Origin of the sequence: Streptomyces fructofermentans (assembly GCF_014651055.1) — a bacterium.
In the GTDB taxonomy this organism is placed as follows: Bacteria; Actinomycetota; Actinomycetes; order Streptomycetales; family Streptomycetaceae; genus Streptomyces; species Streptomyces fructofermentans.
Genome location: NZ_BMWD01000025.1, coordinates 1 through 56,229 on the forward strand (window position 1 = coordinate 1; position 56,229 = coordinate 56,229).

Here is a 56,229-nt window from a genome sequence, read left to right on the forward strand (position 1 = left end):
ACGAACTGCACTGTCCATTGCCACCTCTGGGCTGAGGTGTTGCAACGACCGATAGAACCCAGAACGTGGCCCCCGAGAAGGGCAAGGTCGCCATGGTCGTACGGGCCGACAACGTCGCGTACGGCAAGAAGGCCTGCGCCTACCTCGGGGACGGGATCACCTCGGGCAAGGTCGTGCAGATCATGGGCGACCTCGCCTCGGTCAACGGCCGCGACCGCTCGGAGGCGTTCCGGGACTGCGTCAAGGAGAAGTACCCGAAGCTGAAGGTGCTGGAGATCCCAGCCAAGTGGGAGTCCGACACGGCGGCCTCCAAGCTCGACACGCTCCTCAACGCCCATCTCGACATCAAGGGCATCTACCTCCAGGCGGGCGGCGTCTACCTCGCGCCCACGCTCCAGACCCTCAAGTCCAAGGGGCTGCTGAAGAAGGCCGGCGAGAAGGGCCACATCACGATCGTCTCCAACGACGGCATCCCGCAGGAGTACGACGCCATCCGCAAGGGCCAGATCGACGCCACCGTCTCGCAACCCGCCGACCTGTACGCCAAGTACGGCATGTACTACATCAAGGCGGCCATGGCGGGGAAGACGTTCGAGCCGGGTCCCACCGACCACGGCTCCGAGATCGTCGAACTGCCCGGCGGCATCCTGGAGGACCAGCTCCCCGCCCCGCTGGTCACCACGGAGAACGTCGACGACCCCGAGCTGTGGGGCAACACGGTCGGATGAGCACTCCACTCGTTGAGGCGCGCGGGATAGTCAAGCAGTACGGTCCCACGGTCGCCCTCGCCGACGGACGGCTGACCGTGCACGCGGGCGAGTCCCACGCCCTCGTCGGCCGCAACGGCGCGGGCAAGTCCACCCTCGTCACGGTCCTCACCGGTCTCCAGGCCCCCGACGCCGGCACGGTCCGCTTCGACGGCGGACCCGCGCCGGCCCTCGCGGACCGGGACGGCTGGCGGCGCAAGGTGGCCTGCGTCTACCAGAGGCCCACCGTCGTCCCCGAACTGACCGTCGCCGAGAACCTGTTCATCAACCGCCAGCCCACCGGCCGCGGCGGCCTCATCAGCTGGCGCCGCCTGCGGACCGAGGCCGCGGAGGTCCTCGACACCTGGGGCGTCCGCGTCGACCCCGACGCACGGACCGCCGACCTCAAGGTCGAGGACCGCCAAATGGTCGAGATCGCGCGGGCGTTGAGCTTCGGAGCCCGGTTCATCGTGCTCGACGAGCCGACCGCGCAGCTCGACAAGCGGGAGATCGAACGGCTCTTCACCCGGATGAGGGCGCTCCAGGACTCCGGCGTCACCTTCCTGTTCATCTCCCACCACCTCCAGGAGGTGTACGAGGTCTGCCAGACCGTCACCGTGCTGCGCGACGCGCGCTGGATCACCACGGCGCCGGTCGCCGAACTCCCGCGCGCCGCCCTGGTGGAGGCCATGGCGGGAGAGGCCGCCGGTGCCCGCACGGCCGGCCGCGCGGCGGTCCGCGACACGGCCCCGGTCGTCCTGGAGGCCCGCGGACTCACCTCGGCCGCGTACCAGGGCGTCGACCTGACCGTGCGGAGCGGCGAGGCCGTCGGTCTCGCGGGGTCCAGCGGCAGCGGCAAGGTCGAACTGGCCGAGTCGTTCGCGGGACTCCACACGCCCACCGGCGGCAGCGCCCGGCTGGACGGCGAGCGGCTGCCGTACGGCGACGTCGCCGCCGCCCTGCGGGCCGGCGTCGGCTGCGTCCCGCGCGACCGCCACGAACAGGGCCTCGTCCCCGGCATGACCGTCGGCGACAACACGACCCTGAGCGTCCTCGACCGCCTCGGCCGGCACGGATTCGTCGCGACCGCCCGCAGACGCGGCGTGGCCCGCGAACTGATCCGGCGCCTCGGCATCCACACCGAGGGGCCCGACCAGCCCGTCTCCGACCTCTCGGGCGGCAACGCCCAGAAGGTCGTCATGGCCAGGGCACTCGCCTCCGACCCCCGGCTGCTCGTCCTGATCAACCCCACCGCGGGCGTCGACGTGAAGTCCAAGGAGTCCCTGCTCGCCCGGATGGACAGCGCTCGCGACGACGGCACCGCCGTCCTGGTGGTCTCCGACGAACTCGACGACCTGCGCCGCTGCGACCGCGTACTCGTCCTCTTCCACGGCCGTGTCGTGGCGGAGTACCCGTCCGGCTGGCGGGACCACGAACTCATCGCCGCCATCGAAGGAGTCGACCATGGCTGAGACGAAGACGCCCGCGATGGCGTCCGACGCACCCGCGCCACCGGCCGGGAGCGCCACCGACGCCAAGGCCGTCCTGCTGCGCCGAGCCCGCGAACTCGCTCTCGTCCCCGCGCTGTTGCTGCTGCTCGTCCTCGGGGCCTTCGTCAACGACGCGTTCCTCACGGAGCAGAACCTGATCTCCGTCCTGGGCGCCTCGGCGGCCCTCGCGATGGTGGTGCTGGCCGAGTCGCTCGTCCTCATCACGGGCAGGTTCGACCTCTCCCTGGAGTCCGTCGTCGGCATCGCCCCGGCCGTCGGCGCCCTGCTGCTCCTGCCCGCCGCCCAGTCAGGATGGGGCACCGAACTGCCCGCCGCCGTCGCCCTGCTCGTGGTCCTCCTGGTGGGAGCGCTCGTCGGCGGCCTCAACGGTGTCCTCGTCGTGAAGTTCAGGCTCAACGCGTTCATCGTGACGCTGGCCATGCTGATCGTCCTGCGCGGCCTGCTGGTCGGGGCGACCGAGGGCAAGACGCTGTTCGGCATGCCCGACGCGTTCTACGCCCTCGCCACGACCACCTTCCTCACGGTGCCCGTGTCGGTGTGGCTCGCCGCGGCGGCGTTCGGCGTCGCGGGCCTCGTCCTCAAGTACCACCGCTGGGGACGCGCCCTGTACGCCATCGGCGGGAGCCCCGACGCGGCACGCGCCGCCGGCATCCGCGTCGAGCGCGTGATGCTCGGCGTGTTCGTCGTCGCCGGAACGCTCGCGGCGGTGGGCGGCCTGATGCAGACCGGCTACGTCGGCGCGATCAACGCCAACCAGGGCCAGAACATGATCTTCACGGTGTTCGCCGCCGCGGTGATCGGCGGCATCGGCCTCGACGGCGGCAAGGGCACCATGTTCGGCGCCCTCACGGGCGTCCTGCTGCTCGGCGTCGTGCAGAACCTGCTCACCCTGGCCCAGGTCCCCTCGTTCTGGATCCAGGCCATATACGGAGGGATCATCCTGGTCGCCCTGATGATCGCCCGTGTGACGACCGGCCGCGCCCAGGACTGACAGCCCGGACCGCCCACGATCCCTGTCCCGGACCGAAAGGCCTTCTGTGTCCTCATCCTCCGGCCGCGTCATCGCCGTCGACACCCACGACATCCGCTTCCCGACCTCGCGGGAGCTCGACGGCTCCGACGCGATGAACCCGGACCCCGACTACTCGGCCGCCTACGTCGTGCTGCGCACCGACGCGGACGACGCTCTGGAGGGGCACGGCTTCACCTTCACCATCGGGCGGGGCAACGAGGTCCAGGTCGCCGCGATCGAGGCGCTGCGCCCGCACGTGCTGGGCCGGCCGGTCGACGAACTGTGCGCGGACCCGGGCTCGTTGGTCCGCGACCTCACGGGGGACAGCCAACTGCGCTGGCTGGGACCCGAGAAGGGGGTGATGCACATGGCGATCGGGGCCGTCGCCAACGCCGTCTGGGACCTCGCCGCCAAGCGCGCCCGCAAGCCGCTGTGGCAGCTCCTCGCCGACGCCACCCCCGAATGGCTGGTCGCCCAGGTCGACTTCCGCTACATCGCGGACGTCCTGACCCCCGAGGACGCGCTGCACCTGCTGCGCCGGGGCAGGGAGGGCTCGGCCGCCCGCACCGAGCTGCTCAGGGAGCGCGGCTTCCCCGGCTACACCACCTCGCCCGGCTGGCTCGGCTACTCGGACGAGAAGCTCACCCGGCTGGCCCGGCAGGCCGTCGCCGACGGCTTCACCCAGATCAAGCTGAAGGTCGGCGCGGACCTCGCCGACGACATGCGGCGCTGCCGGGCCGCCCGCGCCGCGGTCGGCCCGGGCATCCGGATCGCCATCGACGCCAACCAGCGCTGGAACGTGGGCGAGGCCATCGAGTGGACCAAGGCCCTCGCCGAGTTCGATCCCTACTGGATCGAGGAGCCCACCAGCCCCGACGACGTCCTCGGCCACGCGTCCGTCAGGGAGGCCGTCGCCCCCGTGAAGGTCGCCACCGGCGAGCACGTGCAGAACAGGATCATCTTCAAGCAACTGCTCCAGGCCGGAGCCGTGGACGTCCTGCAGATCGACGCGGCACGGGTCGGCGGGGTCAACGAGAACCTCGCGATCCTGCTCCTCGCCGCCAAGTTCGGCGTCCCCGTCTGCCCGCACGCGGGCGGCGTCGGCCTGTGCGAACTCGTCCAGCACCTGTCGATGTTCGACTACGTGGCGCTGGCCGGGACCGTCGAGGACCGTGTCATCGAGTACGTCGACCATCTGCACGACCACTTCCTCGACCCGGTGGTGATCGGGGAGGGTCACTACATGGCGCCCACCGCGCCGGGGTTCTCCGCCACCATGCGGCCGGAGTCCATCGCGGAGTTCACCTTCCCCGGCGGGGCGTTCTGGGCCGCCGACCTCGCCGAGCGGGCGCGCGGCGAACAGCGGACGGCCAAGGGCCGGAAAGGAGAGGCGGCATGACGAATCATCGGAGTCGCCCAGTGGTGCGGGACTTCGCGGGACTCAGGGCGCTGGTCACGGGCGGGGGCTCCGGCATCGGCCGGGCGACCGCCGAACTCCTCGCCGCCCGCGGCGCCCTGGTCGCCGTGCTCGACCTGGACCCGGCGGCGGTGGAGAAGCCCCTGCTGGGCTTCCGGGCCGACGTCACCGACGACACGTCCGTACGGGCCGCCGTCGCGGCGGCGGCCGCCGGGCTCGGGGGACTGGACGTCCTCGTCAACAACGCGGGCATCGGCGCCCGGGGGACGGTGGAGGACAACGACGACGGCGAGTGGCTGCGGGTCCTGGACGTCAACGTCCTCGGAATCGTCCGCACGACCCGGGCCGCCCTGCCCCATCTGCGCGAGTCCGCGTACGCGGCGATCGTGAATACGTGCTCCGTCGCGGCCACCGCCGGCCTGCCGCAGCGCGCGCTGTACTCCGCGTCCAAGGGCGCGGTCCTCTCGCTGACGCTCGCCATGGCCGCCGACCACGTCCGCGAGGGCGTGCGCATCAACTGCGTGAACCCGGGGACCGTCGACACCCCGTGGGTCGGCCGCCTGCTGGACGCCGCCCCCGACCCGGTCGCCGAACGGGCCGCTCTGGAGGCCCGCCAGCCCACCGGGCGGCTCGTCTCCGCCGCCGAGGTCGCGGGTGCCATCGCCCACCTCGCGAGCCCCCTCTCCGGCGCCACCACCGGGACGGCGCTCGCGGTGGACGGCGGAATGCAGGGACTGCGGCTGCGGCCGGTGGCACAGTGACCGGCATGCGCATCCGTACGCTCGGCCGCGGAGCCGTCGCAGTCACCGAACTGGGCTTCGGCGCGGCCGGCATCGCAGGGCTCTACACGCCGGTGTCCCCGGAGCAGGCCAGGGGCGCGCTGGACGCCGCCTGGGACGCCGGAGTCCGCTACTTCGACACCGCGCCGCACTACGGGCTCGGGCTGTCCGAACGGCGGCTGGGCGGAGCCCTGCGCGGACGGTCCGGGTACACCGTGTCCACCAAGGCCGGCCGGCTCCTCGACCCGTCGGGCGCCACGGACGGGGACGACCTCGCCAACGGCTTCGCCGTACCCGCGACCCACCGGCGCGTCTGGGACTTCAGCGCCGACGGGGTCCGCCGGTCCCTGGAGGAGAGCCTGGAGCGGCTGGGGCTCGACCGCGTCGACCTCGTCTACCTCCACGACCCCGACGACCACGCCGAACAGGCCTTCCGCGAGGCCTACCCCGCCCTGGAGCGGCTGCGCTCGGAGGGCGTCGTCGGCGCGATCGGCGCCGGAATGAACCAGGCCCCGATGCTGACCCGCTTCGTCCGCGACACGGACGTCGACGTGGTGCTGTGCGCGGGCCGCTACACCCTCCTCGACCAGCGCGCCCTGGCCGAACTGCTGCCGGCCGCACTGGAACGGGGCACGTCCGTGGTCGTCGGCGGGGCGTTCAACTCCGGCCTCCTCGCCGACCCGGTGCCCGGCGCGAGGTACGACTACGCCGCCGCGCCGCCAGCCCTGCTGGAGCGCGCCCTGCGCCTGCGGCGGATCGCGGAGCGCCACGGCACCACCCTGCGTGCCGCCGCCCTCGCCTTCCCGCTCGCCCACCCCGCCGTCGCCGGCGTGCTCGTCGGCGCCCGGTCTGCCGACGAAGTGCGCGACACCGTACGGCAGTTCGGGACGACCGTGCCCGAGGACCTGTGGCGGGAGCTGCGGTCGTCCGGGCTGCTCCCCGAGGAGGCCCCGGTGCCCGCCGCGCCTGCCCCCGGACCCGCACCCGGCGTCTGTGCCGCTCCCGCACCCGGCGCCGAGTCGGCCGCCGAATCCGCCGCCGGACCCGCCCCCGACGAGGAGCCCGCGTGAGGGTCGCCCTGCACACGAGGATCCGCGCCGACCGCGTGGAGGCGTACGAGGCCGCCCACCGGGAGGTCCCCGAGCGGCTCACGGAGGCGATCCGTGCCGCCGGTGCCACGTCCTGGACCATCTGGCGCAGCGGCACGGACCTCTTCCACCTCCTGGAGTGCGAGGACTACGCCCGGCTGCTCGCCGAACTGGGCAGGCTGCCGGTCAACATCGCCTGGCAGGCCCGGATGGCGGAGCTGCTGGACGTCGTCCACGACTACTCCGGGGCGGGCCCGGCGGCAGGTCTGCCGGTCGTCTGGGAGCTGCCGTGACCGTCGACGCGCACCACCACGTCTGGGACCTCTCCGTACGCGGCCAGGACTGGATCAAGGGTCCCGAACTCGCGCCCCTCGCACGCGACTTCGCCATCGAGGAGCTGGCCCCGCAGGCGCGCGCGGCCGGGGTCGGGCGGACCGTCCTCGTCCAGACCGTCACGGTGGCGGACGAGACCCCGGAGTTCCTCGCGCTCGCGCACGGGAGCGACCTGGTCGCCGCCGTCGTCGGCTGGACCGACCTCACCCGCCCCGACGTCGCCGACGAACTCGCGCGCCTGCGCGAGCTGCCGGGCGGCCATCTCCTGCGCGGCATCCGCCACCAGGTGCAGAGCGAGCCCGACCCCGAGTGGCTGCTGCGCGAGGACGTCGGCCGCGGCATGTCCGCCCTCGCCGCGGCGGGTCTCGTGCACGACCTGGTCGTCCTCCCGCACCAGCTCCCCGTCTGCGTACGGGCCGCCGAGCGGCACCCCGGACTGACCTTCGTACTGGACCACTTGGGCAAGCCTCCCGTCGCCTCGGCCGAGACCGAACCCTGGGCCACCGACCTCCGGGCGTTCGCGGCCCTCCCGAACACGGTCGCCAAGCTCTCGGGACTCGTGACCGAGGCGGCCCCGGGGGCCTGGACGACCGGGGACCTGGCCCCCTACGCGGCCACGGCGCTGGACGCCTTCGGCCCGCACCGCCTGATGTTCGGCTCCGACTGGCCGGTCTGCACCCTCGCCGCCACATACACCGAAGTGGCCCGAACGGCCCGCGAACTGACCTCCCACCTGCCCCCCGCCGACCGCAACGCCCTCTTCACCACCACGGCCACCCGCGTCTACGGGCTCTGAGGGAGTGCCGGTGCCTGGCCGGGACGGTCCACCGGGCACCGGCAGTTGCCGCTGGCTCATTCACGCTCTGTTCAGAGGTCGTCGCGCCACCTACGGTTCCGGGCCATGAGGGCGATTTGGGCATACTGGGGCTATCTGGCAGCTGCGGCTCTGATCGTGGCTTGGGGACGCGGAGCCGCAACCGGAGTCATCCTGGTTCTGTCGCTGGCGGTCTTCGCGTACGCGGCGTTCCAGACTCCCGTGTGGTGCGGAGCGGTGAACAGGGGAGGTGGCACATACTGCCGGCGCAACGCCTCGGGCATCCTGATGGGCTGCAGTCTGCGTCAACACCGTTGGCAGAAGATCAAGTTAATTGTTCTGCGCAGCAAGGCGGGTGATGTGTCGCGGGCGCTCTTTCCCACGGCCAAGGAGAAGTTCGGGGCCTTCATCGCCCTGGGAGGCCTCGCTTCCGCGGCTGCGGCGGCTGTCCTCCCTGTCTTCACGGGCTGAAGAGGTGGCCACGGGCCGAGGCGGTGGAGGCCGCGTGGGCTACGACCGCCGGTCCGGGGAGTCCAGGCGTGTCGGGGGCAGGAAGTCGCGGACGTATGTCCTGTCCCAGCACGCGCCCGTGGTGCGGAGTTCGTGCCAGGTCGTGTAGCGGTAGCGGAAGAGGCGGGCGCGGATGTAGCGGGGCGGGGCGTCCCGGGGGAAGGGGGAGCGGCGCAGCAGGCGCAGCGTGTCGCGGTCGTTCTCCAGGAGCCGTTCCACCAGGACGGTGAACCAGGTCCCGGCGTAGGCGGGGGAGAGCGCGGCGAACCACATCATCCAGTCGAGCCGCAGGTGGTACGGGGCGAACTGGCGTGGCCAGCGCCGCGGATCGCCGGGCTTGCCCCTGAACTCGTACGCGAGCCAGTCGGAGTCCTCGCGCGGGACGCCGTCGGACGTGCCCTCGACGACCACCTCGTACCGGACGCGGCTGATGCTTCCGAACGCCCCGTAGGTGTTGACCAGATGGAGGGGGTCGAAGGAGCGGTTCATCACCTGGCGCGAGGAGATCATGTTGCGGACGGGCCGCAGGCCGAGGGCCAGGAGCAGCGCGGCCACCGTGAGGACGAGTGCCTCGTACCAGATTGGGGCGGCGGGTGTGTCGGGAGCCGCGCCCGGCAGGCGCAGGGCCGAGAACGCCAGCACGATCGTGATCCAGTTCAGCCAGGAGAAGTTGCCGGAGACGATCAGCCACCCCTGGGTCAGGATCATGAGGGCCGCCGCAGCCGTCGCCACTGGCTGCGGGGTGAACAGCAGTACGGGGACGACGAGTTGGGTGAGATGGTTCGCGGCCACCTCGACGCGGTGGACCGGCTTCGGCAGACGGTGGAAGAACCAGCTCAGCGGCCCCGGCATCGGCTGCGTCTCGTAGTGGTGGTCCAGGCAGGTCAGCCGGCGCCAGCACTCGTCGCCCCGCATCTTGATCAGGCCCGCGCCGAATTCGACGCGGAACAGCACCCAGCGCAGCAGGAACAGTGTCACGACCGGCGGGGCGACCTCGTCGTTGCCCAGGAAGACGACGAGGAAGCCCGTCTCCAGAAGCAGTGACTCCCATCCGAACCCGTACCAGGTCTGGCCGACGTTCACGATCGACAGGTACATCACCCAGGGGACCAGCCAGAGCAGCATGGCGCCCCACAGGGGCAGCAGGCCGTCCAGGCCCGCCACCAGCGCCGCCGACACCGCGCAGCCCGTCCATGCCCAGCCCGCGAAGAAGCGGTCGGAGTAGTGGAGGTGGAACACGCCGGGCGCCCGCCGGAACGGCACCCGTTCCACGAACCGCGGCACCGGGAGCATGCCGCGCTCGCCGATGAGCGGCCGGAACTGGAGCGCGGCGCCGAGGAAGGCGACGACGTAGACCGCGGCCAGCGCCCGCTGGAGGACCAGGCGGCTCGTCCAGTACTCGGGGGCGGTGAACCACTCCACGTCCCGTGCTCCCTTCCCTCCCGTGGTGACCCTGTGTGATCCGGCTTGCGGCCGGAGGAGAACCGACGCAGACAATGGTGGACATATTGCCCGACTCGGAACAGGAGATGGTGGTGCACATACCCGCCGGAAGTCTCGTCACGGCCTGCACGCTCGGTGCCGCGCTCCTTCTCACGGGCTGCGGTGAGGGCGACGGGGAGCCCGCCGGCGCGTCCGGAGGCGACGCCCCGCTCCGGGCGGCAGCGGCCCCGGACCCGTTCACGGATTCCGCCGCCGCCCCGACCGGCTCCGCGCCGGCCGCCACCGGCGCCTCGGAGTCCGGTGACGTGGAGCTGGATGCCCTGGAGCCGGATGCCTCCGACCACCTGCCGGGTCCGGCCGAAGGCGACCCGCAGGAGCCGGGCCCGGACGAGTCGGCGTCACCGGTCGACGGGGTCCAGCCCCTGGAGTCGTTCGAGGCCGATCCGGCCCTGGGCGACGTGCTGCCGGACGCCTCGCCGGACGGGACGTACGACCTCTCGTCGGACCTGTCGCCGGACGCGACGCGCGACCCGCTGTCGGACCCGTCCGACCTGTCGGGAGGCTCGGACCTGTCGGCCCTGCCGGACCTGTCGGCCGACAGTCCCCCGGACTGCGCCACGCCGAGCGGGACCGCCGCCCCGGGCGCCGCGGACGCCCCCGGCGTCACTCCGACGGCCGAGTCCGCCGAGTCCGAGGCGTCCCGGGAGTTGGGAGAGTTCGAGGAGTTCGAGGAGGCGGCCGCGCCCGAACCCGGGGTCTGCTCCACGGGGAGCGCGACGACCGACGGGCTGTCCCCCGACGCGTACCCGTACCCCTCCGCCGACGGGACGGCCCCGGAAGCCGGGATCGACCCGGACGACGAGATCGGTCCCCTCACGGTCCCGGAGATCCCCGACATGATCGACGGCGGCGGGCTCGTCCCCGACTGAGATCCGCCCCGCGCGCCGGTGCGCGAGCCCGTCCGGTGGGGCCCGGTGGACCGCTCGGGTCCACCGGGCCCCACGAGTCGAAGAATCGGTCGAATCCTGACAAGGTGGGCCCATGGTTGATCGGGGAGCGAGCGCCCTGTCACTCCCGGAGGACTGGCCCGCCCACCCGGACCCGATCCTGGCGCTCAACCGCATGGGCAGCTTCGACTGGGACCTGGACGCCGGAACCATGCAGATGGACGTCCTGGCCCACGAGATCTTCGACGTGCGCCCGGACGAGTACACCGGCCGCCCCGAGTCCCTGTCCCCACGGGTGCCCCCGATGGAGGCCCGGCGCCTCGACGCCCACGTGTCCCAGGCCATCAAGGACGGCAGCGAGAACTACGGCGCGTACTTCCGCGTGCGCCGCCGTGACGGCTCCCTGCGCTGGACCCACACCCAGGGGCACATCCTGCGGGACCGCACGGGCCGGCCCCACCGCATCATCGGCATCGTCCGCGACGCCACCCGGGAGCTCTCCGAGGCCGAGGCCCGCCGCGAGCAGGCCGCCCAGGACGAGGCGCTGCGCCAACAGACGAACGTCGTCCAGATCACCACCGCGGCCCTCGCGCACGCCCACAGCGTCCAGGACGTCATCGACGTCCTGAAAGACACGCACGGCGTCGTCCACCTCGGGGCCAAGAGCGTCGTCATGGGCCTCCTGGAGGCGGGCCGCATCCGGCTGGTGGCCGAGGGACCCGAAGGCAGCTTCGTGCCCGGGACCCGCATCACCCGCGTCGACGAGCAGTACCCGATGAGCGAGGTCGTACGCACCCTCGCCCCGCGCTTCATCGAGTCGCCGGAGGAGTTCGCCGAGTCGTACCCGATGCTGTGGCCGCACATCACCGGGCTCGACATCACCTCGGCCGCCTATCTGCCGCTCATCGCGCAGGGCAGGCCGATCGGCGCCATGGGCCTGCTCTACAGCGACCGGCACGGCTTCTCCGCCGAGGACCGCAACGTCCTGGTCGCCCTCGGCAGCAGCATCGCGCAGAGCCTGCAGCGCGCGATGTTCTACGAGCAGGAGAAGGACCTCGCCCAGGGGCTCCAGCAGGCCATGCTGCCGCGTTCCATCCCCGGCGTCCCCGGTGCCGACATCGCCGTCCGCTACCGCTCGGGCTCCCTCGGGCGGGACATCGGCGGCGACTGGTACGACGTGATCCAGCTCCCCGGCGGCCGGGTGGGCGCCGTCATCGGCGACGTGCAGGGCCACGACACGCACGCGGCGGCCGTCATGGGCCAGCTGCGCATCGTCCTGCGGGCCTACGCGGCCGAGGGCCACACGCCCGCGACCGTCATGGCCCGCGCCTCCGTCTTCCTGCACGAACTCGACACCGACCGCTTCGCGACCTGCCTCTACGCGGAGGCGGACATGTCCACCGGAGTGATCCAGGTCGTCAGGGCCGGCCACATCGACCCGCTGATCCGCGACACCGACCGCGGCTGCCACCGGGTGCCCCTGGAGGGAGGGCTGCCGCTCGGCCTGTCCGCCGAGTTCGGCCGCCTCGAATACCCGGTGAACACGCTCGAACTCGACCCCGGGCAGACCCTGCTCCTGTGCACCGACGGCCTTGTCGAACAGCCCGGCGTCGACCTCGACGAAGGCATGCAGACCCTGCGGGCGCTGATCGCGACGGGGCCCGACGACGTGCGCGACCTCGCGGACCGGCTCATCGACGTGGCCGAGGAGCGCGGCGGCGAGGACGACGTGGCCCTGCTGCTGCTGCGCCGCCTCGGGCTCGACGCGCAGCGCTCCGGCGGTCGGCTCCAGCAGCACGTCGGCCCCGGCGACCCGGAGGCGCTCACCGAGTCGCGGCACATGATCCGGGCGGCCGTACGGGCCTGGGGTGCCCGGCAGCGCGCCGACGAGATCGAACTCGTCGCGGACGAACTGATCACCAACGCCCTGATGCACACCGAGGGCTCCGCGATCGTCACCCTCAGGGTCCTCACCGGGCCCGACCGCAGGCTGCGGGTCGAGGTGGAGGACGCCTCCAGCGCCCTCCCGCGCCGCCGCGAGGCGGGTGAGTCCGGGGTGTCGGGGCGGGGTCTGCTCCTGGTCGACCGGCTGGCCGACGTGTGGGGCGTGGAGGCGCGGGGCGGCGGCAAGTGCGTGTGGTGCGAGTTCCTGGTGCCGGACCGCGAATGACGCGCTGGCCACCCGCGCGGCGTCCCGTGAAAGGGCCTCCCGCGCGCCGGATGGCACCCTGGAGGCATGCCGGAACTTCCCGAGGTCGAAGCGCTGAAGGACTTCCTGGCCGACCATCTCGTCGGCCACGAGATCGTCCGGGTGCTGCCCGCCGCGATCAGCGTCCTGAAGACGTACGACCCGCCGCTCGCAGCTGTCGAGGGCCACGAGGTCACGGCCGTGCGCCGGCACGGCAAGTTCCTCGACCTGGAGACGGACGGCGGCCCGCACTTCGTGACGCACCTGGCCCGGGCGGGCTGGCTGCACTGGAAGGACCGGCTCCCCGACGGCGTCCCGCGCCCCGGCAAGGGGCCGCTCGCGATGCGCGTGGCCCTGGAGACCGGAGCGGGCTTCGACCTCACCGAGGCCGGCACCCAGAAGCGGCTGGCGGTGTACGTCGTACGGGATCCGGCGGAGGTCCCGGGCATCGCCCGCCTCGGCCCGGATCCGCTCGCCGACGACTTCGACGAGGAGCGGTTCGCGCGACTGCTGGCCGGTGAGAGGCGCCGTCTGAAGGGGGCGCTGCGCGACCAGGGCCTGATCGCCGGGGTGGGCAACGCCTACAGCGACGAGATCCTGCACGCCGCGCGGATGTCCCCGTACAAACTCGCGTCCTCCCTGACCCCGGAGGAGACCCGGCGGCTGTACGAGGCGCTGCGCGGCACCCTCGCCGAGGCCGTGGAGCGTTCCCACGGGCTCGCCGCCGGCCGGCTGAAGGCGGAGAAGAAGAGCGGTCTGCGTGTCCACGGCCGCACCGGACAACCCTGCCCGGTCTGCGGCGACACCATTCGCGAGGTCTCGTTCAGCGACTCGTCGCTCCAGTACTGCCCCACCTGCCAGACGGGCGGGAAGCCCCTCGCGGACCGCCGGACGTCCAAGTTCCTGAAGTAGGGCGGCGAGTTGGGCGACAAGCGGAGCGGCGGGGCGGGCGCCGTGCCGCCCGAGCGTCGTGACCGGTCGTGATCGACCGTCAGGAGGGCTGCTCTCAGGGCGCCTTGAGGGTCACGAGCCGCTTCCCTTCGGACGTCCGCACCTCGTAGCGGGCGATCTCGTTCGGGTGCAGTGCCGCGGCGCCCTGCATGGCGCCGCCCGGGGGCTTCTCGCCGCTCCTGGACCGCCCGGTCCAGCTCATCACGACCTGCTCCGAGCTGTCCCGGCCGACCGCGACGAGCACACAGCTGCGCGGGCCGTCGGCGTCCTTGATCTTGAGGCCCACCTCGCTGCCCCAGGCGCGGTTCAGAGTGGTGACCTCTGCCCACACCCCTGAACCCGGATCGGTCGCGGCCACCGTCGTGTCCTTCGCGCTCCCGCCGCCGGCGAGCACCGCCGCGGCGGGCGCGCCCACGGCGAGCGCCACCGAGGCGGCGACCGCGAACAGCCAGCGCCTGCGCCCGCTGCGGCGGGCGGCGGCCACGTCGTCGAGCAACCGGTCCAGCAGGGCCGGTCCGGCCAGCGTCATCGGGTTCACCGAGCCGGGCGTCGCGTCGGCGTAGGCCCGGAGTGAGCGGGTGGTGGCCCCGAATTCATGTATCTGGACCGCACACTGGGCACAATCCATGAGGTGGTCCTCGAAGCGGAAGGCATCCGCCTCGTCCAGCACGCCGAGCGCGTATGCGCCGACGTCGCGGTGGCGTTCCAGCGACCTCATAACAAATCCTCATGCCGGTGGGGTGTGTGCGGGGAGTAGCTGCTTGCCCACCGATACGCACGAGACCGCCGAATCACTCAAGTCCCGCGGGAAACCAACCGGGAGATTCGGAGCGGCCGGGCCCGCGGATTGGTCGAGGTTCGAAAAAAGTCCGGTCAGCGGCCCCGGCCGGCCCGTCCGGCCGGCCGGAACCGCTCGAAGTCCGCCTAGAAGAGATGGATGGCCAGATGTCCGAGCGGCAGTCCGAGCTGCCACGCGGGCGTCCAGACCTTCGGGCCGTCGTCCTCCCCGAGGACCGCTCCGCCGCCCGGCACGGCGTCCAGGTCGGGTGCGAGCAGCTCGGTCTCCTCCAGCCAGCGCCAGGCGGCCGTGGCCAGCTCCAGGTCCGGGGCGGGGCCGTCGGCCTCCAGGGCCTCGGCGGCGAGCCCCGTCATGCGGTCGCGCACCCAGTCCTGCCACGGCTGGTCGTAGGCCGTCAGCGACAGCCACGTCTCCAACTGCGAGACGACCCTGATCCCGGACAGTTCCCCGCTCGTGTCCGACAGGAAGATGGTGAGCGCGAGGGCGTCGCGCCCGGCGCGGAACTCGAAGGACGTGGACGGCATCAGGTCGCCGGTCCGCAGCAGTTCGTCGGCGATGTACTCGGCGTACAACCACGCCATGGGAACGGTGAGTTCACCGCCCCCGGTGCCGTCCGTGCTCTCTTGACCTCTGTGCAGCATCCTTTCCTGCCTTCCTCCGGTGCGTGCGCGTAGCCCGACCCCGGGCCCCAGTCCGGAACACGGATGAGGACAGCTGATTGCTCAACCATGGTCCACGGCAAGGCGCTTTACGGAGGCTTGACCCGGCCTACGGTTTCACCGCAGGTCGGCCGCGTATCCCGGAAGAACCCGGCGCAGGGCGCGCAGCGCGTAGTACGCGCGGGACTTCACGGTACCGGGAGGTATGCCGAGGGCTGCGGCGGCCTCCGCCACACTCGCCCCGCGGAAGTACACCTGCACCAGGACTTCCCGGTGCTCGGGAGTGAGTGTCTTCACAGCCTCCCGCACATCGAGCGTCGCCACTGAGCGTTCGGCGTGGTCGGCGGCGACCCGCGCGCTCTCCAGGATCGCGTCGCCGACCTCGGCGGGCCGCGCCTGCCGGGCCCGGCGCGCGTCGATGGCCAGCCGCCGTCCCACGGTCAGCAGCCAGGGCCGTACGGAGTCGAAGGCGTCGGCGCGCAGCGCCTCGGGATGCTGCCAGGCGCGGACGAACGTCTCCTGCACCAGGTCCTCGGCGCGCTGGCGGTCCCCGTCGGAGAGCCTCAGCATCAGGGCGAAGAGCGGTGCGCCGTGCTCCCGCTGCAATTCGGCCAGCTCGTGCTCGGCGGTCGTCCTGCTGGTCATGGTGGTGGCGGCCGTCATGGCCGTATGCCAGCGCAGCGCGGACCGGCGGGACAGGCCACGGACACGGCTCGTCGGCAGACGGTCGAACCCGTCGACGAACGGTACGACGAACGGTCAACCGGGACGGAAGCCTCCGCCTTTGCCCTCCGTCCCGCCCGTTCGGACCCGTCCTGATGCGCCGGTCGGGTGTAGCGCGGTGGCGCCTTCTTGACTCCCTTACGGACCCGTACATGGACTCATAGCTGTTCATATTCAGATATGACCATATGAAGAATGAAGGACGGGGAATGAGGCCGAGGATGCCGAGGGAGCCGAGGACGACTGGAACGACTGGAACGAGGGCGGAGCCGTACGCGCGGCGGGCGGCGCGCGACCGGCCGGCACCGCGGGCACCGGGCACGGCGCGGGCACGGCGGACCGCGGCGGCGCTCGCGGTCGTCGCCGCCGTGGCCGCCGCGGGCTGTCAGTCGGGGGAGGGCGGACGCGGCGCGGAGCGCCCCGAACGCCCGGCGGGCGGAGCCGAGGCGACCGGCTTCACGCTCGTCGCCTCCGGGGACGTCCTGCCGCACAGCTCGATCATCGACCGGGCCCGCGTGGACGCGGGCGGCGGCGGATACGACTTCCGTCCGATGCTGTCGGGGGTCAGGCCGGTCGTGGCAGCCGCCGACCTGGCGATCTGTCACATGGAGACGGTGTACGGCGCCGACGGCGACTACACCGGCTACCCCACCTTCAAGTCCCCGCCCGAGGTGGCGGCCGCGCTCGCCGCGACGGGATACGACGCCTGTTCGACGGCCTCCAACCATACCCTGGACGACGGCTCCGCGGGAGTGCACCGCACACTCGACGCCCTGGACCGGGCCGGAGTGCGCCACGCCGGGTCCGCCCGCAGCGCGGCCGAGGCGGACGCCCCCACGCTGCTGCGCGCGGGCACCGCGGACGTCGCGCACCTCGCCTACACGTACGGCACGAACGGGTTCCCGATGCCGTCCGGCGAACCGTGGGCCGTCAACCTCATCGACGCCGACCGGATCGTCGCGGACGCCCGCGCGGCGCGGAGCGCGGGCGCGGACGTCGTGGCCGTGTCCCTGCACTGGGGCACCGAGTGGCAGGACGAGCCCGACGAGCGGCAACGGGAACTCGCCGAGCGGCTGACCGCGTCCCGCACGGGGGAGCGCCCCGACATCGACCTGATCCTCGGCACGCACGCGCACGTCCCGCAGGCGTACGAGAAGGTCAACGGCACCTGGGTCATCTACGGGATGGGCGACCAGATCGCCGGCCTGATGACCAACTACGAAGGGGCGAAGGACCCGCGCGGCAACGAGAGCACGATCGGCCGCTTCGCCTTCGCCCCGCCCTCCCGGCCCGGCGGCCGGTGGGAGGTCGAGAAGGCCGAGTTCGTGCCGCAGTGGTTCGACCTCGACTCCGGCCGTGTCGTGCGCCTCTCCGACGCGGTCGACCGGGGCGCGGACGCGGCCGCCGTGCGCGAGCGGATCCGCGGCGTCGTGCTCAGCCGGGGCGCGGCCGAGGACGGGCTGACCATGGTCCGCTGACGCCCGCCGCCCGTGCGGACCGTCCGCCCGCACGGGCTCCGGTACGCGCCCCGCGGCGCCAGGCGGCTCCGTACGGGCCCACCGGGGGCGAGGTCGGACACGGGGGCGGTCACGGCCGGTGGCGGCGCTCCGGGCGTGAGGTCACGGCACGACGGTGACCGGCCAGCGTCCCGCCTTCACGAGGCGGACCGCCACCGAGCCCACGATCCGGTGCCCGGCCTGCTCGGACGCGCCCACCACGACGGCGTCCGCCGTGAGCTGGTCCGCGGCCGAGACCAGCCCGTTGTACGGGTCCCCGTGGAAGGTGTGGAACTCCCAGCGCACGTCGAATATGCCCTTGACCTGCGCGGTGGCCTGCCGGATCTCCCGGATCAGCTCCTCCGCGATCTGGTCGGTGGTCTCGGCGACCGGAGCCCCGAGCGCGGCGCCCGCCGCCATCACCGGCTGGATGTACACCAGGGCGAGCAGGGCCCCCTGCCGTCGCGCGAGCCCCGCGGCGTAGGCCGCGGCACGCAGCGAGGAGGCGGAGCCGTCCACGCCGACCACGATGACCTTGGGCCCGTCGGTGCCGCGTTCGAACTGGTGGGAGTGCTGTGGTGTCACGGCGCCGAGGCTATCGGAACCGCCTGGTCCCGCGGCCGGCCGGGCCCGGCCGGCTCCTGCCGGTACCGGACCTCGCCGGACCGGGGCCCCCGCCGGCCGGAGCTGGTCCCAACGGGTGCTTTCGTTCGCCCGCACCGGTGTCCGTGCGGTGCGGCGGGCCCCGGCCGGGCGACTCATAACTCATGAACAAGGATCAGTTCCTCTCGCGGCGAAAGGCGTTGCTCGCCGGCGCCGCCGTCCTGGGAGCGGCAGGAGCCGCCGGTGCGGCACAACTCCTCGCCGCAGACCCCGGATCCCCGGTCCGGTCCGCTGCCCCCGCCGCAGGTGCCCAGGCGAACCGGCTGGCCCGGAAGCCGTCCGCCTACCGCCTCCAGCCCATCGCCGGCTACGGCCCGGTCCGCCGCGGGCCCGCCCCCACCCTCGTACGCCACGAGCCGTTCCTGCGCGTGGCCGGCCGCGGCCGGACCATGGTGCTGACCTTCGACGACGGCCCCGACCCGCGCTACACCCCGGAGATCCTGCGCACCCTCGCCGCGCACGACGTGCACGCCATGTTCTTCGTCTGCGGCGAGATGGCCGCCGACAACAAGGACCTGGTGCGCAGGATGGCCGACGAGGGGCACGTCGTCGGCAACCACACCTGGTCGCATCCGCTGCTGACCCGGCTGAGCAGGTCCGCCGTCCACTCGGAGATGGAGCGCACCAGCGACGTCGTCGAGGACGCCTGCGGAGAGCGGCCCGTCTGGTTCCGGGCGCCCTACGGCGCCTGGAACCGGGCGGCCTTCCAGATCGGTGCCGACCTCGGCATGGAGCCCCTCGGCTGGACGGTCGACACCCTCGACTGGACGGCTCCCGGGGCCAGGACCATCGAGAGCCGGGTGATGGACGGCGCGGCCCCCGGTGTCGTCGTCCTGGGGCACGACGCGGGCGGCGACCGTTCGCAGAGCGTGCGGGCGCTGCGTGAGTACCTGCCGAGGCTGCTCGACTCCGACTACCGCATCACCGTGCCCCGGCGGCAGTACACGTAGCCGAGGCCCGGGGCCCGGGCCCGGGACCCGCGGCCCGGGCCCGGGCCCCGGGACCGGAGATGGCGAAGGCCCACGGAATTCGAATTCCGTGGGCCTTCCTCGTTGCCGCTCCCGCGTGGTGACCACCGCAATTCCGGGAGCCGGGAGATTCCCGGGGTGTCCCGCCCGGGAGAACACTCCGCGCACTTCGCTGGAAACGCTCAGCGCACCTCGGTCATCCGGGCGAACACGACGACGTTCCCGTCGTATCCGTTCTGCTTGGAGAATCCGCCTCCGCAGGTGATGACCCGCAGTTCGGGAGTCCCGTTGCTTCCGTAGACCCGGTCGCCCGGGAAGTTGTTCTTCTCGAACACCTCGATGCCGTAGATCTCGAACACGGCGGTCTTCCCGTCCTCGCGCTGGACCTCGACGCGATTCTCCTTCTTGAGGGCCCCGAGCCCGTAGAAGACGGCCGGACCCTGCTTGTTGTCCACGTGGCCGACCATGACGGCGGTGCCCTTCTCACCGGGGGAGACCGCGCCGGAGAACCAGCCCGCGAGGTTCGGGTCCTCCGGCGGCGGGGCGTCCACCCAGCCCGCCGTGTCGAGGCCCACCGGCGTCACGGGGGCGTCGACCTGGATGGCCGGAATCCGGATGCGGTCCACCGCGGAGAACGCCAGCGGGCCCGGCGCGCGCGGTGCGGTGCCGCCCGACGCGCGGCTCTCCGCGGCCGCCGCCGTCGCCGGCTGCGGGGGCCCCACGTCGAACTCGCCCGAACCGTTCCGAATGAGCGCGAGGCCGGTCAGCAGAACAAGCGCTATGACACCCCAAGGAGCACGCTTCCTGGGGCGCTCCTCCTCTTCGGCAAGCCCGGACACCGACATTCGCAAACCCCTCTCGACACGGCCGTCGCCGCGTCCGTCGCGCATACGAGAACGCTAAGCGCAGCGCGCGCATCGGGCGACGGGAGACGGGCGAACGGGTGTCGGGGCCACCTTCCGTGAGCCATCCGAGTTGCCGCCTCAAGGAATTTTCTGACGGTCTGTGACCTGCGGCAATATCCGATTGTGTTCCTTTCTGTCGGCGTGTCCGGTCACCAGGACGGACCATTCCCGAAATGCGGCCCTGTGCACGGCAACTGAGGGTCTGTCTGGGAGGCGTTTTCTCGCCGATCCACCCGGGGACGGCTCCCGGGGCGCCTTCCGCGGAGGATCACATGCGTACCACTCGTGCTCTGGCGGTCTCTGTTACGGCGGTCGCCGCCCTCGGACTCACCGCTCCCACGGCCACGGCCTGGGACACCTCCAGCAACATCGTCGCCATGCCCAGCGTCATCGCCCGGGGCGGGCAGCTGACGGTCACCGTCGACGGCTGCCCCACCGGCGGCCACATGACGTCCAACGCGTTCCCGCGGACGGAACTGTCCCCGATCCACAGCAGCAGCGAGACCTCGAAGGGGACCGCGACCGTCAACAGCACGGCCGCGCCCGGCGCGTACGACATCACCGTCCAGTGCCACGGCAAGCCCGCTCTCACCAAGACCGGCGCCTTCACCGTCATCGGCGGTGTCCGAGGCGGTCTCGGCGGCAGCAGCTCCACCGGAGCCACGCCGACCGACATCGCGATCGGCGGAGGCCTCGTCGGGCTCGCGCTCGTCGGTGGCGCGGTGTTCTGGATGCGCCGCCGCTCCGAGAGCAGGATCTGACCCTCCTGCCGGTCGGGGACCGGATCCTCCCCCGGAGAACCGGGTCCCCCGGAAGCACGCCCCCCGCCCCCGGAGGACCCGACCGCACGTGAACAGCCCTCCGCCCCGGACCTCGACGGGATCCGGGGCGGAGGGCTGTCCGGCGCGTCAGCCGCCGTGCTCGCCGCTACGCCTGCGCGTCCAGTAGTAGGCCGTGCCGACCGAGCCCGCGATGAGCGCGGCGCCGAGGCCGATCTCACCCAGGTCGAATCCGCCGAGGGTGCCGCCGACCCCGGCCTTCACACCGTGGTGGAGCGGGAGGGGAGTGGGGTTGCTCGGGTGGCCGTGGGCGATGGTCAGCTCCGTGTACCCGTCGTCCTTGCCGCACTGGAACGTCACCCTGTACGAGGCGCCCGGCCGCGCGTCCCAGTCGACCGGGACCACGGCCGAGGACTGGCCCTTCGGGATCGTCACCGCGTCGAAGACACCGGACGTCACCTTGGTGTCCGAACGGCAGCCGTCGACCGCCAGCGTCACCCGGCCGCCCGCGGCGATCGTCGAGGGCGACACATGGAAGCCGAACGGGGTGACGTCGTGGTGGTCCCTCTCGTCCCCGGCCGCTGCGACCGGCGCGGTGAGAGTGAGGGCGGTCAGGCCCAGCAGTACGGCCGAGGCGACGCGTATCGCGCGCATGGTGAATCCTCCGGTCCCGAGGCGCAGCCGCGGACCTTTTCCGCTGCGCCGTCATGCACCTCGATGATCAAAACGCTAGGAAGGTGCGGGCGCGGGCGCGATCGGTGTAGCGCGAATGGGGCAACCGTGTGGGCCGTTCCGGGGACACGGCGCGCGCGGACGGGGGACGCGACCGGCGTGTCGCGCGCGCCGGGCGGGCGATCGGAGCGCGGCTCCGTCATGAGCCGCCGGCGTCCGGGAAGAGCGCGAGGAACGGATCGGCCGAGGCCGCGATCCCCCGGCTGTAGGGCGCGTCGAAGTCCCAGATGAGGAACAGCAGGAACGCGATCAGCGCGGCGAAGAGCCCCGCGAGGACGACTTCGCGCAGGGTGCGCCGGATCTGCAGGGCGAAGATCAGCCCGACCGTGACCACGGCCCCCGTGATCAGGCCGAACCACACCACGCCCGGCATGGTCGGGGCGGTCGACTCGGAGCGTGCGGTACGGGCCGTGTCCGCCGCGGTGACCTGGTCGAGGAGCGGCTGGTAGGCCTGCGCCTCGAAGTCCGTGGCCGGTTCGTAGTCCGTGACGTCGTTGCGGACACGGGAGAGCAGCTCCGCCCCGCGTTCGGTGACCCGGCTCTCCTCCGCCATGGTCCTCCACTCCGTGGTGACGACGTGGCCGACGTAGGCGTTGACGTCGTCCCGGATGCGGTCGCGCACCTCGGGCGGGTAGACGCGGACGCGTTCGGTGATCTCGTGCAGCGCCTGCGCCTCCGCCTGGACGTGGTCCTGGGCGACGCTCCGGGCCTCCCACACACCGGCGATGGCCAGCCCCAGCACGATGGCGTACACCACGCCGATCATCATCGTCATGTACTCGATCACGTCCGGTGTCTCGGACGGGTCGTCGTCCTCGCGGGCCGTGTGGTGCCGCACGAGCGTGACGATGAGGACGACGACGCTGGCCGCCACCATCGCGAGGGCGAGAACAAGCCATTCCGACAAGGATTCCTCCAGGGGTCAGCGCGGGCGCAGCGCGGCGACGGCGAGCACCGCGGGCGCGGTGACGAGCAGGGTGAGCGAGACCAGCGACGGGCCGCTGCGGGGCGGTGCCTTGCGCGGCCGGATCCGGTACGGCGGATAACTCACCGGGGCGGGCGGCGGGCTGGGGCGCACGGTGGGGCGGGGCTTCGGGGCCGGTACCGGTTCCGGGGCGGGCGGCGGCGGTGGCGCCGGTGCCGCTCGGGGCGGGGCGGGAGCCGGTGGCGGGGCGGGAGCGGGGCGCGGCGGGGGAGCGGGCGCCGGTGGAGGTGCCGGAGTGGGGGTCGGCTTCGGCTTCGGGGTGGGAGCCGGTGGCGGCTCGGGCGGCGGCGGGGGCGGTGGAGGCGGCGGCTCCGGGGGTGGCGGCGGGGGAGGCGTGGGGCTCGGCGCGGGGGTGGGGGTCGGACAGGTCCCGGCGATGGAGACGGCCGTGGTGCCGCCGTACCCGGTGGTGGCGTACGCGCAGGCGTCGGCGGACGCGGGGACGGGCGCTCCGCCGGCGATCCAGGTCAGGGCCAGCAGCATCAGCAGCCGTATGACGAGGGGGAATCGGTTTTGCCGGGGAGTTCGTGGTGGAGTGGGCACGACGGAGATCATCGGTCCCCGCGCGCCCGCGCACGCGAGAGTGGCGCCATGGTTGCCCCGAACGAGGGACACGCCGTCATCACGCGGTTGCCGGACCTCCGGGCCCGGGGCCCTGCGCTTCCGAGGGCCCGTCCGCCGCCGCCCGTAGGGGACGGGCTCCACCGGTCCTGCGCCTCCCGTACGGGCGGGTTCCACCGGTCGTGCGGTCGTTGGGCCGGGACGGGTTCCACCGGTCCTGCGGGTCGTTCGGCCGGGTCCGGCGAGGGGTCCCCGGGGGCCCATCGGCCCCGGGGTGAACGGGCGTCACGCGTGTTACCTGAAAGAAATCTGCGTGCTCGTTGAACACTCACCGCACCCCGCCCCGTACCTAGGGCCATACGCGGTGCTGAGGAGCGCCGCCACATCTATTGCAGACAGCGGGAGTTACCAATGAAGACCTCCTGGCGGAGCGCCTCACTCGTAGCGTCAGCTGCGGCAGTGCTGGTGCTGACGACGGCGTGCGGTCAGGACAAGGCGAACGACGCGGCCGGCAGCCAGAACGTGGGTGCGGCGCCCGCGGCCAACGGTTACGGCACGGCGGGTACCGGCACAGGTGCCGATGCCAAGGAGGAGCAGGGCACCGCCGCTCAGGCGCAGAGCGCCGGGCAGCTCGCTGTCGCGGACACCGCCAAGCTCGGCGAAGTGGTCACGGACAGCGCGGGCATGACGCTCTACCGCTTCGACAAGGACTCGGCCGAGCCCCCGAAGTCGACCTGCGAGGGCGACTGCGCCACCGCCTGGCCGCCGGTCCCCGCCTCGGGCGCCACCGCCCCGGTGGGCATCGACAAGGCACTGCTGGGCGAGGTCACCCGCACGGACGGCACCAAGCAGCTGACGATCGACGGCTGGCCCCTGTACCGGTTCGCGAAGGACACCAAGGCCGGTGACACCAAGGGCCAGGGTGTCGGCGGCACCTGGTACGCGTCGGCGCCCACCGGCAAGAAGGCCGCCTCCGGCGGCGGTGGCGGCTCCGCAGCGGACCTGCCCGGCCTGTCGACCCGCAACGACCCCGAACTCGGTGAAGTCGTGGTCGACAAGAACGGTATGACGGTCTACCGCTTCGAGAAGGACACCCCGTGGCCGATGAAGTCGGCCTGTGTCGGAGCGTGCCTGGAGAAGTGGCCGGTCGTCGAGCCGGTCGCCGCCGCGAACACCAAGGGCATCGACAACAAGAACGACGGACGCCGCGGCTACGTCGTCCTCAACCGCCCCGACGGCCTCAAGCAGCAGAGCATCGACTGCTGGCCGCTCTACACCTTCGCGGGTGACAAGAAGCCGGGCGACACCAACGGCCAGGGTGTCGGCGGCACGTGGTACGCCATCTCGCCGGAGGGCAAGCCGCTCGGCAAGCCGAAGTAGTCGACCGCTTCCCCAGGGTTGGTCGCCGAACAGGCACCGGACGCGGCACGGCGCCGGGCACCGAGAGGCAACGGACACGCAGCGCGGAGGGGAGGCGGGGCACGGAGCGCGGACGGTTGTGGACCACAGAGAAGGAGAGCGCCGGAACATCGGACAAGTGCACACAACCGCCGTTTCACCCCCTTCGCGTCAGGCGAGGGGGGTGAAGCGTTTTTTCACATCCGGGCGGTTCTCGTCTTGACTCTTGGTGACCGTGCGGGGATTCCGCCGGTTCCTTTGGAACGCTTAGGTCCGATTTCGCCGGGCGGTCAATTCGGCGCGCCCGAAAGGGGGGTGACGTGTAACGGACGGTCAATTTCCGTTTCCACTCGCCCGGTTGGCGGGCGATCAGTAGCCTCTGGTCGAACACCGGATCGCCTACGCCTTGGAGAGATAGATGGAGCGTCCCGCCTGGGCCCCACGTGGCATCGACATCTCGGTGCCCAGCGTGAGCCGTATCTACGACTACTATCTGGGCGGATCGCACAACTTCGAGGTCGACCGGGAAGCCGCACGCAGGGCAATGGAGTTCATGCCGGGCCTTCCCAGGATCATGCAGGCGAACCGGGCGTTCATGCGCCGGGCGGTGCGTTTCGCCGCCGAGGAGGGCGTCACCCAGTTCCTGGACATCGGGTCGGGCATCCCCACCTTCGGCAGCGTCCACGAGGTGGCCCGCGCAGTCCGCCCCGAGGCACGTGTCGTGTACGTCGACCACGACCCGGTCGCCGTCGCCCACACCGAGGCCGTGCTCTCCGGCGAGGAGGGCGTCGACGTCGTCGCCGCCGACCTGCGCAAGCCCCGGGAGATCCTGGGCAGTTCCGTGGTCCGGGACCTGATGGACCTGAATCGGCCAGTCGCCCTGCTGCTCGTTGCCATACTTCACTTCGTGGAGGACGAGGACGATCCGTACGCGGCGGTGGCAGAGTTGAGGGACGCGCTCGCGCCCGGCAGTCTGCTCGTCGTCACGCACGCCTCGTACGAGGGAATCCCGCTCCCCCCGGAGCGGGCCGAGGGTGCCGTCGATGTCTACAAGGACATCCGCAACCCGCTGATCATGCGCTCGCGCGACGACATCGCGCGGTTCTTCGAGGGGTACGACATGGTGGAACCCGGACTGGTGCCGATGCCGAAGTGGCGGCCCGACTCGGCCGCCGAGGACGAGGATCCTTATTCCTACTCGGGTTTCGCGGGCGTGGGGCGCACGGCGTGACCGCGGAGCCGGACGGGCCGGAGGACAGACTGCGCAGGTTCGCGACGATCTGGAGCCGGGCGGTCTTCCCGGTCACCGCGACGTCACTGACCCGCCCGGAGTTCGAGCAGCGGCTGGTGCCGCTCGCCCGGCGGCTCAGCGAGGCGCTCCGGGCCAGGACGTTCGACTCCGCCGAGGGCCAGGCCGTCGGAGCCGCCCTCATCGACGCGCACTGCACCGAACCCGAGGCGCTCAGCCGCACCCTCGACTGCGTGGACGCCTATCTGGTGCTCTACTGCGGCGGCGACGGTTCCCAGGAAGCCCTGCGCACGCGATCCGCGCGGCTCCAGCACGCCATGGCCGCCGGGTTCGCGCGGGCCCTTCGCGAGCGGACGCTGACCGAGCAGGAAGCCATCGCCCGCGCCGCCCTCCAGGCCCAGGGAGTGGTCGCGGACGCGCTGCACGCGACCGAGGCACGCTTCCGCGCGGTCTTCGAGGGCGCGGCCATAGGCATCGGCATCGCCGACCTCGACGGCAACCTCCTCCAGGTGAACAACGCCCTGCTGCGCATGTTCGGCGGCACCGAGCAGCTGATGCGCGGGCGCAAGGTCACGGACTGGACGCACCCGGAGGACGCTCCGCAGGTCTGGCGGCTCTACGAGGAACTGGTGCGCGGCGACCGCGAGCACTACCACGTGGAGAAGGCCTTCTACCGCCCCGACGGGACGGTGCTGTGGACCAACCTCACGGTCTCGCTGCTGCGCGACGCGGACGGCGCGCCGCAGTACCAGCTCGCCCTCATGGAGGACACCACCGAGCGGCGGCTGCTCAACCTGCGGCTGCGGTACGAGGCGACGCACGACGCGCTCACCGGACTGCCCAACCGCACCCTCTTCTTCGAGCGCCTCGACAAGGCGCTCTCCGCGGGCGAGGACATGCGCTTCGGCCTGTGCTACCTCGACCTTGACGGCTTCAAGACCATCAACGACAGCCTCGGGCACGCCGCGGGCGACCGGCTTCTCGTCGAGGTCGCCGACCGGCTCCAGTCCTGCGCGACCGCGCCCGGCGAGATGGTCGCGCGGCTCGGCGGCGACGAGTTCGTGGCCCTGACCACCGGGCCGGACACAGAGCGCGAGGTCGACGCGCTGGCCGACCGGATCATGAACGCCCTCGTCACGCCGGTGCGCATCGACGGGCGTGAACTGACCGTCCGCGGCAGCATCGGCATCGTCGAGGGCCCGGCGGGTGAGCGCGGTCCCGCCGAGGTGCTGCGCAGCGCGGACATCACGATGTACCGGGCCAAGTCGGCGGGCGGCAACCGCTACGAACTCGCCGACCCCGAGGCCGACGCCCGCGCCATCACCCGGCACGGGCTCACCACCGCCCTGCCGGCGGCGCTCGACCGGGGCGAGTTCTTCATCGAGTACCAGCCGCTGGTCCGGCTCGGCGACGGCGGCGTGCACGGCGCCGAGGCCCTCGTACGGTGGCTGCACCCGCAGCACGGCGTGCTCGGGCCCGACCGGTTCATCCCGCTCGCCGAACACACCGGCCTGATCGTCCCGTTGGGGCGCTGGGTCCTGGAGCAGTCGGTGCGGCAGGCCCGCGAGTGGCAGGACCGGCACACCGGCGCGGGGCCCGTGCGCATCAACGTGAACCTCTCGCCCTGCCAGCTCACCCACCCCGGTCTGGTCTCCGACACGGTCGACATCCTGGAGCGGGCGGGACTCGAACCGTCCGCGCTGTGCCTGGAAGTCACCGAGTCCGCCCTGATCGGCGCCGACGACGACCTGCTGAAGCCGCTGCGGCGCCTGGCCGAGATGGGCGTCGACATCGCCCTGGACGACTTCGGCACGGGCTACTCGAACCTCGCCAACCTGCGGCGCCTGCCGGTGAGCATCCTCAAGCTCGACCGGTCCTTCACCCAGGGCATGCAGCAGTTCCCCGCCGACCCCGTCGACCTCAAGATCGTCGAGGGCATCGTCTCCCTGGCGCACAGCCTCGACCTGTCGGTGACGGTCGAGGGCGTCGAGACGGGCGCCCAGGCCGAGCAGCTGCGGATACTGGGCTGCGACACCGCCCAGGGCTGGTACTACGCCCGCCCGGGCCCGCCCGACCGGCTGCACGAGCTGGCGCTGGTGGACGCGACGGGCTGAAGCCTCGGACGCGGCGTGGTCTCCTGGAACGGAGGCCGCGCCGCGTCGCCGTTTCGGGCGCCGACAGGACGCGCGTCCCGGGAACGGAGCTGAGGGCTATGAGCACGGAACTCCAGGGCAGGACGGCGGTCGTCACCGGGGCCAGCAAGGGCATCGGGCTCGCCGTCGCCGGGGCGCTGGCCGGCGCGGGCGCCAAGGTGGTCGCGGGGTCGCGCGGCAGATCGCCCGGCCTGGACGCGCTGGCCGAGGAGGGGGACGTCACCTGGGTGGGCGTCGACCTCGCCGAGCCCGACGCGGCCGCGCGGCTCGTCGACGCGGCGGGCGGGCGGATCGACGTCCTGGTCAACAACGTGGGCACGGCCCCGGCGCGGACCGGCGGCTTCCTGTCGGTGACGGACGACGAGTGGGCCCGCACGGTCGACCTGAACCTGCTGACCGCCGTACGGGTCACCCGTGCGGCCCTGCCGGTGATGCTCGCCGCGGGACGGGGCTCCGTCGTGACGATCGCCTCGGTCAACGCGACCCTGCCCGACCCGCTGGTGATCGACTACAGCGCGGGCAAGGCCGCCCTGGTCGCGTTCTCCAAGGCGCTGTCCAAGGAGGTCGGCCCCAAGGGCATCCGGCTCAACACGGTCAGTCCGGGCCCGGTGGAGACCGAACTGTGGCTGGGGGGCGGCGGAGTGGCCGAGACGGTGTCGTCCGCCGCGGGGCTCACCCCCGAGGAGGTGGTCGCCCAGGCGTCCGGCGCCACCGTGACGGGCCGCTTCTCCAAGCCCGCCGAGGTCGCGGACCTGGTGCTCTTCCTCGCCGGCGACCGGGCGGGCAACATCACCGGAAGCGACTTCCTGATCGACGGCGGATTCATCCCCACGTGGTGACGGCCCCGGTCCGGCCCCGGCGGGGTCGCCTTTCCGGTCCCGGTCCCGGTGACCCCGCCCGTCAGGCCGTTGCGGGCCCCGCCCGGTCCCGGTGGGTCCCACCCGCCCGGTCGCGGTGACGCCGGCCGTCGTCCGGCCCCGGTGCGGACGGCTTTCCGGCCGGATGACGTAGACCGGCCGCCCGGCCGTCGCAGGCCCCGTCCGGTCCCGGTGACGGCACTCGTCCGGCTCCGGTGCCGCCGACCTTCCCGTCCCGCCGGGCAGGCGGACCGGGCCCGGTGACGTCGGCCGTCCCGTCCTGCTGACGGCGACGGTCAGGCCATGGTGGGACCAGCCGCCCCGGCCCTCGTGGCGGCGGATCTCCGGCCCCGGCGGAGCCACCCGTCCGATCCTGGTGACGTCGGTCGTCCGGCCCTTGGCGGGACCAGTCGCGAGCCGCCGTGACGCCGGCGGTCCGGATGGGGTGGGGCGCCTGCCCAGCCCCGGTGGCGAGGGTCGTCCGGCCCAGATGGGGGCACCCGTCCGGTCCCGGTGACGTCGGCCGCAGGGTCCCCGTGGTGCCGGGTGGGCCATGCCGGCCGGCCGGGCTGAGCCGGGCGGCGGCCTCGCCGTGGGCCCGCGGGGAGGGCGGTCAGCGTTCCAGGAGCATTCGCTGGAGCTCCCGCGCGGCCCGGGGCGGCGCCACGTCGCTGCGGTGCGCCAGCGCGATCGTCCGGTGCAGCCCGGGCCTGGCCAGCGGCGTCACCCTCAGGCCACGCCCCGACCGGGTGGCGACCATCCTCGGTACGACGGCCACGCCGAGCCCGGCCCGGACGAAGCCGAGGACGGCGTCCATCTCGCCGCCCTCGACGGCGAAGTCCGGCTCGAAGCCCTCGGCGCGGCAGGCGGCGACGGTGAGCTCCCGCAGGTCGTAGCCGTGCCGGAACATCACAAGGCGCTCACCCTCCAGATCGGCGACGGCCACGGTCCGCCGGCCCCGCCCGGGCGGCGGCGCCTCGGGCGACGACACCACGACCAGGTCCTCCCGCAGCACCTCCACCGTGGTCAGCGCGGGCGACGGCGTCGGCAGCGGCAGCACGACGAGGGCGAGGTCGAGCGCTCCCCGCGCGAGTTCCCGTACGAGGTCGTGCGAGCCGCCCTCCTCGATCAGCAGCCTGATGCCCGGGTACCGGTCGTGGAAGGCGCGCAGCACGTCCGGCAGGAGGCCCGTGCAGAGGCTCGGCGTCGCGCCCAGCCGCACCCGGCCGCTGCGCAACTGGGCGAGCTCCTGGACCTCGTGCCGGGCGGTGTCCGCGTCGGCGAGGATGCGGCGGGCCAGCGGCAGCAGGGCCTCGCCCGCGTCGGTGAGCGTGATGTTGCCGCGCGCCCGCAGGAAGAGGTCGGCCCCCAACTCGCGTTCCAGCGCCTTGATCTGCTGGGACAGGGACGGCTGCGCGACATGGACCAGGTCGGCGGCCCGGGTGAAGTGCCGCGTCTCGGCGACCGCCACGAAGTACTGGAGCTGCTGGAACTGCATGACACGAGCGTACGCCCTCCATAGGCATCCGCTATGGAAACGAACCGCATCATGTCTTGGACTGATGGACCCGGCCGGGCCTAGCGTGCTGACCCATGGCTCTGGCAACGCGGACGGACCGAAAACCGTCCATGGGACGCACCATCTGGGACTCGTCCCTCGGCAAGAAGACCGTGATGGCCGTGAGCGGGCTGATCATGCTCGGCTACCTGGTCGTCCACATGCTCGGCAACCTGAAGATCTTCTTCGGGTCCGGCGACTTCAACCACTACGCGCACTGGCTGCGCACCATCGGCGAGCCCTTCCTGCACTACGAGTGGGCCCTGTGGATCATCCGCGTGGTCCTGGTGGCAGCCGTCGTCGCGCACGCCGTCTCCGCGTACCAGCTCAGCCGCCGGGACATCAGGGCGCGCCCCACGAAGTACGTGCACAAGAAGCCGCGGGCCGGCTACGCCACACGCACCATGCGCTGGGGCGGGATCATCCTCGGCCTGTTCATCGTCTGGCACATCCTCGACCTGACGACGGGCACCGTGCACCCGGACGGCTTCCAGCCGGGCCACCCGTACCAGAACGTGATCGACACCTTCTCCACCTGGTACGGCAACGCGGTCTACATCACCGCGGTGCTCGCGCTCGGCCTGCATGTGCGGCACGGCTTCTGGAGCGCGGCGCAGACCCTCGGCGCGGGCAGCCGTACCCGCGACCGCGCCCTGAAGGCGACCGCCGACGTGCTGGCGCTGCTGCTGACCGCGGGCTTCGTCGCCGTACCCGTGGGTGTGATGACCGGAGTGGTGAACTGACATGAGTACCGACTACACCTCCTACGCGACCGGAGAGCCGGTCGCCGACACCAAGGCTCCCAAGGGGCCGGTGAACGAGCGCTGGGACACGCGCCGGTTCGAGGCCGGACTCGTCAACCCCGCGAACCGCCGCAAGCACACGGTGATCGTGGTCGGCACGGGGCTCGCGGGCGGCGCCGCCGGGGCCACCCTCGCCGAACAGGGCTACCGCGTCGTGCAGTTCTGCTACCAGGACTCCCCGCGCCGCGCCCACTCGATCGCCGCGCAGGGCGGCATCAACGCGGCCAAGAACTACCGCAACGACGGCGACTCCGTGCACCGGCTCTTCTACGACACCGTCAAGGGCGGCGACTTCAGGGCGCGCGAGTCCAACGTCCATCGCCTGGCACAGATCTCGGTGGAGATCATCGACCAGTGCGTCGCCCAAGGGGTGCCCTTCGCCCGCGAGTACGGCGGTCTGCTCGACACCCGCTCCTTCGGCGGCGTCCAGGTGTCCCGCACCTTCTACGCCCGCGGCCAGACGGGCCAGCAACTGCTCCTCGGCGCCTACCAGGCGCTGTCCCGCCAGATCGCGGCCGGCACCGTCGAGATGCACCCGCGTACCGAGATGCTCGACCTGATCGTGGTGGACGGCCGGGCCCGCGGCATCGTGGCCCGCGACCTGATCACCGGCAGGATCGACACGTACTTCGCGGACGCCGTCGTCCTCGCCTCCGGCGGCTACGGCAACGTCTTCTACCTGTCGACGAACGCCATGAACTCCAACGCCACCGCGATCTGGCGGGCCCACCGGCGCGGCGCGTACTTCGCCAACCCGTGCTTCACCCAGATCCACCCCACCTGCATCCCGCGCACCGGCGACCACCAGGCCAAGCTGACCCTGATGAGCGAGTCGCTGCGCAACGACGGCCGGATCTGGGTCCCGAAGGCACGCGGCGACGACCGGCCGGCCAACGAGATCCCCGAGGACGAGCGCGACTACTACCTGGAGCGCATCTACCCGTCGTTCGGCAACCTGGTCCCCCGGGACATCGCCTCCCGCGCGGCCAAGAACGTCTGCGACGAGGGCCGGGGCGTCGGACCCGGCGGCCAGGGCGTGTACCTGGACTTCGCCGACGCCGTCCGGCGGATGGGCCGCGCGAAGGTCGAGGAGAAGTACGGCAACCTCTTCGACATGTACGAGCGGATCACCGCGGAGAACCCGTACGAGGTCCCCATGCGGATCTACCCCGCCGTGCACTACACGATGGGCGGGCTGTGGGTCGACTACGACCTCCAGACCACCGTGCCCGGGCTGTTCGCGATCGGCGAGGCCAACTTCTCCGACCACGGGGCGAACCGGCTCGGCGCGTCCGCCCTCATGCAGGGCCTGGCCGACGGCTACTTCGTCCTGCCGTCGACCATCAACGACTACCTCGCCCGCAATCCGAACCACGACGAGATCACCGAACAGCACCCCGTCGTGCAGGAGGTGCTGGCGGACACCGAGGACCGGCTGAACCTGCTGCTGTCCGTGGACGGCGACCGCACCCCCGACTCCTTCCACCGCGAACTCGGCGAGCTGATGTGGGAGTTCTGCGGAATGGCCCGTACGGACGCCGGTCTGCGCAAGGCGCTGGAGCGCATCCCGCAGATCCGCGAGGAGTTCTGGCGCCGCATCAAGGTGCCCGGCACCGGCGAGGAGTTCAACCAGTCGCTGGAGAAGGCCAACCGGATCGTCGACTACCTGGAGCTCGCCGAGCTGATGTGCCTCGACGCCCTGCACCGGGAGGAGTCCTGCGGCGGCCACTTCCGCGAGGAGTCCCAGACCCCGGACGGCGAGGCCGCGCGCGACGACGAGGCGTTCTCGTACGCGGCCGCCTGGGAGTTCACCGCGACCGGCGGCGCACCCGTCCTGCACAAGGAAGACCTCGTCTTCGAGTACGTACACCCCACTCAGCGGAGCTACGCATGAAGCTCACCCTGCGCGTCTGGCGTCAGAGGAACACCGGCGCCCCGGGCGCCATGTCCACCTACGAGGTGGACGGCATCTCGGCCGACATGTCCTTCCTGGAGATGCTCGACACGCTCAACGAGGAACTCATCCTCAAGGGCGAGGACCCCGTCGCCTTCGACCACGACTGCCGCGAGGGCATCTGCGGCGCGTGCTCGCTCGTCATCAACGGCGACGCGCACGGGCCGGAGCGCACCACGTCGTGCCAGCTCCACATGCGGTCCTTCAGCGACGGCGACACCATCGACGTCGAACCCTGGCGGGCCGCCGCGTTCCCCGTCGTCAAGGACCTCGTCGTGGACCGCTCGGCCTTCGACCGGATCATCCAGTCCGGCGGTTACATCACGGCCCCGACCGGAGCGGCACCCGAGGCGCACGCCACGCCCGTGCCGAAGCCGGACGCGGACTTCGCCTTCGAGCACGCCGAGTGCATCGGCTGCGGGGCCTGCGTGGCCGCCTGCCCGAACGGCTCGGCCATGCTGTTCACCTCGGCGAAGATCAACCACCTGAACGTGCTGCCGCAGGGGGCGCCCGAACGGGAGACCCGCGTCCTCGACATGGTGGCGCAGATGGACGAGGAGGGCTTCGGCGGCTGCACCCTCACGGGGGAGTGCGCGACGGCCTGCCCGAAGGGCATCCCGCTGGTCTCCATCACCAGCATGAACAAGGAGTGGCTGCGGGCCACGCGGAAGGCCGGGAAGCGGTAGGCCGGTCGTCGACCATCAAGGACGTTCGCCGATTCGCGCGGACGGGCGGGGCCGGGGGTGGTGCTCATTCCCGGCCCCGTCTGGTTTTCCGGCCCCGCCCCGCCCCGCCGCTCCGGTCCCGCCCCCGCAGAAGCGCCCGCCGCACGCCCGGGCCCGTGCGCGCCGGCCGCAAGGCCGGGCCCCGACCCGGGCACGCCCCACGCCCGGGACCCGCACCCGGCCCGTGGCGCCCGGCCGGACGGACCTGCTCGCGCACGGCCTGACCTCGCACCCGGTGAAGCCGGCAGGCGGTCGCGCCCGGCGCACGGGCGCAGCCGGTGTCCCGCCCGGAGCCGTGCCCCCGGGCGGGACCACGCACCATCCCGTGCCGTTCCAGGGCCCCGAGGGCAGGCGGCCCCGGCGGCGGACGGCGGACGGCGCCCGGCCGGGCCCCCCGGCGCGGCACAGCGGTCCGTGCCGTTCAGCATCCCCACATCCGCTTTCCCGGCACGCGTCACGCGCCGGTCAGCCGGGATCGGAAGAACAGGAGCGGCGGCACCGCCCGCCGCACCCGGCCCGTGACCAGGAGAGAGCCATGACCGGCGTTTCCACGCTCGACCGTCCCCCGCAGCCGTCCGCCCCCACCCGCTACACCGTCACCCTGGCCCGCGACGAGGCCGACGTACGGGCCGCGCAGCGCCTGCGCCACGACGTGTTCGCCGGAGAGATGGGCGCCCTCCTGAACAGCCCGAGTCCCGGGCTCGACACCGACGCGTTCGACGCGTACTGCGACCACCTGATCGTGCGCGACACGACGACCGGGCAGGTCGTCGGCACGTACCGGCTGCTGCCCCCGGAGCGCGCCGCGGTCGCCGGACGCCTTTACTCCGAGGGAGAGTTCGACCTCTCCGCGCTCGACCCCATCCGGCCGGGCCTGGTCGAGGTCGGCCGCTCCTGCGTCCACCCGGACCACCGGGACGGGGCGGTCATCGGCCTCGTCTGGGCCGGGATAGCCCGCTACATGACGGACCGGGGCCACGAGTGGCTGGCCGGCTGCTGCTCCGTCCCGCTGGCCGACGGCGGCGCGACGGCGGCCGGAACCTGGGACCGGGTGCGCGCCAAGCACCTGTCACCGGAGGAGTTCCGGGTACGCCCCCTGCGGCCGTGGGTGCCCGAGGGCGTCACCCCCGCCGCGCGCACCGAACTGCCGGCGCTGCTGCGCGGATACCTCCGCCTCGGCGCCTGGGTCTGCGCGGAACCCGCCCACGACCCCGACTTCGGCGTCGCCGACCTCTACGTCCTGCTGTCGATGCGCCGGATCGACCCGCGCTACCTGCGGCACTTCCTGTCGCTCGTACCGGCGTGACGGGCCCGCCGCACACCGGATCGCCGCGGCGTCCCCGCCGCGCCGCGGAGCCGTCCCCCGAGGGGCCGAGCGCCTGGCTGCCCGGTGCCCCGTGCACCCCGCGGACCTGCGTGGAGCCGGCCCGGTCGCCGGCGGCCGTGCCGCGTGCCCTGCTCAGGCTCGTCGCGCTGCTGTTCCTGGTCGCCGCGGGCGTCGCGCTGACCCCGGCGGCAGCGCGGCTCCCCGCCGGGCGGCGCGACCGCCTGACCAGGGCGTGGTGCCGGGCCGTCGTGCGTTCCGCGGGCGTCCGGGTACGGATCACGGGGACGGCCCCGCCCACCGGCGGGCTGCTGCTGGTGGCCAACCACGTGTCCTGGCTGGACATCCCGCTGCTCGCCGCCGTCCGGCCGGGGCGGATGCTCGCCAAGGCCGAGATCAGGGGATGGCCCGTGGCGGGTGCGCTCACCGCGCGCGGCGGCGCCCTCTTCATCGAACGGGACCGGCTGCGCACCCTGCCCGGCACCGTCGGGCGGATCGCGGACACCCTGCGCGGCGGCGCGGCCGTCGTGGCCTTCCCGGAGGGCAGCACGTGGTGCGGCAGGGCGCGGGGCCGCTTCCGCGGCGCGGTCTTCCAGGCCGCCCTGGACGCGGGCGCCCCCGTGCAGCCGGTGCTGCTGCGCTACCGGCAGGACGGGGGAGCGGAGACGACCGTCACGGCGTTCGTCGGCAGCGACCCGCTGCTCGCCTCGGTGTGGCGGGTCGTGACGGCCAGGAACCTGGTGGCCGAGGTGGTCGTACGGCCCGTCCTGGCGCCGGGCACGGCACCCGACCGCCGGTCCCTGGCCCGCGCGGCGGAAGCGGCCGTCACCGGAACGGCGACGACCGCCGCCACCGGGGCGTGTGCCACAGCGGCGGCAGGGACGGGGCGGCGGGGCGCCACGGGCGCCCTCGCGCCCGCCGCCCGCCTCCGGCCGGCGGGCCCGAACACGGAAGTGCGCGCACATCCCTGACGGAGTGTCACCTCTGCGGGGTACCGTCCCCGCATGTATCCCGGAGCGTACGACCCCGCCAGGCCGGCCGTCGTCACCGCGGACGGCGGCCGGACCCTCACCTACGGTCGCCTGGAGGAGCGCTCCCTGCGGCTCGCCGACCACCTGCGCGGTGCGAGACTGCGTCCGGGCGACCACCTGGCGCTGCTCTGCGAGAACGACCCCCGTGTCCTGGAGGTCTACTGGGCGGCCCTGCGCTCGGGCCTCTACCTGACCGTGGTCAACCACCACCTGACCGCCGAGGAGGCCGCGTACATCGTCGGGGACTGCGGTGCGCGGGCCCTCGTCGTCTCGGGACGGCTCACCGAACTCGGTCGCGCCGTAAGGAAGTCGACCGGCGGCCCGGAGCTGTACCTCGGCCTCGACGACGGGACCTACGAGGAGGCCCTCGCCGCGGCCTCGCCCCTGCCGCCCGCACACCAGCCGCGCGGCGCCGACATGCTCTACTCCTCCGGCACCACCGGACGCCCCAAGGGCATCGCGCCGACCCTTCCCGAGGGCGACGTACGGGAGGTGCCGAGCATGTACCAGCTCCTCTTCCAGCCCATGTACGGCTTCGGCGAGGACACCGTCTACCTCTGCCCCGCCCCGCTCTACCACGCCGCTCCGCTGCGCTTCTGCTTCGTCGTCACCGCGACCGGCGGCACGGTCGTCCTCATGGACTCCTTCGACGCCCGGGAGTCGCTCGCCGCCGTCGAACGCCACCGCGTGACGCACAGCCAGTGGGTGCCCACGATGTTCGTACGGATGCTGAAGCTGCCGCCCGAGGTGCGCGGCGCGTACGACGTGTCCTCGCTGAAGGTGGCCATCCACGCCGCCGCGCCCTGCCCCGTCGAGGTGAAGCGGCGGATGATGGACTGGTGGGGGCCCGTCCTGCACGAGTACTACTCGGCGACCGAGGCCAACGGGATCACCTTCATCGGCCCCGACGAATGGCTGCGCAAGCCCGGTTCCGTCGGCCGCGGCGGCTTCCTCGGCGAACTGCGGATCTGCGGCGAGGACGGCAAGGTGCTGCCGGTCGGCGAGACGGGCACGGTCTACTTCGAGCGCGAGGAACTCCCCTTCCGCTACCACCGCGACGACGCCCGCACCCGCGAGGCCCAGCACCCCGACCACCCCGCCTGGACCACCACGGGGGACATCGGGCACGTCGACGAGGACGGGTACCTCTTCCTCACCGACCGCCGCGCGTTCACGATCATCTCCGGCGGGGTGAACATCTACCCCCAGGAGATCGAGGACTGCCTCACCCTGCACCCCAAGGTCACCGACGTGGCCGTGGTCGGTGTGCCGGACCCGGAGATGGGCGAGGCGGTCAAGGCCGTCGTGCAGCCCGCCGCCGACGCGGCCCCGGGCCCCGGACTCGAACGGGAACTCATCGGTTTCGTCCGTGACCGCATCGCCCACTACAAGGCGCCCCGCAGCGTCGACTTCACGGACGAACTGCCCCGCACGCCCACCGGGAAGCTCGCCAAGTCCCGCCTGCGCGAGACCTACTGGCCCTGAGGCTCCAGGGCGCCCGGTGCGAACGCGCGGGCGAGGTGGGGGGCCGTCGCGCTCCCCGCCGCCCGCGCGACAGCGGCCGGCGGCCCCGCCGCCACGACGAGTCCGCCCGCGTCGCCCCCGCCGGGCCCCAGGTCGATCACCCAGTCCGCCCCGGCCACCACCGTCATGTCGTGCTCGACGACCACGACTGTGTGACCCGCGTCGACCAGGCCGTGCAACTGCCGCATCAGCACCTCCACATCGGCCGGGTGCAGACCCGTCGTCGGCTCGTCCAGCAGATAGAGCGTGTGCCCGCGGCGCACCCGCTGGAGCTCGCTCGCCAGCTTGATCCGCTGGGCCTCGCCGCCGGACAGCTCGGTCGCCGGCTGCCCGAGCCGCAGATAGCCCAGCCCGACGTCGAGGAGCGCGGCGAGGCTGCGGGCGACCGCCGGGGTGTCCGCGAAGAACTCCGCGGCGGCCTCGACCGTCAGGTCCAGCACCGCCGCGATGCTCAGACCCCGATGGGTGACTTCGAGGGTCTCGGGGTTGTAGCGCGCTCCTCCGCAGTCCGGGCACGGGGCGTAGGTGCTCGGCAGGAAGAGGAGTTCGACGCTGACGAACCCCTCGCCCTGGCAGGTCTCGCAGCGCCCGCCCGCCACGTTGAACGAGAAGCGCCCCACGCCGTAACCGCGCCGCCGCGCCTCGTCCGTGCCCGCGAAGACCTTGCGCACGACGTCGAAGAGCCCGGTGTAGGTCGCCAGGTTCGAACGCGGCGTACGGCCGATCGGCCTCTGGTCCACGCCGACCAGCCGCCCCACGCCGGGCAGTTCCCCGGTGACCTCGCCGATCAGCGTGGACTTCCCCGAACCCGAGACGCCGGTGACCGCGGTCAGCACACCGAGCGGGAACTCGGCGGTGACCCCGCGCAGATTGTGCCGGGTCACCGGCCCCACCTTCACCTGGCCGCGCGGCACCCGTACGTCCCGGGGCCGCGCCCCGCCGCGGGCGAAGAGGTGGCGGGCGGTGGCCGACTCCGCGACCCCCTCCAACTCCGCCACCGGGCCGCTGTGCAGCACCCGTCCGCCGTGCTCGCCCGCCAGCGGCCCGACGTCGACCAGCCAGTCGGCGCCGCGCACGACATCGAGGTGGTGCTCCACCACGAACACCGAGTTGCCCGCCGCCTTGAGCCGGTCGAGGACCGTGAGCAGGGCCTCCGTGTCCGCGGGGTGCAGTCCCGCGGACGGCTCGTCCAGGACGTAGACGACGCCGAACAGGCCCGAGCGCAACTGCGTGGCCAGCCGCAGCCGTTGGAGCTCGCCGGCCGAGAGCGTGGGCGTGGGCCGGTCGAGGCTGAGGTAGCCGAGGCCCAGTTCGGCGACCGGGGCGATCCGGGCCAGCAGGTCGGCCGTCAGGACGCGTGCCGTCTCGGATCCGTCGTGGTCCGCGAGTATGGCGGCCAGTTCACCGAGCGGCAGCGCCGCCAGTTCCGCGATCGTGCGCCCCGCGAAGGTCACCGCGAGCGCCTCCGGCCGCAGCCTGGTCCCGCCGCACACCGCGCACGGCGCGCTCTCCAGGAACCGTTCCGCCTTCGCCCGCAGCGTCTGGCTCCGCGAGTCGGAGAAGGTCTTGAGGACATACCGCCGGGCGCTCATGTACGTGCCCTGGTACGGGCGTTGGATGCGGTCCGCGTCCCGTACCGGATGCACGGTCACGACCGGCTGTTCGTCGGTGAACAGGATCCACTCGCGCTGTCCGGCGGGCAGTTCGCGCCACGGCCGGTCCACGTCGTACCCGAGCGCGGCCAGGATGTCGCGCAGGTTCTTCCCCTGCCAGGCGCCCGGCCATCCGGCGATCGCGCCCTCGCGGATCGACAGCGAGGGATCGGGCACCAGCAGGTCCTGTGTCGTGCGGTGCGTCCGGCCGAGCCCGTGGCACTCCGGGCAGGCGCCCGCCGCCGTGTTCGGGGAGAAGGCGTCCGAGTCGAGACGCTCGGCCCCCGGCGGGTAGGCACCCGCGCGGGAGAACAGCATCCGCAGGGAGTTGGACAGGTTCGTCACCGTGCCCACCGAGGAGCGCGAGGTCGGTGAGGACCGTCGCTGCTGGAGCGACACAGCGGGCGGCAGCCCGCCGATGTCCGCGACCTTCGGCGCCCCGACCTGGTGGATCAGCCGCCGCGCGTACGGCGCGACCGACTCGAAGTAGCGGCGCTGCGCCTCCGCGTAGATCGTGCCGAACGCGAGCGACGACTTGCCCGACCCGGACACCCCGGTGAAGACCACCAGCACGTCACGCGGGATGTCGACGTCGACGCCCCGGAGGTTGTGCTCGCGCGCGCCGCGCACCCGGACGTACGGATCGTGGGGGGTGTGCATCGGGCGGACTCCTGGGGGCCGGGGGCAAACCCCACGATTCTAGGAGCGGCCCAGTTCCGCGACCCGGGCCAGCCGGCGGTACGAGTCCAGGAGGGCGTCCCGGTCGTACGTACTGGTCGTGACCAGGACCTCGTCCGCCCCGGTGTCCTTGATCAGGGTCTCCAGCTCGTCGGCCACCTGCTCCTCGGTACCGGCGACGTGCCCCGCGAGACCGGACTCGTACAGGCTCCGCTCCTTTCCGGTCATCGCCCGCGACTCCACGTGCCCGGCGGGCGGCAGCGGCGGGAACGTGCCGTGCGTGCGGGAGTACGCCATCGACCAGGCCTCGGGGACCAGCAGCCGTCGGGCGGCCTCCGGTGTCTCCGCGACCGCGACCGTGCCGGAGATCACGACGTACGGCCGGGGCGCCCAGACGGACGGCCGGAACCGCGCGCGGTACTCGTCCACGCCGCGTCGCATCCGGTCCCGGTTCCTGAAGTCCCCGATCACCATCGGCACCCCGGCCCGGGCGGCGATCGTCGCGCCCTCGCCCATCGCCAGCACGAACGGCGGCACGGTCAGGCCCTCGGAGGGCCGGGCGCGCACCCCGGTCGACGACGTGCCGCGGAACCAGCCGAGCAACTCGTCGAGCTGCGCCGCGAAGTCGTCGGCCATGTCCTTGTCCCGGCCCAGCGCCCTGCGGACCCCGTCCGTGAACCCCACGGAACGGCCCAGGCCCATGTCGACACGCCCCGGGAAGAGCGACTCCAGGACGCCGAACTGCTCCGCCACCACCAGCGGCTGGTGGTTGGGCAGCATCACACCGCCCGTGCCCACCCGGATCGTGCGGGTCGCGGCGGCGACCGCGGCGGCCAGCACGGTCGGCGCGGACCCGGCGACCCCTGGCACGCCGTGGTGCTCCGACACCCAGAACCGGTGGTAGCCGAGGCCCTCCAGGTCCCGGGCCAGCCGCACGGTGTCGCGCAGCGCCTCGGACGCCTCGTGGCCCTCCCGGGTGCGGGAGCGGTCGAGGACGGAGAACCGGGTCGCGGCGATCACTTGACTCACCCCTGGTTCAACGCGTGGAGCGCGTCAGGATTCCCGTCCGGGCGGGTGCCGTGACCCGGCCCGCCCGGTGCGCTGCGGATGCCGGGGCCCGGTCCGCTGCTTAGGTTCGGGGGGTGGTCCCTGCGGCCGGGGCCGCCGACGCCGAGCCCGCCGACGCCGAGCCCGCGACACCCACCCGCGCCGAGCCCGCGACACCCGCAAGGAGGAACCGTGGACGTCACCTTCGAGGTGTGGGCCCTGACCGTCGCGGGACTGTGCGTCCTCATCGGTCTGGACTTCTTCATCGGACGCAAGCCCCACGACGTCTCCTTCAAGGAGGCCGGCATCTGGAGCGGGGTCTGGGTGGCGCTGGCCACGGCGTTCGGGATCGGGCTGCTGGCCGTCTCGGGAGCCGGCCCCGCCGGGGAGTTCTTCGCCGGGTACGTGACGGAGAAGTCGCTGAGCGTCGACAACCTCTTCGTCTTCGTACTGATCATGTCCAAGTTCGCGGTGCCCTCCCAGTACCAGCAGCGGGTCCTGTCGGTCGGCGTGCTGGTGGCGCTGGTGCTGCGCGCGGTCTTCATCCTGCTGGGCGCCGCGCTGATCTCCACGTTCTCCTGGATCTTCTACATCTTCGGCGCCTTCCTCATCTGGACCGGCTGGAAGCTGCTCCAGGACGCCCGTACGGGCCACGACGTCGAGGAGTACGAGGAGAGCAAGCTGCTCAAGGCGGCGGAGCGGCGCTTCGGCGTGGCCGACCGCTACCACGGCACCAAGCTGTGGATCAGGGAGAACGGGCGGCGCGTGATGACGCCGATGCTGGTGGTCATGCTGGCGATCGGCTCCACGGACCTGCTGTTCGCGCTGGACTCCATCCCGGCCATCTACGGCCTGACCGAGGAGCCGTACATCGTCTTCACGGCGAACGCGTTCGCCCTGATGGGCCTGCGCCAGCTGTACTTCCTCATCGGCGGGCTGCTCAAGAGGCTGGTCCACCTCGCGTACGGGCTGGCGATCATCCTCGGCTTCATCGGGGTGAAGCTCGTGCTGCACGCGCTGCACGAGTCGGGGGTGGGCGTCCCCGAGATCGGCATCCCGTTCTCGCTGGGCTTCATCGTGCTGGTGCTCGCCGTGACGACGTTCACCAGCCTGCGCGCCACCCGGAGGGGCACCCCGGCGGACGGGCCACGGTGACCCCCGGTGCAGACGCCCGGAGCAAACGGGTCCCCGGCGTCGGCGGGCGGGCGGGCGCGTGCCGGGGCGGCCGGCATTCCGGGGCGGTCGGCGTCCCGGGGTGGGAGGCGTCCTAGGGTGGCCGGTGTGACGAAGAACAGAGGACCGCGCACCGGAACGGACGCGCGCAGACCCCTCGCCGTGTTCGACCTCGACGGCACGCTCGCCGACACCGCGCACCGGCAGCGGTTCCTCGAGCGCAGCCCCCGTGACTGGACCGCCTTCTTCGCGGCGGCGCCGGACGATCCGCCGCTGGCCGAAGGGGCGGCGCTCGCCCTGGAGCACGCAGAGGAGTGCGAGGTCCTCTATCTGACGGGCCGGCCCGAGCGCTGCCGCAAGGACACGCTGGCCTGGCTCGCCGCGCAGGGGCTTCCCGGGGGGACGGTCCGGATGCGGCGCAACGACGACCGCAGGCCCGCCCGGCGCACCAAGCTGGAGATCCTGCGCGCACTCGCCCGCGACCGGGAGGTCCGGGTGCTCGTGGACGACGACGAGTTCGTGTGCGACGACGCCGAACGGGCCGGCTTCACGGTCGTACGGGCGCGCTGGGCGGCGGCGTCCGAGGCGCTGAAGCAGGCGCAGGAGGACGAGGGGCGCACCTGAGCGCGGACGCGCGCCGGGGCCGCCACGTGTCGGCGTCCGCGGCGCGGCCGTGCCGCGGACGGGGCTGAGTGGAAGCCCGTCCCGTGGCCCCGGGCCGGACGGGCCGGCCCGGGGACGGAACGCCTTCGGTCGGGTCAGCCCGCGTCCTCCAGGCGGAAACCGACCTTCAGGCCGACCTGGAAGTGCTTGACCTGGCCGTCCTCGATCTGCCCGCGAACCTGTGTGACCTCGAACCAGTCGAGTTTGCGCAGGGTCTGCGAGGCCCGGGCGATCCCGTTGCGGATCGCCTGGTCGACACCCTCGTGCGAGCTCCCGACGATCTCGGTGACCCGGTAGGTGTGGTCGGACATGCGGGTACTCCTCTCCGCCGTGGCCCGTGTGCCACGCGTCATTCCACGGTGCCGCACGTGGCGGAGGACCGCGAGACGTGGACCCGTGCCACGGGGCCCACGCCGTCCGCGCGGCGCGGCGGAGGGTGCGTCAGCGGGCGGTGCTGAGCGACAGCGCGAAGCGGCCCCGGGAGTCGGTCCACCAGTGGGTGAGGCCCAGTGCGGCGGCGGCCAGCTCCGCGCGTACGCCCTCCTGGCGGAACTTGGCCGACACCTCGGTCCGCATCTCCTCGCCCCGCGCGAAGTCCACCGCGAGATCGAGCGCCGGGATCTTCACGGTCAGGGCCGAACGGGCGCGCAGCCGCATCTCGATCCACTCGCGTTCGGGGTCCCAGAGGGCGACATGGGTGAACTGGCCGGGATCGAAGTCGGCGCCGAGTTCGCGGTTCACGACCGACAGCACGTTCTTGTTGAACGCGGCCGTCACCCCCGCGCCGTCGTCGTAGGCGGCGACGAGCACCGACTCGTCCTTGACCAGGTCGGTGCCGAGCAGCAGGGCGTCCCCCGGCGACAGGAGGGACCGTACGGACGCCAGGAACGCGGCGCGCTCGTCCGGCAGCAGGTTGCCGATCGTGCCGCCGAGGAACGCGACCAGCCGCGGCCCCGGGGTGTCCGGGAGTTCGAGGCCCGCGGTGAAGTCGGCGATCAGGGCGTGCACGTTCAGCCCCGGACGCCCGGCGGCCAGCGCCTCACCCGCCTGGGTGAGCGCGCTCTCGCTCACGTCGACCGGCACGTACGTGTGCAGGTCCGTCAGCGCGTCGAGCAGGTGCCGGGTCTTCTCGGAGGAGCCGGACCCCAGCTCGACCAGCGTGCGCGCGCCGGTCGCGGCGGCGATCTCGGGCGCCCGGTCGACGAGGATCTCGCGCTCGGCACGCGTCGGGTAGTACTCGGGCAGTGCGGTGATCTCCTCGAAGAGTTCGCTGCCGCGGGCGTCGTAGAACCACTTCGGCGGCAGCGACTTCGGGGTGCGCGCGAGGCCGGTCAGTACGTCGGCGCGCAGCGCCGCGTCGGTGGCGTCCTCGGGCAGGGTGCGGGTGACCAGGAACGGGCTCACGTACGGGGCTCCTTGGGTGGGACGGATGCCAGGTGTTCGTCGACGTCCTTGAGCGGGGTGAGCAGGACGTCCTCTCGGCTCGCGGCCAGCAGGGTGCGGTCAGGCACCTCCTGCCAGTGCGGATCGTCGTCGTACGGTTCGGAGGCGACGACCGTGCGCCGCCCGGGCTCGGAGAGGTACCAGAGGGTGTCGCCCCAGGCGGTGGCGGCTATCACCTCGCCGTTGGTGAGGAGCAGGTTGAGCCGTGATCCGGGCGCCGCGGCGGCGACGTCCAGGACCGTGTCGGCGAGCGCCTGGCCCTCCTCGTCGCCGCCGCGCAGCCGGTGCAGGACCAGTGCCCAGACCAGGGCGGCGTCGCAGCGGGCCTCCATGGACAGCAGCTCGTCGGGCGGCAGCGTGCGCGAGAGGGCCGCCAGGGAGCGCGGCCAGCCCGCTACGGCCCCGTTGTGGCTGAACAGCCAGGGGCCCGCGGCGAACGGAGCCGCCGCGGCCTCCCCGTCCGCGCCCGACAGGGTCGCGTCGCGCACCGCGGCGAGCATCGCGCCCGACCGCACGACCCGCGCGAGATCGGCGAACGACTGGTCGCCCCAGATCGGGCCGGCCCGCCGGTAGCGCGCGGGCACCGGGTCGTCCTCGGCGTACCAGCCGACCCCGAAGCCGTCGGCGTTGACGGTGCCGTGCCGCTGGCGGCGAGGGGCCCAGGACTGCCGGTAGAGGCTGTGCGCCGGTGCGACGAGCAGGCTGCCCAGCGTCTCACGGGGCCCCAGGAACGCGAGGTGACGGCACATCAGGCGGCTTCCGGATCGGCGTCGCGTGCGGTGCGGAACCCCGAGAAGATCTGCCGGCGGACCGGGTAGTCCCAGTTGCGGAACGTCCCCCGGCAGGCCACCGCGTCGACGGCGAACGATCCGCCGCGCAGCACCTTGCACTCCGGCCCGAAGAACACCTCCGAGTACTCCTTGTACGGGAACGCCGAGAACCCCGGGTAGGGCAGGAAGTCGCTGGACGTCCACTCCCAGACGTCGCCGATCAACTGCCGTACGCCCAGCGGGGACTGCCCCAGCGGGTAGCTCCCCGCGGGCGCCGGACGCAGATGGCGCTGGCCGAGGTTGGCGTGCTCGGGCGTGGGGTCCGCGTCGCCCCACGGGTAGCGCGTGGAGCGGCCGGCCGCCGGATCGTGGCGTGCCGCCTTCTCCCACTCCACCTCGGTGGGCAGGCGCCGGCCGGCCCAGCGGGCGTACGCGTCGGCCTCGTACCAGCTCACGTGCAGCACCGGCTCGTCGAGGGGTACGGGTTCGACCGTGCCGAAGCGCCTGCGCAGCCACTCGCCGCCCTCGCGTCGCCAGAACAGCGGGGCGTCGACGGAGTGCGCCCTGATGTGGGACCAGCCGGCGGGCGCCCACCAGCGCTCGTCGGTGTAGCCGCCGTCCGCGATGAACGCCTGGTAGGCGCCGTTCGTCACGGGCACCGTGTCGATGTGGAACGGCGGTACGAGGCGCTGGTGCGCGGGCCGTTCGTTGTCCAGTGCCCAGGGCTCGGTGGAGGTGCCCATCGTGAACGGCCCGCCGGGGACCAGTACTTCGGCAGGACCCGTGAACGCGGGGGCCGGCATGTGGTCCGGTGCGGTGAGCGCGGTCGGCCCCCTGCGGAGCTGATGGGTGATCAGCATGGTCTCGTCGTGCTGCTGTTCGTGCTGGGCGATCATGCCGAAGGCGAATCCGGCCTCCGTCAGCGGAGTGCCCCGCAACGCGGTGCTCTCCAGTACGTCCAGCGCCCGGCCGCGCACCTCGGCGGCGTAGTGCCGGGCCTCGGCGGGCGGCAGCAGCGGCAGGGAGGGCCGTTCGGCCCGGGGGTGCTCGAACGCGTCGTACAGCCCGTCTATCTCGGGCCGCATCGCGTCACGGCCGGCGACGTTGCGCAGCAGCCACAGTTCCTCCTGGTTGCCGATGTGCGCGAGGTCCCACACCAGCGGGGACATCAGCGGCGAGTGCTGCGCGGTCAGTTCGGAGTCCTCCACGCAGGAGGTCAGCAGCGCGGTGCGGTCCCGGGCCGAGGTCAGGGCCGTCAGCGCGCGCTTCCTGAGCGCCTCGGGGTCCACGGCGTCGATGTGGGTGTCGGGGCCGGTCATGGGCGGATGTCCTTCCCGTTGAGCAGGTCGTCCGTGCCGCCGGGAGTCCGGTGGGTGCGGTGGACACGGTCGAGCAGGTCGTCGGCGGGGCAGCGGCCCCTGGCCACGTAGCGGTCGGTGAACGCCGCCACGGCCTCGCGCACCGCGGTGCTCGCGCCGATCCGCGGCAGGGCCTCGGCGGCGGCCGCGAAGCAGACCGTGGCGGCCTCGCGCAGTTCGGGGTCGGCCAGGCCCGTACGGGCGGCGGCCGTCCACAGCGGGTTGCGCGGGGCGGGCTCGGTTCCGGCCCGCTCGGCGAGCGGCTTGACCGCACGGTAGGCGGTCTCCGTGGCCTCGGGGTCGTCGAACAGTGCCGCCGTCACCGCCAGCGGCACCACCCAGCCGTGGTCGCCGGGCTGCGCGTCGATCATCCGCAGTTCCAGGTGGCCGCGCGGGCGCACCGGAGGGAACAGCGTGGTCTGGTGGTAGTCGAGGTCCTCCCTGGCGGGCGGTGTCGTCGAGCGGGTCCAGTCGCGGAAGGTGAGGTCCTCCGGCACCTCCCACGGGCCCTGCGGCGCCCGTACGCACATGACCGGCGCGTCCAGGACGTGCCGTGCCCAGGACGTCCTGGGGTCGATGTCGAGGGACGGGGCGCCGGTCCTGGCCTGGTCCATGGCGCTCCACAGGAACTGGCGGGTCGACCGCCAGCCCGTGAGCCGTCCCCCTGCCATGGGGGAGTTGGCGAACGCCGCCACCAGGACCGCGCCGAGCTGGTGCGCCAGCCACCAGCGGCGCCCGAGTCCGAGCGGTCCGGGCTCCTCGTACCCGGCGTCCAGGCAGACCTGGACGGAGGCGGACGTGCACATCATGGCGCGGCCCTCGGGGCCCGCGCGGTCGAGGCACACCTCCATGGCGTCGTAGCGCGGCTCGCGCAGGAAGCGGGTCGGCTCCCGCCAGGGGTCCTGGCCCGCTCCGCTGAGGGTGAGGCCTTCCCCGGCGAGCAGCGCGCGTACGGCGTCCAGGTCGGCCGAGACGGACCCGACGCATTCCATGAGGGAGGCCGCGGGTGCGGAGCTGAGCTCCAGCTGGCCGCCGGGCTCGACCGTGAGTGCCGAGGCCAGGGGCAGGGTCCGCAGAGCGGCGTACGCCGCTTCGAGACGTTCGGGCGGTACGGGAAGGCGCGGCGAGCGCGCTTCGTGAACGAGCCATTCGACTTCCACGCCGAGGTACCTGGGCGGGCCGGTCTTGAAGCAGATGCCGCGGACCAGCGCCTCCACTTCGGCCTCGGTGACGGCGGAGCGGCGCTCCGTACAGTCACTCACCGAATCTGACATGTCGGGATCCTCCTGAGACTCCATCCATGCCGTCGGCCCGGACTCGGATGGCCCGGGCCGACAGTCGCTCGTCCCACCCAAGACCCTCGCGTCCGTTCGCACAAGGGTGCGTATCGGCGCTTATGGGGCCTGGAAACTCCGTTGCGGCGCAGTACCAGGATCGCTCACCATGCGTTCATGGGCACGACGGGGGAGATCACGGGGACGGCGTTCATGGCGTGCACGGGGGTGACGCCATGAGTGCCCGCCTGCGGGGAATCGCGCGCGAGACGGAGGAGATCGTCGCCGCCGGCGCGTACCGCGCGGCCGACGGACGCGCGGTGTCGATCGCCGCCGCCGTGGCCGCCGCGCGGGCGGGGACGCGGATGTACGGACCGGGCCCGCTGCCCCGTCCCGTGGACGGACCGGGCCCGGCCGCCACCGCCGCGACCCGCACGTTCTTCGAGGTCACCGGGGAGAGCAGTCTGGAGGCGGCCCGCCGGCTGCCCGGCCCGAGGGCCGTACTGAACTTCTCCTCGGCGCGCAATCCCGGCGGGGGGTACCTGAACGGGGCGCAGGCGCAGGAGGAGGCCCTGTGTCGGGCCTCCGCGCTCTACACGTGCGTCAAGGAGGCCCGGGCCTTCTACGACCACCACCGCACACACCGCGACGCCTTCTACACCGACCGGGTGATCCACTCGCCCGGCGTCCCGGTCTTCCGCGACGACCGGGGACGGCTGCTGGACGAGCCGTACACGGCGGGATTCCTGACCGCCGCCGCGCCCAACGCCGGGGTCGTGCTGCGGACCGCGCCGGAGCGCGCGCCCGAGCTGCCGCGCGCCCTCGCGGTCCGGGCCGAGCGGGTGCTGGAGACGGCCGCCGCGCACGGCTACCCGCGGCTGGTGCTCGGCGCCTGGGGCTGCGGAGTCTTCCGGAACGACCCGGCGCAGGTCGCCGGCGCGTTCCGCGCCCTGCTCGGGGACGGCGGCAGGTTCGCGGGCCGCTTCGAGCACATCGTGTTCGGGGTGCTGGACCGGACGAGGGACGCCGTGGTGCGCCGAGCGTTCGAACACGCTTTCGCTGGAGTCGGGGCGGAACGCCCGCCGTCCGGCGAGCACCGGTCCTGACCGCGGGGCCGGCCGTCACGGAGCGGGGCCGTGGGCCGGCCGTCACGGAGCGGCGGGGACGGTCGCGGGACAGGGTGGGCCGGGCCGGAACGGGCCACCCGACCGCCACGGACGCCGTGCGTCTGGCGTTCGGGGGTCGCACCCGCTTCGGTCCGGGACGCGGCCCGACCGCGCCGGACCCTGCCCGGCCGCGCCGGACCGCACCCGACCGCCTCGCACGCCGCCGCCCGCGTCACCGCCAGCCGTAGCGCTCCCGCAACCGGTGGACCACGAGGTTGAACCGCATCCGGTCCAGCGCGCAGGCTTCCCGGCGCATCCCCTTCTCGTGCAGCCTGAGCACCCGGTCCACGTTCACCCAGGAGTCCCGCCCCGAGCGGTCCCAGGGCCCGCTGCCGATCGGCACCCACTCCCGGTCCCCGTCGTGCCGCTTGCTCGACAACTGCACCGCCAGGAAGGTGCCGGTGTCCTCGCGGGCCACGACCAGCACGGGACGGTCCTTGCCGCGGCCGTCGTTCTCCTCGAAGGGGACCCACGTCCAGACGATCTCGCCGGGGTCCGGATCGCCGTCGTGCGCGGGCGAGTACTCCGTGCGGACACGGCCCACCCGACGGGCCTGGGCCTCGGTGGTCGCGGAGGGGCCGAAGCGGCCGGGCACGTCTTCATCGGTGGAGGCAGTCACGGGGTCACGTTAGAACGTGCCCCCGCGCGGCCGGTCCCCGGGCGTACGGTTCGCGGCCTCCGTACGCCCGACACCTCACCGTTTCACCCCTTCTTGCCGCCGCCCCGGTTGCCCGGGCCGCCGTCGCTCCTGTCGTCGTCCGACCCGTCCACCGGCACATGGACAGGGCGGGGCGCGGGCACGCTCCCGACCGCCGGACTCCCGTTCGCGGCCGTCCCGTTCGGGCCCGCTCCGTTCGTGTTCATCGAGGCCAGGAGCTGCCGGGCCAGACCGAGTCCGGTGCCGCCCATCGTGAGCGCCTTGGCGAACATGTCGGACATGCCGTCGGCGCCGTTGAGCAGGACCATGTGCTCGACGTTGCCGAACGCGCCCGCGCCCGCCTCGACGATCTCCGGCCACTTCTCGGCGAGTTGCTGCGCGACGACCGCGTCCGGGTTCTCCGCGAGCGCGGCGGCCCGGGCCTTGATGGCCTCGGCCTCCGCCAGTCCCTTCGCCCGGGTCGACTCGGCGACCGCGAGGCCCCTGGCCTGCCGGGCGGCGGCCTCCGCCTCGCCGGTGGCGCGGGTCGCCGTCGCCGCGGCGGCGCCGCGTGCCTTCGTCGCCTCGGCCTCGGCGCCCGCGGCCGTCTTGACCCGGGTCGCCTCGGCGGCGGCGGCCAGTTCGGTCTCCCTCGCCTTGGCCTGCGCGGCGGAGATCCGCACGTCCCGCTCCGCCTCGGCCAGCGTGCGCTTCTCGTACGCCTTCGCGTCCGCCGGCTTGCGGACGTCCGCCTGGAGCTGCTGTTCCCGGCGGTGCGCCTCCAGTTCGGCGACACGGGTCTCCTGGACCACGACCTCCTGCCGGGCGCCCGCGTCCGCGAGCGGTCCGGCCTGCCTGGCCTTCGCGGACGCCTTGTCGCGCTCCGCCTGGTACCCGGCCTGGAGGATCTCGCTGTCCCTGGTGGCCTCCGACATCCGTGCCGCGGCCTGCTGTTCGGCCTCGGTGGCCAGCCGGTTGGCCTCCGCCTGGGCGATCCGGGCGTCCCGCTGGACCGCCGCGGCGTGCGGCATCGCCAGGTTCTTGATGTAGCCCGTGGGGTCCTCGATCTCGTGGATCTGCAGTGAGTCCACGATCAGGCCCAGCTTCTCCATCTCCGTGCCGCAGGCGGCCCGTGTCTGGCCGGTGAGCTTGTCCCGGTCGCGGATCATGTCCTCGACGGTCAACCCGCCGACGATGGACCGGAGATGGCCCGCGAACACGTTGTGCACCCGTTCCGCCATCAGCTTCTGCTGGTCGAGGAAGCGGCGGCCCGCGTTGGCGATCGACACGAAGTCGTCGCCCACCTTGAAGATGACCACGCCCCGCACCTTGAGCGGGATGCCCTGATGGGTCACGCACTCCACGGACAGCTCGGTCTCGTTCAGGTCCAGGGAGAGTTTGCGCACCGCCTGGACGCCCGGCAGCACGAGCGTGCCGCGCCCGGTCACGATGCGGAAGCCCATGCCCTCCTCGAGGCCCTCGGTCCGGTGCTTCGAACCGGAGATGATCAGTGCCTCGTTGGGTTCCGCGACCCGCCACATGAGTTTGAAGACCACTACGACGAAGATGAGCGCGAGGACCGCTGCCCCCGCCACGACGCCGACAACCATCGGCCCGCCCCCTGTCGGATGGTGCCCTGTCGGCACCGGACGAACGGCAGTGTGCGCCCGCGCGGGCACGGGGGTACAGACACCGGCCCCGTCTTGTTGCAGCCTTGACGCCTCCCCGGGGCGCACCTGTCGCATACCGGGGAGTTCGACTCAACCACCTTGCGGGTAAGGCCCGTTCAGCCGTCGTACGCCGCCGAGACGTACACCGTCCGGGGCGGCAGGTACTCCACCACCATGACCACCGTGCCCGTCTCGATGCGTTCCTTCCCGGCGGCGGCGTACGCCAGGAAGTGCTCGGCGCCGCCGCGGACCCGGACGATCACCTCGCCGACGAGTCCGGGCCCGACCGTGCCGGTGACCCGCCCCATCAGCCCCACCATCGACGCGTCGTCCATCTCCCCAGACTACGGGCCGACGGCCGGTCCGGACTCCGCCGGTACGGGCTCGGAGGGAGCGGGCGGCCAGTGCTCGTGCCACCGCAGGTCGGCCTCCAACTGCGCGGCCAGCGACACGAGAAGCGGTTCGCTGTCCGCCGGGCCGAGGAGTTGCGCGCCCACCGGCAGTCCGTCACGCACGAAGCCCGCCGGTACGTTCACGCCGGGCCAGCCCAGCACGTTCCACGGCCAGGCGTACGGGCACGCGGCGATCATCGCCCGGTCCGTCCGGAAGCCGCTCAGCTCGTGCAGGGCGCCGATGCGCGGCGGGGGCGCGGCCGTGGTCGGCGCGAGGACCACGTCGTACGTCCCGAAGAAGGCGCCGATCCGGCGGTGCAGGCGTGCCTCCGCCCGTCGGGCCGCCCGCAGCGGGACACCGCCGAGCAGCCGCCCGAGCCGGGCCGCGTCACGGGTGCGGCCGTCCAGCAGCGCGGGATGGGGCGACTCGCGGACCCGCTCGGCGATCCCGGCGGTGGCGCGCGGAACGAACGTCAGACCGATCTGCCCGTACGGCGGATCCGCCTCCTCCACCTCGTGGCCCAGCGCGGCCAGCCGCTCGGCGAGGGCGACGACCCTGGACCGCACCTCGGGCATCAGCCGGGCGGGCACCGCCGTGAAGGGGGGCTTGAGGGACAGCGCGACGCGCAGGCGCCCCGGGTCCCGGCCCACCGCGTCCGACACCCGCAGGGCGGCGGGGCGGTGCAGATCGTGTGCGTGGCTGCCGCTCGCCGCGTCCAGGAGCAGGGCGGCGTCCTCCACGTTGCGGGCGAGGGTGCCGTTGACCGTGATCCCCTGGAAGGACTCGGCGCGCGGCCAGGTCGAGATGCGGCCGCGCTGGGGCTTGATGCCGATCAGATGCGTCCAGGACGCCGGAATCCGTACCGAGCCCGCCCCGTCCGAGCCCAGTGCCGCGGGTACCAGGCCCGCCGCGACCGCGGCCGCCGAGCCGCCGGACGAGCCGCCCGGCGTGTGCCCGGTGTGCCACGGGTTGCGGGTCTCGCCGAAGGCGGGCCCCTCGGTGAAGGGCCACTGGCCGAACTCGCAGGTGTTGGTCTTGCCGACGACCACGGCACCGGCCTCGCGCAGGCGCCGCACCGCCTCGCCGTCCTCGGCCACCGGGGGGAACTCCCCGCGGCAGCCGAACGCCGTCGGCATGCCGGCCACGTCCATGTCGTCCTTCACCGCGACCGGCACCCCGAGCAGCGGCCGGCGTCCGCCCGCCGCGAGCTCCCGGTCCGCCGCGTCGGCCTCGGCCAGCGCGGCTTCGGCCCGTACGAGCCGGAAGGCGTTGAGGGTGCCCCGGGTGGCCTCGATCCTGGCGAGGGCGTCCTCGACCAGGGACCGCGAGGTCACCGTCCCGTCGGCCAGGGCACGGGCGCATCCGGCCAGGCCGGCGGCACGGTCGGGAGTCGCACGGGTCATGGGCCACCTCCGTGAACGGGTCGTCTACCGCACGGTAACGTCCGGACGCGCCGCGCGGTACGGGACGGGCGAGTTCCTGCCGCCGCACGGAGGACCGCGGTGGCGCGCCGGCCGGTCCGTTCAGGTCCGTGCCGGTCCGTGCCGGTCCAGGGGGTTCGGCGCGGCGGCCGGGCGGGCCTTGACTTCGAGAGTGCTCCAGGATCTAGCGTCGGCGGTGGCCGGGGACGGTCCGGCGGCCAATCGACGGTGACGGAGACAGGACATGCGGGTCGGGGTCCACATCAACAGGTTCGACCATCCGCGCGGCGCGGTCGCGCTCGGGCCCGAACTCGCCGCGGCGGGCGCCGCCGCCGAGGCCGCGGGCGTGAGCTGGCTGTCGGTCATGGACCACTACTTCCAGATGGAGGGCAACGGCGGCGCCGAGAACGCCATGCTGGAGGCCTACACGACGCTCGGCTTCCTCGCCGCCCACACCTCGACGGTGACGCTCGGCACGCTCGTCACCGGTGTGTCCTACCGGCACCCCGGACTTCTCGCGAAGATCGCCACGACACTCGACGTGCTGTCCGGGGGGCGGGCCGCCCTGGGGATCGGCGCGGCCTGGTACGACCGTGAGCACGAGGGACTCGGAGTGCCGTTCCCGCCGCTCGCCGAGCGTTTCGAGCGGCTGGAGGAAACCCTGCGCATCTGCCTCCGGATGTGGGACCCGTCGGCGAACGGGCCGTTCGAGGGGAAGCACTACCGGCTCGCGGAGACCCTGTGCGTACCGGCTCCGGTGAGCGCCCCGCGCCCCGAGATCATGATCGGTGGCGGCGGCGAGAAGAAGACCCTGCGGCTGGTCGCGCAGTACGGGGACGCCTGCAACCTGTTCGCCTCGTCCCCGCGGGAGGTCGCGCACAAGCTGGACGTGCTGCGCGGGCACTGCGAGACCGTGGGACGCCCGTACGAGAAGATCCGGCGCACGATCCTCCACGCGGGTTACCAGGACGAGTCGGGGCTCGACGACTTCACCCGGGAGATGGGGGAGTACGCGGGACTCGGCGTCGACACGGTGATCCTCGCCCCGAGCGTGGACGACCCCGCCGCCTGGATCGGGCGCGCGGTGGCGCCGGCGGTCGAAAGGCTGGCCGACCTCGGCTGAACGGGTGCCGGCGCCGGCCCCGATGCTCGTGCCGATGCCGGTCCCGGCGGTTCCGTGGCGGGGGAGTCCCGGCCAGCCGGCGGACAGGCCCGGTCGCGACCGGCGGTGACCGGCCCGGACAGGCGGTGATCGGCCGCCGCCGAGTGCTACGCGGGCAGCCGGCCGGTCCGTCGGACGAAGTGCTCCAGGACGCGGGCCACCCCGTCCTCGTCGTTCCCGGGAGCGTGGAACCGTGCCGCCGCCCGGACCTCGGGGTCGGCGTTGGCCATGGCGTAGGAGCGGCCCACCGCCCGGAGCATCGGCAGGTCGTTGGGCATGTCGCCGAAGGCCGCGATGTCGTCCGGGTGGATGCCGAGGCCTGCGCTCCACGCGGTCAGCGCGCTGGCCTTGGTGACGCCCGGTGCGCTGAACTCGACCAGCGCGAGCCCCGTGGAGTGGGTGGTCTCGGCGTCGGTGCCCGCGCCGAGCGACGCCCTGGCGTGGAAGTCGTGCAGCCCGAGGTCCGGGTGGTGGGCGAGCACCTTGAACACGGGCCGCCCGGGGGACCGTGCGAGCAACTGATCGGCGGTGCCCACCGGTTCGACGGCCGACTCCCCGTACGACCAGGCCGGATAGCCGGGTTCGTGGCCGAAGGCCGACGCGTACTCGAAGGCGAAGGTGACGCCGGGCACGGCCGCGCGCACCCGGGACACGAGTCCGGCGACCGAATCTGCGGGGAAGGGCGACAGCCGGACGGCCGTGCCGTCGGGCGCGTACACGGCGGCGCCGTTGGCGGTGATCGCGAAGTACCGTCCGATGCCGCTGTGCAGGGACGGGAGGCTGCGCGGCGGGCGGCCTGTGACGAGGACCAGCCGGATGCCGGCGGCCTCCGCCGCGGCGAGGGCGTCCGCGGTGCGCCGGGAGAGGGTCCCGTCGCTGCGCAGCAGTGTTCCGTCCAGGTCGGTGGCCACGAGTCCGGGCGGTCCGGCGAGTGCGGGAAGAGGTGTCGTCGTCATGGGGGACCGGCGGCCTTTCGGGCCGGACCGCGGCACGGTCGGCCGAGCGATGGGCCGGGGGCGCCCTGGGGGGCGCTCTCCGGGAGGGGTTCCGTCATCCCGCGCACCGGGAAGGGTGCGCGGCATGCCGAGGGGGCCGGAGCCGGCCGTCGGGCGGGCTCCGGCCCCCTCGGTCCGTGCGGGGTGCCGCGGTACGGGGTGTCAGGCGGCGGCGGGCGCGGTGGCCTGGCCGTGGATGAGGCCGATGACCTCGGTGAGCTGGGCGGCGACCTCGGCGTCGTCGGCCGGGTGGGTCGAGGCGAAGCGCGTCACGGAACCGGGGATGGAGAGCTTGATGTCCTCCAGGACCCTGGCGCCGGCGATGCCCGCGGCCTTGCGGGTCTCGTCCTGCGCCCAGACTCCGCCGAACTGGCCGAAGGCGGTGCCGACGACGGCGACGGGCTTGTCGCTGAGGGCGCCGGCGCCGTAGGGGCGGGACAGCCAGTCGATGGCGTTCTTGAGGACGGCGGGGATGGTGCCGTTGTACTCGGGCGAGAAGAGCAGCAGGGCGTCGGCGGCGGACGCGGCCGCGCGCAGCCGTGCGGCGGCGGCGGGAACGGCGCCCTCGACGTCGATGTCCTCGTTGTAGAAGGGGATGTCGGCCAGGCCCTCGTACAGCTCGACCTCCGCGCCCTCGGGGGCGAGCTTGACGGCGGCCTCGGCGAGCTGCCGGTTGTGCGAGCCGACTCGGAGGCTGCCGACGAGCGCGAGGATGCGAACAGACATGGGAACTCCAATGGGGGGCTGAAACATTGCCGTAACGATCCGGACCGGGGTCCGTTTAAAAGTTCTACCAGGCAAACGGACCGCGGTCCAGTTTTCTTCCCGAGGCGTTAGGCTGGCTGCATGTCCGCGTCACTGCCGCCGTTTCCGAAAGCCGGGGAGCCGTCCAGCGAGCCGCTCCTGCTGGAGATCGCCTCCAGTGCGGACGAGCCCTGCCTGCGGGCCGACGCCGCGCGCAACCGAGCCCGGCTGCTGGAGGCCGCCGCCCGCCTGGTCGCCGAGCACGGGGCGGCCGGGGTCACGATGGAGGCGGTGGCCGCCGCGGCCTCCGTGGGCAAGGGCACGGTGTTCCGCCGCTTCGGCGACCGCACCGGGCTCCTGATGGCCCTGCTCGACCACTCCGCGCGGCAGCTACAGGC

At 73.0% G+C, this 56,229-nt stretch carries 52 protein-coding genes and 1 pseudogene (1 of these 53 only partly in view); 30 read left to right on the plus strand and 23 right to left on the minus strand.

Annotated features, from left to right (window positions below):
• Positions 1–53: 53 nt before the first annotated feature.
• The 9 genes and pseudogenes from IE265_RS28590 to IE265_RS28630 all read left to right on the plus strand — a co-directional run.
• Positions 54–728 (plus strand): annotated as a pseudogene (locus IE265_RS28590) (sugar ABC transporter substrate-binding protein); the annotation flags it as partial.
• Positions 725–2,218 carry a sugar ABC transporter ATP-binding protein gene (locus IE265_RS28595; RefSeq protein ID WP_190038605.1) on the plus strand — a complete coding sequence of 498 codons (1,494 nt, stop codon included), beginning with the start codon at positions 725–727 and terminating at the stop codon, positions 2,216–2,218. The pseudogene IE265_RS28590 and the gene IE265_RS28595, both read left to right, overlap by 4 nt.
• Positions 2,211–3,248, plus strand: a complete 1,038-nt coding sequence (locus tag IE265_RS28600) for an ABC transporter permease (RefSeq protein ID WP_190038606.1) — start codon at positions 2,211–2,213, stop codon at positions 3,246–3,248. The genes IE265_RS28595 and IE265_RS28600 overlap by 8 nt, the downstream gene beginning before the upstream one ends.
• Before the next feature lie 46 nt (positions 3,249–3,294).
• Complete coding sequence (locus tag IE265_RS28605; protein ID WP_190038607.1) at positions 3,295–4,668, plus strand: L-fuconate dehydratase; 1,374 nt, start codon at positions 3,295–3,297, stop codon at positions 4,666–4,668.
• 23 nt (positions 4,669–4,691) lie between these two features.
• Positions 4,692–5,447 carry an SDR family NAD(P)-dependent oxidoreductase gene (locus IE265_RS28610; RefSeq protein ID WP_190038726.1) on the plus strand — a complete coding sequence of 252 codons (756 nt, stop codon included), beginning with the start codon at positions 4,692–4,694 and terminating at the stop codon, positions 5,445–5,447.
• 5 nt (positions 5,448–5,452) lie between these two features.
• Entirely contained in the window at positions 5,453–6,535 is a 1,083-nt protein-coding gene (locus IE265_RS28615) for an aldo/keto reductase (protein WP_190038608.1), read from the plus strand.
• Positions 6,532–6,846 (plus strand): L-rhamnose mutarotase, encoded by a 315-nt coding sequence (locus IE265_RS28620; protein WP_190038609.1) that lies wholly within the window; start codon positions 6,532–6,534, stop codon positions 6,844–6,846. The genes IE265_RS28615 and IE265_RS28620 overlap by 4 nt, the downstream gene beginning before the upstream one ends.
• The gene (locus IE265_RS28625) at positions 6,843–7,682 is read left to right on the plus strand and encodes an amidohydrolase family protein (protein WP_190038610.1); all 840 of its coding nucleotides are present in this window, start codon (positions 6,843–6,845) and stop codon (positions 7,680–7,682) included. Before IE265_RS28620 ends, IE265_RS28625 begins: the two co-directional genes overlap by 4 nt.
• A 105-nt stretch (positions 7,683–7,787) precedes the next feature.
• Positions 7,788–8,171: a hypothetical protein gene (locus IE265_RS28630; protein WP_190038611.1), complete on the plus strand. Its 384-nt coding sequence runs from the start codon at positions 7,788–7,790 to the stop codon at positions 8,169–8,171.
• A 39-nt stretch (positions 8,172–8,210) separates the two neighbouring features.
• Here IE265_RS28630 and IE265_RS28635 read toward each other — a convergent pair whose 3' ends face one another.
• The gene (locus tag IE265_RS28635) at positions 8,211–9,632 is read right to left on the minus strand and encodes a lipase maturation factor family protein (protein ID WP_190038612.1); all 1,422 of its coding nucleotides are present in this window, start codon (positions 9,630–9,632) and stop codon (positions 8,211–8,213) included.
• Positions 9,633–9,706: 74 nt separating this feature from the next.
• Between IE265_RS28635 and IE265_RS28640 the strand changes: the two genes are divergently transcribed.
• The 3 genes from IE265_RS28640 (at position 9,707) to IE265_RS28650 (ending at position 13,700) form a co-directional block, all read left to right on the plus strand.
• A complete protein-coding gene (locus IE265_RS28640) occupies positions 9,707–10,582 on the plus strand; it encodes a hypothetical protein (protein ID WP_190038613.1) in 876 nt (291 codons plus the stop codon).
• Between the two features lie 112 nt (positions 10,583–10,694).
• Positions 10,695–12,770 (plus strand): SpoIIE family protein phosphatase, encoded by a 2,076-nt coding sequence (locus IE265_RS28645; RefSeq protein WP_190038614.1) that lies wholly within the window; start codon positions 10,695–10,697, stop codon positions 12,768–12,770.
• A 66-nt stretch (positions 12,771–12,836) separates the two neighbouring features.
• Entirely contained in the window at positions 12,837–13,700 is an 864-nt protein-coding gene (locus IE265_RS28650) for an Fpg/Nei family DNA glycosylase (protein ID WP_190038615.1), read from the plus strand.
• 94 nt (positions 13,701–13,794) lie between these two features.
• Here the strand turns inward: IE265_RS28650 and IE265_RS28655 are convergent, their stop codons facing one another.
• From IE265_RS28655 to IE265_RS28665, 3 genes are all read right to left on the minus strand, one after another.
• A complete protein-coding gene (locus IE265_RS28655; protein ID WP_190038616.1) occupies positions 13,795–14,457 on the minus strand; it encodes an anti-sigma factor family protein in 663 nt (220 codons plus the stop codon).
• Positions 14,458–14,663: 206 nt separating this feature from the next.
• On the minus strand, positions 14,664–15,179 hold the full coding sequence (locus IE265_RS28660) for a hypothetical protein (protein WP_190038617.1): 516 nt from the start codon (positions 15,177–15,179) through the stop codon (positions 14,664–14,666).
• Positions 15,180–15,314: 135 nt separating this feature from the next.
• Entirely contained in the window at positions 15,315–15,860 is a 546-nt protein-coding gene (locus tag IE265_RS28665; protein ID WP_190038618.1) for a sigma-70 family RNA polymerase sigma factor, read from the minus strand.
• A 281-nt stretch (positions 15,861–16,141) separates the two neighbouring features.
• Here IE265_RS28665 and IE265_RS28670 point away from each other — a divergent pair, with 281 nt between their 5' ends.
• Positions 16,142–17,398 carry a CapA family protein gene (locus IE265_RS28670; protein ID WP_190038619.1) on the plus strand — a complete coding sequence of 419 codons (1,257 nt, stop codon included), beginning with the start codon at positions 16,142–16,144 and terminating at the stop codon, positions 17,396–17,398.
• A gap of 141 nt (positions 17,399–17,539) precedes the next feature.
• Here IE265_RS28670 and IE265_RS28675 read toward each other — a convergent pair whose 3' ends face one another.
• Positions 17,540–18,001 carry a universal stress protein gene (locus IE265_RS28675; protein WP_190038620.1) on the minus strand — a complete coding sequence of 154 codons (462 nt, stop codon included), beginning with the start codon at positions 17,999–18,001 and terminating at the stop codon, positions 17,540–17,542.
• A gap of 182 nt (positions 18,002–18,183) precedes the next feature.
• Between IE265_RS28675 and IE265_RS28680 the strand changes: the two genes are divergently transcribed.
• A complete protein-coding gene (locus IE265_RS28680) occupies positions 18,184–19,029 on the plus strand; it encodes a polysaccharide deacetylase family protein (RefSeq protein ID WP_190038621.1) in 846 nt (281 codons plus the stop codon).
• Between the two features lie 200 nt (positions 19,030–19,229).
• Here the strand turns inward: IE265_RS28680 and IE265_RS28685 are convergent, their stop codons facing one another.
• A complete protein-coding gene (locus IE265_RS28685) occupies positions 19,230–19,892 on the minus strand; it encodes a class F sortase (RefSeq protein ID WP_190038622.1) in 663 nt (220 codons plus the stop codon).
• A 332-nt stretch (positions 19,893–20,224) separates the two neighbouring features.
• On the opposite strand from IE265_RS28685, the gene IE265_RS28690 reads away from it, so the two are divergent.
• The gene (locus tag IE265_RS28690; protein ID WP_190038623.1) at positions 20,225–20,713 is read left to right on the plus strand and encodes a hypothetical protein; all 489 of its coding nucleotides are present in this window, start codon (positions 20,225–20,227) and stop codon (positions 20,711–20,713) included.
• 147 nt (positions 20,714–20,860) lie between these two features.
• On the opposite strand, the gene IE265_RS28695 is transcribed toward IE265_RS28690, so the two are convergent.
• The 3 genes from IE265_RS28695 to IE265_RS39025 all read right to left on the minus strand — a co-directional run bounded on the left by IE265_RS28695 (position 20,861) and on the right by IE265_RS39025 (position 22,514).
• A complete protein-coding gene (locus tag IE265_RS28695) occupies positions 20,861–21,385 on the minus strand; it encodes a hypothetical protein (protein ID WP_190038624.1) in 525 nt (174 codons plus the stop codon).
• Positions 21,386–21,602: 217 nt separating this feature from the next.
• The gene (locus tag IE265_RS28700; protein WP_190038625.1) at positions 21,603–22,370 is read right to left on the minus strand and encodes a bestrophin-like domain; all 768 of its coding nucleotides are present in this window, start codon (positions 22,368–22,370) and stop codon (positions 21,603–21,605) included.
• A 15-nt stretch (positions 22,371–22,385) separates the two neighbouring features.
• Positions 22,386–22,514: a hypothetical protein gene (locus IE265_RS39025; protein ID WP_268255856.1), complete on the minus strand. Its 129-nt coding sequence runs from the start codon at positions 22,512–22,514 to the stop codon at positions 22,386–22,388.
• Positions 22,515–23,420: 906 nt separating this feature from the next.
• Between IE265_RS39025 and IE265_RS28710 the strand changes: the two genes are divergently transcribed.
• From IE265_RS28710 to IE265_RS28725, 4 genes are all read left to right on the plus strand, one after another.
• The gene (locus IE265_RS28710; protein ID WP_190038627.1) at positions 23,421–24,389 is read left to right on the plus strand and encodes an SCO0930 family lipoprotein; all 969 of its coding nucleotides are present in this window, start codon (positions 23,421–23,423) and stop codon (positions 24,387–24,389) included.
• A 436-nt stretch (positions 24,390–24,825) separates the two neighbouring features.
• A complete protein-coding gene (locus tag IE265_RS28715; protein ID WP_190038628.1) occupies positions 24,826–25,638 on the plus strand; it encodes an SAM-dependent methyltransferase in 813 nt (270 codons plus the stop codon).
• A complete protein-coding gene (locus IE265_RS28720) occupies positions 25,635–27,770 on the plus strand; it encodes a putative bifunctional diguanylate cyclase/phosphodiesterase (protein ID WP_190038629.1) in 2,136 nt (711 codons plus the stop codon). The genes IE265_RS28715 and IE265_RS28720 overlap by 4 nt, the downstream gene beginning before the upstream one ends.
• A gap of 98 nt (positions 27,771–27,868) precedes the next feature.
• Positions 27,869–28,648 (plus strand): oxidoreductase, encoded by a 780-nt coding sequence (locus IE265_RS28725; protein WP_190038630.1) that lies wholly within the window; start codon positions 27,869–27,871, stop codon positions 28,646–28,648.
• 631 nt (positions 28,649–29,279) lie between these two features.
• Here the strand turns inward: IE265_RS28725 and IE265_RS28730 are convergent.
• Positions 29,280–30,164 carry a LysR family transcriptional regulator gene (locus IE265_RS28730; RefSeq protein WP_190038631.1) on the minus strand — a complete coding sequence of 295 codons (885 nt, stop codon included), beginning with the start codon at positions 30,162–30,164 and terminating at the stop codon, positions 29,280–29,282.
• 131 nt (positions 30,165–30,295) lie between these two features.
• Between IE265_RS28730 and IE265_RS28735 the strand changes: the two genes are divergently transcribed.
• From IE265_RS28735 to IE265_RS28760, 6 genes are all read left to right on the plus strand, one after another.
• Positions 30,296–30,967, plus strand: a complete 672-nt coding sequence (locus tag IE265_RS28735; protein ID WP_190038632.1) for a succinate dehydrogenase — start codon at positions 30,296–30,298, stop codon at positions 30,965–30,967.
• 1 nt (position 30,968) lies between these two features.
• Complete coding sequence (locus IE265_RS28740; protein ID WP_190038633.1) at positions 30,969–32,921, plus strand: fumarate reductase/succinate dehydrogenase flavoprotein subunit; 1,953 nt, start codon at positions 30,969–30,971, stop codon at positions 32,919–32,921.
• Positions 32,918–33,667 carry a succinate dehydrogenase/fumarate reductase iron-sulfur subunit gene (locus IE265_RS28745; RefSeq protein ID WP_190038634.1) on the plus strand — a complete coding sequence of 250 codons (750 nt, stop codon included), beginning with the start codon at positions 32,918–32,920 and terminating at the stop codon, positions 33,665–33,667. The genes IE265_RS28740 and IE265_RS28745 overlap by 4 nt, the downstream gene beginning before the upstream one ends.
• Positions 33,668–34,241: 574 nt before the next feature.
• Positions 34,242–35,012 (plus strand): GNAT family N-acetyltransferase, encoded by a 771-nt coding sequence (locus IE265_RS28750; protein WP_190038635.1) that lies wholly within the window; start codon positions 34,242–34,244, stop codon positions 35,010–35,012.
• Positions 35,013–35,122: 110 nt separating this feature from the next.
• Positions 35,123–36,001 (plus strand): lysophospholipid acyltransferase family protein, encoded by an 879-nt coding sequence (locus tag IE265_RS28755; protein ID WP_229916662.1) that lies wholly within the window; start codon positions 35,123–35,125, stop codon positions 35,999–36,001.
• A 33-nt stretch (positions 36,002–36,034) separates the two neighbouring features.
• Positions 36,035–37,546: an acyl-CoA synthetase gene (locus IE265_RS28760; protein ID WP_190038637.1), complete on the plus strand. Its 1,512-nt coding sequence runs from the start codon at positions 36,035–36,037 to the stop codon at positions 37,544–37,546.
• Here the strand turns inward: IE265_RS28760 and IE265_RS28765 are convergent.
• Entirely contained in the window at positions 37,534–39,897 is a 2,364-nt protein-coding gene (locus IE265_RS28765; RefSeq protein WP_190038638.1) for an ATP-binding cassette domain-containing protein, read from the minus strand. The genes IE265_RS28760 and IE265_RS28765 overlap by 13 nt on opposite strands.
• Before the next feature lie 39 nt (positions 39,898–39,936).
• Positions 39,937–40,944 (minus strand): LLM class flavin-dependent oxidoreductase, encoded by a 1,008-nt coding sequence (locus IE265_RS28770; protein WP_190038639.1) that lies wholly within the window; start codon positions 40,942–40,944, stop codon positions 39,937–39,939.
• Positions 40,945–41,154: 210 nt separating this feature from the next.
• Between IE265_RS28770 and IE265_RS28775 the strand changes: the two genes are divergently transcribed.
• The gene (locus tag IE265_RS28775; RefSeq protein ID WP_190038640.1) at positions 41,155–42,117 is read left to right on the plus strand and encodes a TerC family protein; all 963 of its coding nucleotides are present in this window, start codon (positions 41,155–41,157) and stop codon (positions 42,115–42,117) included.
• A 126-nt stretch (positions 42,118–42,243) separates the two neighbouring features.
• Positions 42,244–42,759: a phosphatase domain-containing protein gene (locus IE265_RS28780; RefSeq protein WP_190038641.1), complete on the plus strand. Its 516-nt coding sequence runs from the start codon at positions 42,244–42,246 to the stop codon at positions 42,757–42,759.
• A 134-nt stretch (positions 42,760–42,893) separates the two neighbouring features.
• Here the strand turns inward: IE265_RS28780 and IE265_RS28785 are convergent, their stop codons facing one another.
• The 5 genes from IE265_RS28785 to egtA form a co-directional block, all read right to left on the minus strand.
• Entirely contained in the window at positions 42,894–43,109 is a 216-nt protein-coding gene (locus tag IE265_RS28785) for a dodecin (RefSeq protein WP_190038642.1), read from the minus strand.
• Positions 43,110–43,239: 130 nt separating this feature from the next.
• The gene (egtD, locus tag IE265_RS28790; RefSeq protein WP_190038643.1) at positions 43,240–44,202 is read right to left on the minus strand and encodes an L-histidine N(alpha)-methyltransferase; all 963 of its coding nucleotides are present in this window, start codon (positions 44,200–44,202) and stop codon (positions 43,240–43,242) included.
• Positions 44,199–44,990: an ergothioneine biosynthesis protein EgtC gene (egtC, locus tag IE265_RS28795; RefSeq protein WP_190038644.1), complete on the minus strand. Its 792-nt coding sequence runs from the start codon at positions 44,988–44,990 to the stop codon at positions 44,199–44,201. Before egtC ends, egtD begins: the two co-directional genes overlap by 4 nt.
• Positions 44,990–46,330 (minus strand): ergothioneine biosynthesis protein EgtB, encoded by a 1,341-nt coding sequence (gene egtB / locus IE265_RS28800; RefSeq protein WP_190038645.1) that lies wholly within the window; start codon positions 46,328–46,330, stop codon positions 44,990–44,992. The genes egtC and egtB overlap by 1 nt, the downstream gene beginning before the upstream one ends.
• Positions 46,327–47,643 carry an ergothioneine biosynthesis glutamate--cysteine ligase EgtA gene (gene egtA / locus IE265_RS28805; protein ID WP_190038646.1) on the minus strand — a complete coding sequence of 439 codons (1,317 nt, stop codon included), beginning with the start codon at positions 47,641–47,643 and terminating at the stop codon, positions 46,327–46,329. The genes egtB and egtA overlap by 4 nt, the downstream gene beginning before the upstream one ends.
• Before the next feature lie 236 nt (positions 47,644–47,879).
• Between egtA and IE265_RS28810 the strand changes: the two genes are divergently transcribed.
• Positions 47,880–48,749 (plus strand): TIGR02452 family protein, encoded by an 870-nt coding sequence (locus IE265_RS28810; RefSeq protein ID WP_190038647.1) that lies wholly within the window; start codon positions 47,880–47,882, stop codon positions 48,747–48,749.
• 232 nt (positions 48,750–48,981) lie between these two features.
• Here IE265_RS28810 and IE265_RS28815 read toward each other — a convergent pair whose 3' ends face one another.
• The 4 genes from IE265_RS28815 to IE265_RS28830 form a co-directional block, all read right to left on the minus strand.
• Positions 48,982–49,428: a type II toxin-antitoxin system PemK/MazF family toxin gene (locus IE265_RS28815; protein WP_190038648.1), complete on the minus strand. Its 447-nt coding sequence runs from the start codon at positions 49,426–49,428 to the stop codon at positions 48,982–48,984.
• 83 nt (positions 49,429–49,511) lie between these two features.
• Positions 49,512–51,056 (minus strand): SPFH domain-containing protein, encoded by a 1,545-nt coding sequence (locus tag IE265_RS28820; protein WP_190038649.1) that lies wholly within the window; start codon positions 51,054–51,056, stop codon positions 49,512–49,514.
• A gap of 176 nt (positions 51,057–51,232) precedes the next feature.
• Complete coding sequence (locus IE265_RS28825) at positions 51,233–51,451, minus strand: NfeD C-terminal domain-containing protein (RefSeq protein ID WP_190038650.1); 219 nt, start codon at positions 51,449–51,451, stop codon at positions 51,233–51,235.
• A gap of 9 nt (positions 51,452–51,460) precedes the next feature.
• Positions 51,461–52,912, minus strand: coding sequence for an amidase (locus IE265_RS28830; protein WP_190038651.1), 1,452 nt, complete (start codon positions 52,910–52,912; stop codon positions 51,461–51,463).
• Between the two features lie 262 nt (positions 52,913–53,174).
• Here IE265_RS28830 and IE265_RS28835 point away from each other — a divergent pair, with 262 nt between their 5' ends.
• On the plus strand, positions 53,175–54,053 hold the full coding sequence (locus IE265_RS28835; RefSeq protein ID WP_190038652.1) for an LLM class F420-dependent oxidoreductase: 879 nt from the start codon (positions 53,175–53,177) through the stop codon (positions 54,051–54,053).
• A 146-nt stretch (positions 54,054–54,199) separates the two neighbouring features.
• Here IE265_RS28835 and IE265_RS28840 read toward each other — a convergent pair whose 3' ends face one another.
• Both IE265_RS28840 and IE265_RS28845 read right to left on the minus strand, forming a co-directional pair.
• Complete coding sequence (locus IE265_RS28840; RefSeq protein WP_190038653.1) at positions 54,200–55,048, minus strand: HAD family hydrolase; 849 nt, start codon at positions 55,046–55,048, stop codon at positions 54,200–54,202.
• A 201-nt stretch (positions 55,049–55,249) separates the two neighbouring features.
• Positions 55,250–55,813 (minus strand): NAD(P)H-dependent oxidoreductase, encoded by a 564-nt coding sequence (locus tag IE265_RS28845; RefSeq protein ID WP_190038654.1) that lies wholly within the window; start codon positions 55,811–55,813, stop codon positions 55,250–55,252.
• Between the two features lie 120 nt (positions 55,814–55,933).
• Here IE265_RS28845 and IE265_RS28850 point away from each other — a divergent pair, with 120 nt between their 5' ends.
• Positions 55,934–56,229: the beginning of a TetR/AcrR family transcriptional regulator gene (locus IE265_RS28850; RefSeq protein WP_190038655.1), read on the plus strand. Its footprint extends 367 nt past the window's final position; the window shows 296 of its 663 coding nt (coding positions 1–296); the start codon lies at positions 55,934–55,936; its stop codon lies off the right edge, out of view.

Bases quoted from the DNA above. Each gene is read 5' to 3' on its own strand.
- IE265_RS28595 (WP_190038605.1), top strand. From the start codon at position 725: ATGAGCACTCCACTCGTTGAGGCGCGCGGGATAGTCAAGCAGTACGGT.
- IE265_RS28600 (WP_190038606.1), top strand. From the start codon at position 2,211: ATGGCTGAGACGAAGACGCCCGCGATGGCGTCCGACGCACCCGCGCCA.
- IE265_RS28615 (WP_190038608.1), top strand. From the start codon at position 5,453: ATGCGCATCCGTACGCTCGGCCGCGGAGCCGTCGCAGTCACCGAACTG.
- IE265_RS28630 (WP_190038611.1), top strand. From the start codon at position 7,788: ATGAGGGCGATTTGGGCATACTGGGGCTATCTGGCAGCTGCGGCTCTG.
- IE265_RS28640 (WP_190038613.1), top strand. From the start codon at position 9,707: ATGGTGGACATATTGCCCGACTCGGAACAGGAGATGGTGGTGCACATA.
- IE265_RS28645 (WP_190038614.1), top strand. From the start codon at position 10,695: ATGGTTGATCGGGGAGCGAGCGCCCTGTCACTCCCGGAGGACTGGCCC.
- IE265_RS28650 (WP_190038615.1), top strand. From the start codon at position 12,837: ATGCCGGAACTTCCCGAGGTCGAAGCGCTGAAGGACTTCCTGGCCGAC.
- IE265_RS28655 (WP_190038616.1), bottom strand. From the start codon at position 14,457: ATGAGGTCGCTGGAACGCCACCGCGACGTCGGCGCATACGCGCTCGGC.
- IE265_RS28660 (WP_190038617.1), bottom strand. From the start codon at position 15,179: ATGCTGCACAGAGGTCAAGAGAGCACGGACGGCACCGGGGGCGGTGAA.
- IE265_RS28665 (WP_190038618.1), bottom strand. From the start codon at position 15,860: ATGACGGCCGCCACCACCATGACCAGCAGGACGACCGCCGAGCACGAG.
- IE265_RS28670 (WP_190038619.1), top strand. From the start codon at position 16,142: ATGCCGAGGGAGCCGAGGACGACTGGAACGACTGGAACGAGGGCGGAG.
- IE265_RS28680 (WP_190038621.1), top strand. From the start codon at position 18,184: ATGAACAAGGATCAGTTCCTCTCGCGGCGAAAGGCGTTGCTCGCCGGC.
- IE265_RS28685 (WP_190038622.1), bottom strand. From the start codon at position 19,892: ATGTCGGTGTCCGGGCTTGCCGAAGAGGAGGAGCGCCCCAGGAAGCGT.
- IE265_RS28690 (WP_190038623.1), top strand. From the start codon at position 20,225: ATGCGTACCACTCGTGCTCTGGCGGTCTCTGTTACGGCGGTCGCCGCC.
- IE265_RS28695 (WP_190038624.1), bottom strand. From the start codon at position 21,385: ATGCGCGCGATACGCGTCGCCTCGGCCGTACTGCTGGGCCTGACCGCC.
- IE265_RS28710 (WP_190038627.1), top strand. From the start codon at position 23,421: ATGAAGACCTCCTGGCGGAGCGCCTCACTCGTAGCGTCAGCTGCGGCA.
- IE265_RS28715 (WP_190038628.1), top strand. From the start codon at position 24,826: ATGGAGCGTCCCGCCTGGGCCCCACGTGGCATCGACATCTCGGTGCCC.
- IE265_RS28725 (WP_190038630.1), top strand. From the start codon at position 27,869: ATGAGCACGGAACTCCAGGGCAGGACGGCGGTCGTCACCGGGGCCAGC.
- IE265_RS28730 (WP_190038631.1), bottom strand. From the start codon at position 30,164: ATGCAGTTCCAGCAGCTCCAGTACTTCGTGGCGGTCGCCGAGACGCGG.
- IE265_RS28735 (WP_190038632.1), top strand. From the start codon at position 30,296: ATGGGACGCACCATCTGGGACTCGTCCCTCGGCAAGAAGACCGTGATG.
- IE265_RS28740 (WP_190038633.1), top strand. From the start codon at position 30,969: ATGAGTACCGACTACACCTCCTACGCGACCGGAGAGCCGGTCGCCGAC.
- IE265_RS28745 (WP_190038634.1), top strand. From the start codon at position 32,918: ATGAAGCTCACCCTGCGCGTCTGGCGTCAGAGGAACACCGGCGCCCCG.
- IE265_RS28750 (WP_190038635.1), top strand. From the start codon at position 34,242: ATGACCGGCGTTTCCACGCTCGACCGTCCCCCGCAGCCGTCCGCCCCC.
- IE265_RS28760 (WP_190038637.1), top strand. From the start codon at position 36,035: ATGTATCCCGGAGCGTACGACCCCGCCAGGCCGGCCGTCGTCACCGCG.
- IE265_RS28765 (WP_190038638.1), bottom strand. From the start codon at position 39,897: ATGCACACCCCCCACGATCCGTACGTCCGGGTGCGCGGCGCGCGCGAG.
- IE265_RS28785 (WP_190038642.1), bottom strand. From the start codon at position 43,109: ATGTCCGACCACACCTACCGGGTCACCGAGATCGTCGGGAGCTCGCAC.
- egtC (WP_190038644.1), bottom strand. From the start codon at position 44,990: ATGTGCCGTCACCTCGCGTTCCTGGGGCCCCGTGAGACGCTGGGCAGC.
- egtB (WP_190038645.1), bottom strand. From the start codon at position 46,330: ATGACCGGCCCCGACACCCACATCGACGCCGTGGACCCCGAGGCGCTC.
- egtA (WP_190038646.1), bottom strand. From the start codon at position 47,643: ATGTCAGATTCGGTGAGTGACTGTACGGAGCGCCGCTCCGCCGTCACC.
- IE265_RS28810 (WP_190038647.1), top strand. From the start codon at position 47,880: ATGAGTGCCCGCCTGCGGGGAATCGCGCGCGAGACGGAGGAGATCGTC.
- IE265_RS28820 (WP_190038649.1), bottom strand. From the start codon at position 51,056: ATGGTTGTCGGCGTCGTGGCGGGGGCAGCGGTCCTCGCGCTCATCTTC.
- IE265_RS28825 (WP_190038650.1), bottom strand. From the start codon at position 51,451: ATGGACGACGCGTCGATGGTGGGGCTGATGGGGCGGGTCACCGGCACG.
- IE265_RS28830 (WP_190038651.1), bottom strand. From the start codon at position 52,912: ATGACCCGTGCGACTCCCGACCGTGCCGCCGGCCTGGCCGGATGCGCC.
- IE265_RS28835 (WP_190038652.1), top strand. From the start codon at position 53,175: ATGCGGGTCGGGGTCCACATCAACAGGTTCGACCATCCGCGCGGCGCG.
- IE265_RS28840 (WP_190038653.1), bottom strand. From the start codon at position 55,048: ATGACGACGACACCTCTTCCCGCACTCGCCGGACCGCCCGGACTCGTG.
- IE265_RS28845 (WP_190038654.1), bottom strand. From the start codon at position 55,813: ATGTCTGTTCGCATCCTCGCGCTCGTCGGCAGCCTCCGAGTCGGCTCG.